This is a genomic window from Ponticaulis profundi, from assembly GCF_042659465.1.
Classification (GTDB): Bacteria; Pseudomonadota; Alphaproteobacteria; order Caulobacterales; family Hyphomonadaceae; genus Ponticaulis; species Ponticaulis profundi.
This window is the reverse complement of record NZ_JBHSSW010000028.1, coordinates 188,152-245,031: the sequence shown is the minus strand read 5'-3', so window position 1 is coordinate 245,031 and position 56,880 is coordinate 188,152. Positions and strand designations below refer to the sequence as shown.

Here is a 56,880-nt window from a genome sequence, read left to right as displayed (position 1 = left end):
CGGTGAGTGAGCTGACAGCGCTTGTGGCGCTCATCCGTCGCGTCACCGGCATTGATGAAACTCTCTCACCATTTTCAGACACCGTTCGACGCAATTTTCAAAACTGGATCATGAAACGCCATGCCGGTGCCGGTGACAAATTCAATGAAGAACAGATGTCATGGCTTCACATGATCCGCGAACACATTTCTACCTCACACCATCTGGACAGAGACGATCTGGAAAGCACGCCTTTCGATGCCAAAGGCGGCATGGGTAAAATGTATCAGCTGTTCGGGGATGAAATGGATAGCGTGATCAGCGAATTGAATGAGGTACTGACGGGGTGAGTGAAGAAATTCCATCAAGCTGGGTTTGCGCTTCTCTAGGCGACGTGATGGATGTTCAAGGTGGTAGCCAACCGCCAAAGTCTGAATTTGTTTACAGCCCACAAGACGGATACGTCAGACTACTACAAATTCGAGACTTCGGGCTAAAGCCGGTTCCGACTTATGTGCCCGATGACCGTGTCACTAAGTTCTGTGAAACAGATGACGTCCTGATTGCCCGTTACGGCGCTTCTCTGGGTAGAATCGTTACCGGAATGAAGGGCGCCTACAATGTGGCGTTAGCTAAGACCATTTTCGACAGCAGGCTTCTGGATAAGAGGTACGTATTTTACATACTTCAGACGTCTATCCTGCAAACGCCGCTGAAGATGATTTCACGATCCGCCCAAAATGGATTTGCGCGGCATGAAATAGCACACGTTCAACTGCCTATCCCTCCACTCAACGAACAGCGTCGGATTGTGGCGAAGATTGAAGAACTCTTCTCTGAGCTGGATAAAGGCATTGAGAGCCTGAAAACCGCCAAGGCGCAGCTGGAGGTCTATCGTCAGGCCGTTCTGAAACACGCCTTTGAAGGTAAACTGACCGAAGCCTGGCGGAAGAAGAACGCCGACAAGCTCGAAACTGCTGATCAGCTGCTGGACCGTATCCAGAAAGAACGAGAATCTCGCTACGCCGAACAACTCACCGAGTGGAAAGCCGCCATTAAAGACTGGGAAGCCAACGGCAAACCGGGCAAAAAACCGAGTAAGCCTCGCCAGCACAAAGACCCAACGCCCATAACGAGTGAAGACGTATCCTCTTTTGGGGCGATCCCTCAATGTTGGAAATGGGTGAAGTTGGGTTCATTGGTTTGGTCAGTGAAAGACGGGCCCCATTACAGTCCGAAATATTCTGATACCGGAATCCCATTTCTCTCCGGAGGAAACATCCGTCCCCACGGCATCGATTTCGAGAATGTAAAGTTCATCTCACCAGAGCTGCATGAGGAACTTTCCGTCAGATGTAAGCCCGAAGTTGGGGACATTCTTTATACTAAAGGCGGCACCACTGGTATCGCCAGAGTGAACACATATGAGCGGGAATTCAATGTTTGGGTTCATGTGGCGGTTCTCAAAATCACTCAGTCGCTTGAACCGTTTTACTTGCAAAATGCGCTGAATGGTCCGGATTGCTACGCGCAGTCTCAGCGGTACACTCATGGCGTAGGCAACCAAGACCTAGGTCTCACAAGAATGGTCAATATCATTCTGCCGCTCTGTTCAATGGAAGAGATGGCAGAAATAAATCGCCGCATCGAAGTCATAGAGAGTGAATACCAAAGAATTACAGACGAGTTAGCGGCCTCGCTTCAACAATCTGAATCCCTTCGCCAATCCATCCTGAAGAAGGCCTTTTCCGGCCAACTCGTCCCACAAGACCCAAATGATGAACCCGCCTCTGTTCTGCTGGAACGGATCAAGGCGGAGAAAGACGCCGCATGAGTAATTTTCAACGGATCGGATCTATCAGTAACGCTCATGCGGGACGTGACTTCGAAGACATTGCGAAAGCCGTTTTGGAGCAGAAAGGCATTCGCACAAGATATGACTATGAGGCCCTTGTAGGTGTCGGCAATCGCAAGAAACACCATAAGTTCGACCTAGGCTCCGACGAACCAAGAGTGTTGGTTGAATGTAAATCTCACACATGGACATCTGGCGACAATATGCCGAGCGCCAAAATCCAAAACTGGAGTGAGGCGATGTATTATTTTCACATCGCACCGAGCACATTCCGGAAAATATTTTTCATTCAGAAGAGTAAAAAGAAATCGAGCGGTGAGTCACTCGGCGCTTACTACCTGCGAACCCGCTTCCATCTTGTACCTCCAGATGTTGAGTTCTGGGAATTCGACGTCGAGCTGAAGACACTGGAAATATTGGATCATTAGATGAGTACGTTTGACAGCACCAAAGCCAGTTTGCCGGATTTGATCCGTGAAATCACGGAAGGCAAACTTCAACTGCCAGACTTTCAGCGTGGCTGGGTTTGGGATGACGACCATATCCGATCCCTGCTGGTCTCGATTGCCAGGTCATTCCCTGTGGGGGCTGTGATGTTGCTGGAAACTGGCGGCGATGTCCGGTTTCAGGTTCGCCCCGTTGAGAACGTCACTTTGGCCAACTCGAAGACTGAACCAGAACGCCTGATCCTGGACGGCCAGCAGCGCCTGACGTCTCTTACGCAGACACTTGCTCTCGATAAGCCAGTGAACACGACTGACGCCAAAAAGAAGGCGATCAAACGATACTATTACATCGACATCGAACTGGCGCTTCAGGATGACCGGCTGGATGAGTCCATCATCGCCGTTGATGAAGACCGCATGATCAAATCTGACTTTGGCCGGAAGATCGACCTCGACCTTTCAACGCCAGAGAATGAGTGCAAAGCCTTCTACTTCCCGTGCAATCAGATTCTGAATTCAGATGCGTGGGAAGAAAGCCTTCAGGAGCACAATCCAGACCGGTTTGGCGACTATATGAAGTTTCGTCGTCAAGTGCTGAACGCCTATCGAAACTATCAGGTGCCGGTAATCGAATTGAAGAAGGCGACCAGCAAAGAAGCGGTCTGTCTGGTGTTCGAGAAGGTGAACACTGGCGGTGTTCCGCTTTCGGTGTTCGAACTCGTCACAGCCAGTTTTGCCGCAGACAACTTCAACCTTCGCGACGACTGGTATGGAAGTGACCTGAGAAAGGTCGAGGGCCGCGTGAAGCGCGTTCACCAAGAAGCGATTTTAAGCACCGTAGAGCCCACAGACTTCCTTCAGGCCATATCACTCCTAAAAACTTATGAGAAGCGCTCTACGGATCTCTTAGAGGGCAAGAGGGGCAAACTGGCGACCGCCGTCAGCGCAAAGCGTGCAACAGTGCTCACACTGGACCTCGATGACTACAAGGAATGGGCCGACAAGGTGGAGCAAGGCTTCATCCAGGCGGCGAAATTCATGCGTCGTGAACGGTTCTTCTCATCTGATGAATTGCCGTATCGCACACAGCTGGTTCCGATTGCAGCTGTCATGGTTCTGTTGGGTAATCGCTGGATGGAACCGAAAATCTTCGAGAAGCTATCGAAGTGGTTCTGGTGCGGTGTGTTCGGTGAGCTTTATGGCGGCGCCGTAGAAACCCGGATCGCTAATGACCTTGAAGAACTGATGATCTGGATTGGACTCGGCGAAGCTGATCCAACCGAAGAGCAGAAGACTGATCTTCCACGCACCATTATTGATGCATCATTCCAACCAAGTCGTCTCGATACACTGCGGACCAGAAACTCAGCGGCTTATAAGGGGCTGAACGTTTTGGTGTTGCGCCAGGGTGCCAAAGACTTCTTCTGGAAAGGCACAGTGGACGAGCTTGAGAAAGATGGGATCGCGCTCGATATCCATCATATCTTCCCACGCGACTGGTGTGAAAAAGCGGGCTATCCGCCATCCGTCTACAATGCGGTCGTCAACAAGACGCCCATCTCATTTAAAGTCAATCGGATGATTGGAGCCAAGGCGCCGTCGCAATATCTGAATCAAATTCAGAACCATGAGCAGGTTGGTCTTTCTGACGACGGCATGGATGAAATTCTAGCTGGTCACTTCATCGATCCGGCCACGATGCGAGCTGATGACTTTGATGCTTTCTACAAAGCCCGTAGGCGCGCTCTCCTGAAGCTTGTGGAAGGTGTGATGGATAAGGCCGCCGAAACCGAAGACGACGATCTGGAGACCTCTGAGACATGAATACTGCATCTATCGTTTCCAAGGTCTGGTCGTTCTGCAATACGCTTCGTGATGATGGCGTCGGATATGGCGATTATCTCGAACAGCTGACCTATCTCATCTTCCTGAAAATGGCGGATGAATACTCCAGGCCACCTTACAACCGGGATGTCGGTATTCCGGCTGAGTATAACTGGGCATCATTGTCTTCGAAGAAGGGCGCTGATCTGGAAGCGCATTACGTGAAGCTACTGCGTGAACTGGGCAAGAAGACCGGTATGCTCGGCCAGATTTTCACCAAGGCTCAGAACAAAATTCAGGACCCTGCCAAGCTGAGCCGATTGATCAACATGATCGGTGAAACGCAATGGATCATGATGGGCGCCGATGTGAAGGGCGACATTTATGAAGGTCTGCTGGAAAAGAACGCGGCAGATACGAAATCCGGCGCCGGTCAGTATTTTACACCAAGACCACTTATCAAAGCGATGGTGGAATGTATGCGACCTGAGCCGGGAAAGACGATTGCGGACCCATCCTGCGGCACTGGTGGCTTCTTCCTGGCGGCCTATGACTTCCTGACCGATCCGCAGAACTATCAACTCGATAAGGCACAGAAGGAGTTCCTGAAGAACGAGACGTTTGCCGGAAACGAGATTGTCGCGAATACGCGTCGGCTCTGCCTGATGAATATGTTTCTGCACAATATCGGCGAGATGACAGGTGAGACGCCAATCTCATCTGCTGACGCCTTGGTAGCCACATCCAGCAACACCTATGACTATGTTCTGGCGAACCCACCATTTGGCCGCAAAGCCTCCATGACAGTCACCAATGAGGACGGCGAAGAGGACAAGGAAGAGCTGGTCTATAACCGTCAAGACTTCTGGACCACGACATCAAACAAGCAGCTGAACTTCGTCCAGCATATCCGGACGATGTTGAAAACGACTGGTCGCGCTGCTGTCGTCGTTCCGGATAACGTTTTGTTTGAAGGTGGCGCCGGTGAAACAGTTCGAAAGCAGCTTCTGCGCAACACCGATCTGCACACCATCCTGCGTCTGCCAACGGGAATCTTCTATGCGAATGGCGTGAAAGCGAATGTCATCTTCTTCGACAACCATGAGGCCTCAAAAAACCCATGGACGAAAGAGGTCTGGTTCTATGATTACCGGACCAATGTGCACCATACGCTGAAGAAGAAAACGATGGGCTTTGAGAACCTGGCTGACTTCATCGAGTGCTACAACCCAGCCAATCGTCATGAGCGTATTGAAACGTGGTCAGAAGAAAACCCGGAAGGCCGGTGGCGCAAGTACTCTTATGAAGAGCTGACCGATCGCGACAAGACCAGTCTGGATGTGTTCTGGCTGAAGGATAAGAGCCTGACCGATTTGGATAATCTCCCTGATCCAGATGTGTTGGCGTCTGAAATTATCGAGAATTTGGAAGCGGGTCTGGCGAGCTTTCGAGGGGTCGCTGCGAACCTATAAATTTATCGCTTTTCGATAAATTTGAATTTTGGGTATAGTTCACCCCGCGCTGTTCGGTGGGTAGAGAGCTCGAAGGATTTGAAACTGATTATTTTAACTAATATTTTTAATAATATTATGGTCAATAATTATGTGAATCAGATATTTTGTTTGAGATATGTAGAGAACTAACAAGTGCCATGCGATATCACGAAGTGATGAGCATTAGGCGTATGCTTGGTTCAGACACGTGGTGTCGGAAGATAGCATACTATTTCATTTTGTATGTTCATACATATGTCAAATAGCTGATCCATAGTCACAAAAATCACAACTATGAGTCTACCGCTTCAGCGCAGTTTACCGATTACCATTTTTACAACCATCCAAATCCCCAGAACACCCGTATCGTGGGTCAGCCGGTTCGGTGCTACCTCGTTTCATGTCCGAGGCAGAAGACGTGATCCGTAGATCGATTTAGATTATAACTCCGTAGAGCACCATATGCGGTTCTGGTTCCTGTCATCAGCCGGTAAAAGCCTTTGACGAGGCCGGGGTTTTAGTTTGAGAAACGTAACCTCGGACGATCAACCTTTGTTTCACATCCATCAAGCTGATGAACTGAGCACGTACCGAGAAGGACTCGGAGCGACCCCCATCTTTGATCTTTAGATACGAAAATGAGGGAATAAACGTATCGTCAGATCTATTTATCCATGAGATCAAGAATCGCTCGGCAAATCTGGAATTATTTTATAGTCAATTGAATTTTATAGTTTTTCACTGAACTTACAGCAATATTCCTGATCCCCATGAGCTGCATTTTTCCTCGCACCACCTAATCAGCCAGCGGATCGGAACGTCGGTTGCGCCTCATCCGCATCGGCAATCCGCTTGCAGATAGTGAAAATGCGTCCCGCGGGACATCGCGTAACAATTGCTCGCCGCCGCATCCGAGTGCTTAAGGTTGTTTTAATCGCTAAAGCAATCTGACTCCAATAAAGCATCCGTCGCGCGCTTGCCTGGCTTTCGCCAAGTCTCAATTGGGCTGCTGCATTGCCAGAGCACGCCATCTAGATAGCTCATCCGAATTCTGCAAAAGCCATTTTCTCAATCTGACGACTTCAGACAACGCTGCTGCCAATGGATCAGATTGTTGGGCCACAGATTGGTCTACATCCACACTCGGGATTGCCAATGACGAAATTTGCAGATCATCTACTTCCACGCCTTCATCTGACATAGCGCTCGAGAAAACGACCCCGAAACCATCAACCCCTCGACTAGCCAATATCGGAAGAATGTTCCCCCATCCTCTGAAGGTTATTCTCACGCAACTCGACACCGAATCATGATCACCATCTAAGATGTGAGCAAAGGTGCTCGGCCGCAATTCTGCAGAGAGTTCGTTGAGCCAGCTCCCGACGTCGAACTGTATTGATGCATTTCCACCAACCGGATCACGATGCCAGGTCGCGACCGATTCACTACACTCAGGCATTGCGGATACGAGCGCAGAAACATAGCCGCTGAAAAATATATTTTCCGATCCCATCTACAAACCTTTCGCTCACCAGGTGAGAAATCGCGACGTGTGATCTCTCCGCTGACCTCCGATATCGGCGCTGAGATAGGAAGAAGTCAGGTCTTGGGAATTGAAATCGAAATTTTCTTGAATGCAATTTTATCGATTTCGCGCTTCAATGTATCTACGTCGAAACGTCTTCCGTGAATATTTCGACCATACCCGTAATCGTCATGGTTCTCGTGTCCGGAAAGCTCTTTGATCACATCTTCCAAAACACCAACTTGGCGTGCCTCATGTCGGAACGTATGCCTGAAAGAATGAAAAACTTTCGTTGGATCGGTTATGCCCGTTTTTTCGCGGAAGTATTTTCCCCACCACTTCGACCAATTCCGAGCCTTGTTCCCCTTAATAACCTTAGAGTTGTGTTTAACTTCAGGAAATAATCGTTTGACTGACGAAGATCTTTGCTTCTCGACAAAGTCTAGAAAGCCGATCTCAATCAGCCTGTTGCTGACGGGCACAAGTCGCATTGCGGCCGCATCACCACCATGCGAATTCTTTATTCTCTTCGATTCAGGATCGTCCAGCGTATAGTGTTCGCCGGAGACTTCATCGACGTCTTGGAAGCTAATCACCCACACACCATCGACTTTCTTGACATCTGAGTGATGCAGCTGAGCTATTTCTTCCTGACGTGCGCCAGTTAGTAGCGCTAGGATCGGCAGCCAGAGCGCCGCGGGTCCCTTTCCACCAGGAGGTATTGGCTCACTACCGGTATAGTATGGCATACTGAATATTTTTTTTAGATCACGTTCATCGAAGAACTTCCGATTTGCCTTCTTACCCTTCGATACTTTTGGCACTCGGAATGGGTTTTTAGAGATAGTCCCGTCTCTGACGCATTTCCCGAATATCGCAGACATCGCGGAAACCGCGGATCTGACAGTACCCGCTGACAAACAGTTCATTCCCGCTTCCTGGTTCCAGTCAACCAACTCGTTGAACGTCATATCTTCCCGGACCGATTTAGGGGGTCTGGCTGGGCATTTTTCCAGCAACCGGACGAATTTGTCGGCATCTGCACTCGTGACATTGGCGACTGGCAAGTCACCAAACACAGACACGAACCGATCGATATTGGTTTTGAATGACGTTATAGTATCTTCGTCCTTACCCTCACGCTTGTGCCAGTCAGACCAAGAGTCAAAGGCCTGGGTCACAGTTACAGCCGCGGCGCTCTCGCTTTGGTAAGGGACATCAGAGTCAACGCTCTTAGTCTTTTTTCTCACTAACTGGGACGCGAATTCAATTGCTTCGGGATTTCCTGACTTCAGTTCTTTTGCAAAGTTCTCTACTGCAGCAACAGTTTCAGAAACACTCTGCCGCAACATCGTGAACGCACTCTCCGAAACAATCTCATCCTCGTTCATTGAGCAAATTTCACGAATGACTTTCTTTGGATGGCTGAACATCTTCTTAGGTTGGTATTGTACGACGTTTTGCCCATTCACGATTGAGGTCGTCTCAACCCAACCCTCTTTAATGTCAAAAAGTGGTAGCTTGAAATCTTCCAGATCTCCGGTCGAAAGCGCTAGATTTGCGCAGTGCGTCTGTTTTCTGATCTTCCATTCTAACATTCGCTTTTGAAGGATTTCGACTGATAGATTCTTCCCTTTATCATCGGATTGATTAATCTGTTCGAGAAGCTCTGAGACCACGCCTGGAGCTCGTCGGCGTGCTACAGCGACGCTCTTAGTCTTCAAACTTTTGACGAGGTTTTTTTTACCTAAAAGATTCGCCTGGTCTTCAGTCAGTGTGATCCTGACTTCGATAGTCCGATCTGTTTTCCGTCGACAGAAGTTGGGTAGATTTTCTTTCTTGGCCATACCCAATTGTACCGCCCCCTTGGACCCAGACACAAGCGCAACATGCTGAGTTCAAAGCATTTTGTTTGTTTTCAACCCTGTGCATCTACAGTGGCGGAGAGACAGGGATTCGAACCCTGGGTACTCGCAAAAGTACAACGGTTTTCGAGACCGCCCCGTTCGACCACTCCGGCACCTCTCCCGCGAAGGCCGCGGTCATATCCACTGGTAGCGCGGAATGCAAGAGCTGCATTCCCCTGAACAACAGGACACCAGCCGGATTACTCGCAGATATTAAAGAGGGAGATGCACCTCAATGACGCGAACCTCCTCTGTTCGGGTGACGACGCTGCCATCCGTTTTATCTCTTAATAAGTGCAAGTCAGATTATCAGCAGGAAGCCCGTATATGACACCCTGGATTATGAGTGCCGCCATTGGCGCTATCGCGACCGCCACAGTGCTCTTGAGTGCCATCGTTTTTCGTAAACACAGTGCCTGCGGAGAATGCGGTATTCGCCTGCCAAAGATACGCGTGCCAACCAGCCTGCGCCAGGCGCTGTGGGGTGGCTTTACATGCCAGAACTGCGGGACAGAACTCGATGCTTCTGGCCAGAAAATTCGGTCCGTGCCTTTTCGATCAAATTGAACCTGAATCTGCTTGGAAAGCACGCCCTGAAAGACTATAAAGAGCCTTCACCATAGACTTGCGGGGCATCTGCACACCACTCTGTATACGGAGTGAAAGAATTCTCGCAGGAAATGAAAGATAGATTGACTCTGGCTTAGCAATATGCAATTTGCCGCGCTTTCTGTCTGACATTCAGTTAGAGCAAACCCAGTTTCTGAGAGGATCTGCGCGATGTACGCAGTCATCAAGACCGGCGGCAAGCAGTACAAAGTTGCCGCAAATGACGAAATCGTCGTCGAGAAGATCGACGCGAACGAAGGCGACGAGCACGCATTTGAAGACGTGCTGATGTTTGGCGAAGGTGACGATGTCACTGTTGGTGTACCGACCGTAAAAGGCGCTGCTGTTGTTGGCGAAGTCGTCAAGCAAGGCAAAGGCGACAAGGTCATCATCTTCAAAAAGCGCCAGCGTTCGACTTACAAGCGTAAGAAGGGTCACCGCCAGCTTGAGACGACGATCAAGATCACGGCAATCCTTCCTGAAGGCGTAGACGTCAAAAAGCTGAAAAAAGCTGACAAGAAGACGAAGTCTGAAGAGACTGTTGTCATCAAGGACGAAGCGCCTAAGGCGAAAAAAACCGCACCAAAAGCCGCTGAGGCTCCTAAAGCGAAGGCCGAAAAGCCAGCTGCTGAGAAGAAAGCGCCTGCCAAGGCTGCTGACACCGGCGCTGCGGACGACCTGACCAAGCTGAAGGGTGTTGGCCCGGCTTACGCGAAAAAGCTCAATGAAGCCGGTATCACCAGCTTCGCACAGCTCGCTTCACTCACTCCGGAAGGCGTGACCGAGCTGGAAGAGAAACTGAATGCGTCTGGTCGCGTTGAACGTGACGGCTGGATCGAACAAGCAAAAGAACTTGCGAAATAAGCCTCTTCAAGGCATTTATCGCATAGAAGTTTGAAGGAGTGGCCTTATGGCTCACAAAAAATCAGGCGGCTCATCCCGTAACGGTCGCGATTCAGAGTCGAAACGCCTTGGCGTAAAGAAATATGGCGGCGAACATGTTGTTCCTGGCAATATTCTCATCCGTCAGCGCGGCACGAAATACTATCCTGGCACGAACGTCGGCATGGGCAAGGATCACACCCTGTTTGCCAAGGTCGACGGCAAAGTCGAGTTTCGCAAGAAGCGCGATAACCGTCAGTATGTATCTGTGATGCCAATTGCGGACGCAGCCGAGTAAGGCAGCCGCAAACGGGCTGCCAACAGGTGGCCCTCACGCTCTGACGAGCATGGTGTAAAAGACCAGGGAGGCCGCCGGCCTCCCTTGTTTCGTTTCAGGATATTCCTATCTTCCTTGCACCCAGTGAGTGCTCACCATGCTGAAAACATTGACCACCGAACGCCTTGTGCTCCGTCCTATTGTAACGGCAGATACGCAGTGGATTACGGATACCGTTCAGGCACCGGAAATCTATCGCAATGTTGCGCGCATTCCCGCTCAACAGTCTTTCGAAGAGACTGAGGCGTTTGTAAAATCCACCAAGGAAGGCGCGGAAACCGCGACAGACATGGTGCGCATGGTCGAATGTGACGACGAGCGCATTGGTGTGATTGGATTGAACCGAACACACGCGCTGGAGCCCTTCACCCTTGGATACTGGTTTCATCCGGATGTCTGGGGAAATGGCTATGCGACAGAAGCCGCCAGCGCTGTCATGGACTGGGCGGATGGTTTCGCGACCCCTCGCTACTATGTTTCTGGTCATTTTGCCGACAACCCTGCGTCAGGCGCCGTGCTTCGCAAACTGGGGTTCCTGCCCTGCTGGCGTGCGCCTGTCTTCTGTCAGGGACGTGAGGAAAAAGTCGATCACCTTTATATGTCGCGAATGGCAGAGTAGAAGTCAGACATGAAGTTTCTTGATCAGTGCAAAGTCTATATCCGTTCTGGCCATGGCGGAGACGGCTGCGTGTCCTTCCGACGCGAAGCCTATGTTGAATATGGCGGTCCGGATGGCGGCGACGGTGGTCGTGGCGGTGATATCTGGGTGGAAGCCGTCGAAGGGCTGAATACGCTGATCGACTATCGCTACAAGCAGCATTTCCGGGCCGACCGTGGCGGACATGGCATGGGACGTAACCGAACCGGTGCCGATGCCAATGAGACCGTCCTGCAAGTGCCAGTCGGAACCCAGATCCTTGAGGATGACCGCGAGACACTGATTGCGGACCTCGATGAAGTTGGAAAGCGCGTCCTGCTCGCAGAAGGCGGCTCAGGCGGCTGGGGCAATACGCGTTTCAAGACATCCATCAACCAGGCGCCACGGCGTTATAATCCTGGATTGCCGGGCGAAGAGCGCTGGATCTGGCTACGCCTCAAACTGATTGCTGATGTCGGCCTTCTGGGACTCCCAAATGCAGGCAAATCGACATTTTTGAGCGTGACATCGGCAGCCAAGCCGAAGATCGCTGACTATCCCTTCACCACCCTCACTCCAAATCTGGGTGTGGTCGATCTCGGTCCAAGCACACGCTTTGTGATCGCCGATATCCCTGGCCTGATCGAAGGGGCATCCGAAGGCGCAGGTCTTGGACATCGCTTCCTCGGCCATGTCGAGCGCTGCAAGGTCCTTCTTCACCTGGTCGATGCTACGCAGGACAACCCCGGCGCCGCCTATCGAAAAATTCGCGATGAGCTCGAAGCCTATGATGACGAGCTGGCGAATAAGCCAGAGATCATCGCGCTGACCAAAGCCGACTCTCTGCTCGATGAGCAATTGGAGGAAGCTCGCGCAGAACTTTCTGAAGAAGCTGGTCAGAACGTTGAAATCATTTCGTCAGTCGCGGGGCGGAACATCAAGCCCGTCCTTCGACAGCTGGCACGATATGTCTATGCTGACGGAGACTTGTCGCTTCTGGATGACGACGACATCGACCCGCCTTCCGACGACAATGGCTGGAGCCCTGTTTAGTGTCACCGCTGGACCAGGCGACCCGCATTGTCATCAAGCTCGGCTCGGCGCTGATCGTAGACCGGGATGCAAAGGCACCGCGCGCAGCGTGGCTACGCACTCTTGCAGACGACATCGCCCTGCTGCGCGCCGAAGGCAAACAGGTTATTCTTGTTTCATCTGGCGCCGCCGCCCTTGGGCGGATTGAGCTCGCAAAATCAAGCCATCAGAACAACAGGACGGGCGCGTTGGAACTGAAGCAGGCTGCAGCCGCGCTTGGCCAGCCTCGCCTGATGACGGCACTGAGCGAAGCGTTTGAACCTCACGGCATTTCGCTGGCGCAGACGCTTCTGACGATTGAAGACACGGAAGTCCGTCGGCGCTGGCTGAACGCACGCGCAACGCTTTTCACCCTGCTCGATCATGACGCCATTCCCGTGATCAACGAAAATGATACCGTTGCGACAAGCGAGTTGCGGTATGGCGACAATGACAGGCTGGCGGCTCGCGTCGCTCAGATGGTTGGCGCTGACGCGCTCATTCTGCTCTCAGATATCGACGGCATTTACACCGCGGATCCGCGCAATAATCCGAATGCGGAACATATTGCAGAGCTGAAAAATATTACACCTGAAATTCGCGGCTATGCCGGCTCTGCCAACGCCCAGGCCGGCGTCGGCACAGGCGGCATGATCACCAAACTCGATGCGGCAGACATCGCCCTGACTGCAGGCTGCTCAACTGCCATCACGCTTGGAAACATTGACCATCCGCTCAAACGTCTCGTGAATGGCGGGAGAGCGAGCTGGGTACTTGCCGATGTGACCCCACAGGCGGCCCGCCGCAGCTGGCTGTCAGGTCACCTGACGCCTGAAGGATCACTGACGATTGATGACGGCGCCCAGAAAGCGTTGCTCAAAGGCGCGAGCCTCCTGCCGGTCGGCATCAAGCGCGTTTCCGGCGCCTTCATGCGGGGCGCAGCACTGTCGGTCTATACGCTTGATGGCACACTCATTGCCAAAGGCGTAACAACCTATTCATCGTCCGAGATCGAGCAGATCAGAGGGTTGCAGTCCGTCGACGTCTCTCAGCGTCTCGGCTACCCTGCCCGCACCGCCGTTATTCACCGTGACGACATGATACTTGTCGAAGGTGATCATTGATGGCTAGTTTTGTGCAGATGATATTATGCCCTGATCACCATCAATGCTGTGAGGCCCGTTCCCAGCTGACTGAAATGGTCTGGTCATGAGCCTTGTTCTTCCCGGCCCATATAATGGTTTACGGATTGGCTTGCTTGGCGGCACATTCAATCCTGCACATTCCGGGCATCGCCATATCGCCTTACTGGCTATGCAGCACCTGAACCTTGACTGGGTCTGGTGGATACCGGCTGCAGGAAACCCGCTCAAACAGGAAGAGGCACCCTTTGAAGCTCGTTTTGCGAGCGTAAAGCGCATGGCTCAGCACCCACGCATGCGGGTGACCGACCTCGAGCGACAACTCGGAACCCGATACACCTATGACACCCTACGCGCCTTGTTACCGAGGGTGAAAGGCGGGGAATTCATCTGGCTCATGGGCGCCGACAATCTTCGCCATTTTCACCGATGGGGCAATTGGGACAAGCTGGCCAACCTGGTCCCGATCGCAGTGATAGCACGCCCGGGCGATGCACGTTTTGCGCGGCTGTCCAAATTTGCTCAGCGGTTCAGCTGGTGCCGTCTTGCTCCAGCCGATGCCCCTGCTTTCCATCGTTTTATGCCGCCCGTCTGGACCTATCTGCCAACACCGCTCCACACCGCTTCTTCGACGCAGATACGGGCGCAAGCGTACCAACGAAACCCATTCCGACAAGCGATCAGCAATCCTGCTGCAAAGAATTAATGAACTGCCTTTTGAGCCTACCGCAGAACTGTGATAATAGGTTAGGGTCGAAAGTAGTATGAAAGGATACCTTTTGGACGTGAGTACTGACTCAGCACCGGTTGAAACCGGTGTCAAAGCTGCAACTGATCTTCCAGAGCTTGAAACACTCATTCTGGAAACACTGGAAGACGACAAAGCGGAAAACATCGTGGCGATTGATCTGGGTGGAAAATCTTCCATCGCGGACACCATGGTTATCGCTTCCGGTCGTTCTGCGCGCCATGTGAACGCATTGGCCGACCATGTCGTGCGCAAGCTGAAAGAAGAAGGCCATGGCCGAGCACAAGTCGAAGGCATGTCCAGTGCAGACTGGGTCCTGATCGACGCAGGCGACGTTGTCGTGCATATCTTCAGACCAGAAGTCCGTGATTTCTATCAACTGGAACGCATCTGGTCCGGTAGCGCACACATCACGGATGCCAACTAGACCAGATTGAGAGGCACTTGCCTTGAAAATCAGTTTGATTGGCGTTGGAAAGATCAAGCGCGGCCCCGAACGCGCTATGGTCGACGACTATATGTCACGCGCCAAAAAGCTCGCGAAACCGCTCGGCTTTCGAGACATCCAGGAAATTGAAGTCGATGCCGGCCCCGATCAGGCCGGTGAAGGCCAGAAACTACTGGCGAAAGTGCCCGATGGCGCAAAGTTCGTCCTGTTCGATGAAACCGGAGAAAGCACAACTTCTCGCGCCCTCGCGCGCAAGGTCGGGAAACTGCGCGATGATGGCTGCCCGGAACTCTGTTTTGTTATCGGGGGCGCGGACGGCTTTACCGACGAGATAAAAGCCCAGGCCGCCGACAAGATTTGTCTAGGCAAACTTACCTGGCCACACAAACTCGTCAGAGTAATGGCATCTGAACAGATCTATCGATCCCTTAGCCTCCTCGCTGGAACGCCCTATCACAGGGACTGATTTCGGCTTGCATGTCGGAGAGACTTTCCGTCTGATAAATCATCCAAGTCTCTGTCCTGTTAAGGACACATTGAAGAAGCCGGTCTAATTTTCCATAGATGTCCCTGCTCAAGCGCTCATTTCTGTCTGTTGCTCTGGTGACCCTCGCTTACAGCGGTGTCCACACGGCTATTCCTCAGGAATCGGTCAGTCTGGACGATCTGCGCGAAGTCGAAGCGCAACTCGAACGTGATCGCAAGGCGCTGGAAGCTATCGAAGCGGCTCAGAACTCTGCGCGCGCGGATATGACGGTTGTAAATCGACAATTGATTTCAGCAGCACAGGAAAGCCTGCGGCGGGAAGAACAGGCCAGCGAGATCGAACGACGCCTGATTGAGCTCGAAATCAAGGAGAACGATGCCCGAAATCAGCTCATGGCCGATCGCCAGGGGCTGAAGGACATCATGACCGCGCTGATTCAGGCGTCGCGGAAAAAGCCACCTGCGCTCGCCACGCATCCCGATCGCGCAACAAACGCAATTCAAGCGGCCATTGTGATGCGAGACATGGCGGACCAACTGGAAATACGGTCAGAAAAGCTCGCCGAGAATGTGCGGAGCTATGCAGACCTCCTCGAAAAGACACGCAAAGAGAAAGATCGGCTCGATACAGCCGAGAAACTTCTCAGCGCGAAGAAGGACGAAATTGAGCGCCTTGCCGCGATCAAGCGCTCAGCGTTCGAAGATATTTCCGGTGAAGCGGAAAAACTGAAAAAGCGGCTCGATGCTGTGGCCGTGAAAGCAGAAAACATACGCTCATTGCTGGCTGACCTGGAAGCCAATGCCCCCACCCCGCCGTCACGCAAGCCATCCGTGCTGAACGAGCCAGCTCCGAAAGGCGCTGATGAAGCGATCAGTGTCGCTGTGTTGAGCAAGCTTGGCCTGCCAGCAGCCGGCCAGGTCATCCAGACTTATGGCGATGAATTACCGTCAGGGCGCAAGGCAGAAGGTCTGACCGTGCGCACCCGTTCATCAGCGCAGGTCGTTGCACCAGCAGACTCCGTTATTGTCTGGTCTGGCCCGTTTCGCAGCTATGGTCAGATGTTGATATTGCGGACCGGCGATGGCTACCATATTGTCTTATCAGGTCTCGCCGACATCTATGGTACGCGTGGACAATCGGTATTGGCGGGCGAGCCCGTCGGCGCCATGTCGAACCGGGATGATATTCCTCAGGAGCTCTATATGGAGCTGAGGAAAGATGGCCTGCCGGAAGATCCGGCCAAATGGATGTCCCGATCAAAAGGTTGATCGCGACGAAAGAGGAGAGAGCCATGCGCTCATTGTTGATGGGAACGGTCGTTGGTGCAGCTCTGGGGCTGTCTGCCATTGGAGTTACGTCACTCGCCTGGTCTGCAAATAGCCAAGGCAGTTCCCGCGCCGATATTTATCAGCAGCTTGATCTCTTCTCTGAAGTGCTGAGCCGTGTCGACTCTGAGTATGTGATCAGCGTCGACGAAGCAGATGCGATGGAAGCTGCGATTAACGGTATGCTGACATCGCTCGATCCGCACTCCAGCTATCTGAGCGCAGAAGATTATGAAGCCATGCAGGTTCAGACCAGCGGCGAGTATGGCGGACTTGGTATCGAGGTCACCTCTGAAAATGGTTATGTGAAGATCGTGACGCCGATCGACGATACGCCAGCCAGCCGTGCAGGCCTCGAAGCTGGCGATTACCTCTCCGAAATCAATGGAAAATCGATTGTCGGCCTACCGCTGAATGAAGCGGTGAAGGAAATGCGGGGTGAGGTTGGTTCAGATATTACGATTACCATTATCAGGGCCGAGGAAGAGCCGTTTGAGGTAACGCTGACCCGCGAGATCATCCGGCCAAAATCTGTCGACTATCGCATTGAAGACGAAGATATTGGCTATCTGCGGATTTCTGCCTTCAATGAACGCACAACCGAGCTGCTCGAGGCTTCGCTTGATTCCATTGATGAAGAGCTGAACGGAGCGCCTGCGGGGTTGATTATTGACCTGCGCAACAATCCGGGCGGATTGCTTGATCAGGCTGTATCGGTCTCCGGGACGTTCATGAATTCCGGTGAAGTCGTCTCCACACGCGGTCGAAGCGTGACCGACATTGAGCGCTATTTCGCAGAGCCCGGCGAGCGCTTTGCTGAGACTCCGATCATCGTGCTGATCAATGGCGGCTCAGCCTCTGCTGCTGAGATCGTAGCTGGCGCGCTTCAGGACATGAACCGCGCGAAAGTTCTGGGCATGACATCCTTCGGCAAAGGATCGGTTCAGACAGTCTTCCCACTGAGCGCACAACGCGGCGCCCTGCGCCTGACCACAGCGCGCTATTACACGCCATCTGGCCGCTCAATCCAGGCAACTGGCATTGAACCAGACTTTGAAGTCTCGAACCGGCGCTATACCGAAGAAGAAATCGAGTCCATGCGTCGCTTCTCTGAAGCGGATTTGCCAAATGCGCTCGACAATGACTCCGGCGCGGAACGTCGCCAGCTGCATATGCCAGCGGTCCAGCCGCCGGAGGACTATGAAGGCGAAGACTTCCAGCTGGAAAAAGCCATTGAAGAGCTGCGCGCCATCACACTTTCCAGCGTAGATGAGCGGACAGCCGGCTAACTCGGTTCTCAAAAGCATGACAACTAGAGCTGGGTTCTATAGAAACCCGGCAAAATTTGCCTGTTTTCGTAAAACGTTAAGAGTTCTGGTGAACACTTGGTGAAGATCGATCAGCAAATTTCAGGTGTATCGCATGGCTGCGAAACGCAAGCTTCCACCTTCGCCGCTCCAGACGGGTCTCAATCATGCCGCTTTAAGTCTCCTGGCTTTTGGCGGCATAGTTGGCGTGATCGCGCTATCCATCCAGCTTATGGGCAAGGAGGACCATGCGAGCCCGAAACAGATTGTTGGCCTGTTCTCCGAAGAACCACGCCAGGCAGTTGGCCTGAAGGAACGTCTGAGCGACAGTGACGCGCATCACCCATCCGACGATGAGCACGGCCCGACACTAGCCGAGATGGACGAGCCGAGCCTTGGTATCTCGGATCCCGGCACCGCCGATCCTCACGAAACAGATGACAGTCATGGAGACGATCCGCACGAGGACGACACCCCAAGCGAATATGCTCAGGCGCCATCAGCGGCCGGATTGCCACGCGCGCCTATTGAGGGCCTGTATGAAGCGGGCGCCTATGGCAAGATGCCCATCATCGCGGCGGACGGGCGGACACCATTTGACGTCTATAAGCGCCCCTTCTCCAACCCGGCTGGCCGCCCAACGATTTCGATCGTGATAGGCGGTCTCGGCCTGAACAGCCGCGTAACGCAGGCCGCCATAGATGAACTCCCTCCAGGCGTGACGCTCTCTTTCGTGCCCTACTCAAAGAATCTCCAGACATGGATCGATAAGGCCCGCGCGGCCGGTCATGAAGTGATGATCGAATTTCCGATGGAGCCTTACGATTATCCGAATAATGACACCGGTCCCTACACGCTTTTGACAACTGCCAACGCCAGTGAAAACCGTCGTCGCGCCGAATGGCTGCTGAGCCAGGCAACGGGCTATTACGGCGTTACCAATTACCAAGGGGCCAAATACGCAACCGATGCCCGCGCCGTTTCCCCCGTGTTCGAAATGCTGAAAGAACGCGGTCTCGTGTTCATGCATGATGGATCCGCGCCGCGCTCTGTCTTTGAGACGGTCGCCAAATCTGAGGCACTTCCTTTCGCGGAAGCATCCCGCGTCGTCGATGCCGACCCTTCGGGCGCCGCCATAGACGAACAACTGCTTTATCTCGAAGCGATCGCCTTACAGCGAGGCTATGCACTCGGCACAGGATTTGCCTTTCCAATCACGGTTGACCAGATCCGCGACTGGTCTTCTACATTAGATTCAAAAGGATATGTTCTCGCTCCTGCGTCCGCACTGCCGCGTGCACAACCGGAGCTGGGAAGTTCCGGTGTCCGTTCACAAGGCTGATTTTTATGTATGAAGGTCCTTTGCAAGGGTCCCGTGATCCATCGCTATACCGTCCCAATGTTGGTATCGCTCTCTTTTCCAGGCGCGGACATGTCTTTGTCGGTCGACGCATTAATGCACATGGGCCGTTTCAGTGGCAGATGCCACAGGGCGGTGTCGACAAGGGCGAAGACACCGAAGCCGCCGCCCTTCGTGAGATGGAAGAAGAAATCGGCGTGTCGCCGAAACTCGTCAGTATTCTCGAAGAAACCGATGACTGGCTCTATTACGATTTTCCAAGCGACCTGAAATCCCGCCTGTCTGGCCCATACTATGGCCAGAAGCAGAAATGGTTCGCGCTTCGGTTTGAAGGCTCGGATTCAGATGTCAGGCTCGATCTCCACACACCCGAATTTGATGCCTGGCGTTGGTGTGAGCTGTCAGAGGTGAGCGAACACATTATTCACTTCAAGCGTCCTGTTTATGATGAAGTGATCAAGCGCTTCGAAAAGTGGACAACGCCCGTCTGAAAACAAAAAAGACCGCTCAGCAGACTGAGCGGTCTTTTCTTTTAACTTATGCAGTGCGGCTTAGTGGTGTGCTTCCTCAAGCGCATCAAGCTGTGCTCTCAGACGCTGAACGTCGCCTTCCGCTTTGAACATCGCTTCACGGTCTGAAACAGCTGCGTCGCGTGCGCGCTCTGCTTTCATGATTTCATCTTTGATATGCTCTGCGTCCAGATCTTCCAGACGGATCGCTTCCTCAGCGAGAATGGTCAGACCTTCCGGTGTTACATCCGCAAAACCGCCATGGACGAAATAACGATGAACTGTGTCACCATCAATGATACGGACGCGACCTGAACGCAGCGTCGACATGAATGGCGCATGGTTTGGCAGAACACCAAACTCACCCTCTGACCCCGGTGCGATAACGTGATCTACCGTGCCGTTGAACAGCTCACGGGCCGGAGAGACGAGGGAAAAATTCAGCTTGTCAGTCATTATGATCTCACACGTTTTTTGGCCTGTTTAAAGCAATGCTCGCCGATGTCCAGAGGAAGTGGAGACGCTTTGATAACAGGCTGTTCCACGCAAACAGAAAATCCCGGGAGCGAACCCACGAGCTCCGGTTTAAGGCTCCATTACCCCTGCTAGGGATAATCGTTTAGTCAGCGGTATTCTCCATAACTTGATCTAGGCACGGCGCAACGCCTGCCCGAAATGCTCTCGTCGCCTGCATGACCGGATTGTTGTTATAGCCTTCCATCGAGAGCACGGTAGGCTCTTCATTTTGAATCGTCGTGACTTGATATGTCACCCACGCCGTATGTGGCCAGGGTATTTCTCAAGCGTCTTCATCAGAAGGTTGGGACCTCACCAAAAGTGCTGTGTCTTCCAGAAGTTTATTGAGATGGGTCGTGAGCTGCGGGCAGGTCGTCTCATCCAGAACGCCAAACCTCAGACTTTGCTGCAAAGTTTCCACAGCGGACGGCAAACCAAAAAGTTCGTCTTCCGTTCGTCGCGAGGTCGACAATTCATTTGGCGAAATACCTCTCTGGATCAAGTTAGATACAGCGACCTGCGCGTCGAAATTTTCTTCGATCGGGAGAGAATTTCGGATCAAAGGGCCTGCTATTCGTAAACGTGTCCTGCATTCCGGGCCGCTGTCGGGCTGCGTTTGAAAACAAACTTTCTCTACCGCGGTGGTCGATCTCTCCTCCACATGTTCACCCCCGCCTTCGATCTTGAAGAAGCGATGAACAATTTCTCCATCGGAATCCAAGCGATCTGTGCCCCGCGCGCGAGCCAGGGACTGGAAAAGATTTTCACGAGCAACATTAACCGAATTCTTCAGGCTTTCCTCGTAGATGTTCCAAATCAAGTCGACATCATAGCCTTCTAAATTTCCGGGTACAGCCGACGGTAGCACGGGTGGTGGTGGCGGCGAACCATAGCACGAAAGCGCTGCTCCCAGGGAGATCCCCACTATAGCAACATAGACCGCCAGTTTGTTTTTCATCTGCACCGTCCCCAAACAAAAACGACCGCACCCTGAGGATGCGGTCGTCTGGTTAATTCGTCAAATGGTACGGACGTTTTACGCGGCGTCTGCTGCCATTTTCTGAGCCTTCGCAATAACTTCGTCCATGCTACCGCACATGTAGAAAGCTTGCTCTGGAATGTGGTCATACTCACCCGCGATGAGGCCTTTAAAGCCTTTGACGGTGTCTTCGAGTTTAACCTGGACACCAGGAGAGCCGGTGAAGACCTCAGCAACGTCGAACGGTTGAGACAGGAAGCGCTCAACTTTACGCGCACGAGCAACAACCAGTTTGTCTTCTTCAGACAGCTCGTCCATGCCAAGGATCGCGATGATGTCCTGAAGTTCTTTGTACTTCTGCAGGATCACCTGAACGCCACGAGCCACTTCGTAGTGCTCTTTACCGACAACCATCGGGTCAAGAATACGAGAAGAGGAGTCGAGCGGGTCAACAGCTGGATAGATACCTTTCTCAGCGATCGCACGGTTCAGAACCGTTGTCGCATCAAGGTGAGCAAACGATGTTGCAGGCGCAGGGTCGGTCAAGTCATCGGCAGGAACGTAAACGGCCTGGATCGACGTGATCGAACCTTTGTTTGTAGAGGTAATGCGCTCTTGCAGGCCACCCATGTCGGTTGCCAGAGTTGGCTGGTAACCCACAGCAGAAGGAATACGACCCAGAAGCGCTGACACTTCGGCACCCGCCTGTGTGAAGCGGAAGATGTTGTCGACGAAGAACAGAACGTCTTTGCCTTCTTCATCACGGAAATACTCAGCCTGAGACAGACCTGTCAGAGCAACACGAGCACGCGCGCCTGGAGGCTCGTTCATCTGACCGTATACCAGAGCCACGCGGCTTTCGCCTTCGAGGTTGATAACGCCAGCTTCCTGCATCTCGTGATAAAGGTCGTTACCTTCGCGTGTACGCTCACCAACACCCGCGAATACGGAGTAACCGCCGAACAGTTTCGCGATGTTGTTGATCAGCTCCTGAATGAGAACCGTTTTACCAACACCAGCACCACCGAACAGACCGACTTTACCACCTTTTGCGTATGGGCAGAGCAGGTCGATAACCTTGATACCCGTTACGAGCACTTCAGCAGACGTAGACTGGTCCACGAATTCAGGAGCTGGCTGGTGGATTGAACGACGCATATCGGTAGAAACCGGGCCACGCTCGTCAATCGGCTCACCGATAACGTTCATGATACGGCCGAGCGTTGCAGGACCACATGGAACCATGATTGGCTCGCCGAGGTCGGCAACTTCAGCGCCGCGAACCAGTCCTTCAGTCGAGTCCATAGCGATTGTGCGAACTGTATTTTCGCCGAGGTGCTGAGCAACCTCAAGAACCAGGCGCGTGCCCTGGTTGTCTGTTTCCAGAGCGTTCAGAATGTCTGGCAGGTGCCCATCGAATTCGACGTCGACGACGGCGCCGATAACCTGGCTGATCTTACCTTTAGGTAGGGTGGAGGTGCTCATTGATGGCCCCTTTTTCTTGGCTGTCTCGGTTTGTTTGGTTGTGGTTTTCGGAGCAGTAGTGCTCGCTGATTTCGGAGCTGCCTTTTTGGGAGCAGCTTTCTTCTTGGCAGGCTTTGAAGGCGCAGCTTCTTTTGTCTCTGGCTTGCAGGCACCGCAAGCAGCGACGTCTTTACGTCCCAGGCTTGCGGCTTTGCTTTCAGCCTCTGCGAAGAGATCAAATGGACCATGCCATTGATCTGCTTCGATATTGTCAGCAGCGCCACCAACGCCTTTGCCGTCATTGCAATAACGGCATTCAGCGGTGTGAATCCGGGCGCGATTGCGAATTTTGTTTTCGTATACCCAGAAACGCATAATGCTCGCCTCGATCCTGTTTCTCGTTCTGCTCTAGAGCGCTTCCGCACCGGCGATGATCTCAACCAGTTCGGTCGTGATCTGCGCCTGACGGGCACGGTTGTACTGGAGCGTCAGCTTGTCGATCAGCTCACCAGCGTTGCGGGTCGCGTTGTCCATGGCAGTCATGGACGCCGCTTGCTCACCAGCAGCACTTTCAAGCATCGCAGACAAAAGCTGCGTGTTGAGATAGCGAGGCAGAAGCGCTTCAAGAATCTCTTCTTCCGATGGCTCGTAGATATATGTCGCGCCTTTCAGGTCGACGACAGGTGTATCTTCCGGCGGCTCGGCAGGGATGAGACGTTTCGCCGTCGGCACCTGGGTCATCACGTTCTGGAAACGTGAATAGATCAGGGTACAAACGTCGAATTCTTCTGCTTCAAACTTCGCATTCAGCGTCTTTCCGAGCGTCAGGGCGATTGCAGAGAGATCGTCGCTTCCGCGCGCTTCAGACGTATCAACGTGATCAATCATCAGGTCTTTAAAGCTGCGAACAAGTTGTTCGCGACCTTTTTTGCCGACCGTAATGATCTTGACGGTTTTACCTTCCGCTTTCAGGCGCAGGATCTCTTCACGAGCGCGTTTGACGACGTTCGCGTTGAAACCACCACAAAGCCCGCGCTCCGCCGTCATTACGATGAGGAGGTGCGTGTCTTCCTTACCGGTACCGGCAAGAAGCTTCGGGCCCTGACCACCTTCTGCAGCAGAAGACAGGTTCGCGATGACCGCCGCCATGCGCATTGCGTAAGGCTGGGAAGCTTCAGCAGCTTCCTGAGCCCGACGCAGCTTGGCGGCTGCGACCATCTGCTTGGCCTTCGTGATCTTCTGTGTGGATTTCACAGAAGTGATCCGACCTTTGAGTTCCTTCAGGCTGGCCATTTAAAGTCCACCTTGGCTCGAATTAAGCGAAATTCTTTGTGAATTCCGTCAGTGTAGCGTCCATCATCTCAGCGATCTCGTCGGTGAGTGCTTTCTCGTCACGGATCTTCGCGAGAAGATCAGACTTGTTCGCGTGGAGATATTTCAGGAGCTCTGTTTCGTAACGTGTCACGTCTGCAACCGGAACAGCATCCAGATAGCCGCGTGTACCCGCGTAGATAACCAGCGCCTGCTCTTCCATCTGGAGCGGAGAGAACTGAGGCTGTTTCAGAAGCTCGGTCAGACGCGCACCACGATCCAGCGTTTTCTGTGTCGCAGGGTCGAGGTCCGAACCGAATTTCGCGAAGGCTGCAAGCTCGCGGTACTGAGCAAGCTCACCCTTCATCGAACCAGCAACTTTCTTCATGATTTTCGTCTGAGCAGCAGAACCCACACGAGAAACCGAGAGACCAACGTTCACAGCCGGGCGGATACCCTGATAGAATAGGTCGGTTTCAAGGAATATCTGACCGTCAGTGATCGAAATCACGTTTGTCGGAATATAAGCCGAAACGTCGTTCGCCTGGGTTTCAATGATTGGCAGAGCCGTCAGAGAACCATTGCCGAGATCATCGTTCAGTTTCGCCGCACGCTCGAGAAGACGGGAGTGCAGGTAGAATACGTCACCAGGATAAGCTTCGCGGCCTGGTGGGCGACGCAGAAGCAGGGACATCTGACGGTAAGACACAGCCTGTTTGGACAGGTCATCAAAAATGATGAGTGCGTGCATGCCGTTGTCGCGGAAATACTCGCCAATCGTCGCACCCGTGTATGGCGCGAGGTATTGCAGAGGCGCAGGCTCAGAAGCGGTCGCAGAAACGATCGTCGTGTATTCAAGCGCACCGCGCTCTTCGAGCGTTTTAACAACCTGGGCAACCGTTGAACGCTTCTGACCGATCGCGACATAGACGCAGAACAGTTTCTCAGAATCGTCTTTGGCAGCGTCGTTGATTGGCTTCTGGTTCAGAATGGTGTCGATACAGATCGCCGTCTTACCAGTCTGACGGTCACCAATGACGAGCTCACGCTGGCCACGGCCGACCGGGATCATACCGTCAATGGCTTTGATACCCGTCATCATCGGCTCGTGAACCGACTTACGAGGAATAATGCCAGGCGCTTTTACGTCAACGCGGTTACGCGCTTCGACACCCGTCAGCTCACCTTTGCCGTCGATTGGCTCACCGAGCGGGTTCACCACGCGACCGAGCAGGCCTTTACCAACTGGCGCAGCAACGATCTCAGCCAGACGCTTGACCGTGTCGCCTTCTTTAATGCCGCGGTCATCACCAAAGATAACGACACCAACGTTGTCGCGCTCCAGGTTCAGGGCCATGCCCTTAACGCCACCAGCAAATTCAACCATCTCACCGGCTTGAACGTTGTCGAGGCCATGTATGCGAGCGATACCGTCGCCTACGGAAAGGACCTGACCGACGTCGGAAACTTCAGCTTCCACACCGTAATTCTGGATTTGTTTCTTGAGGATCTCGGAGATCTCAGCTGCCCGGATATCCATTGAGCTCACGCTCCCTTCATGGCAAGGTTCATTCTGTCGAGTTTAGATTTCACGCTCGCGTCGATGAGGCGCGAACCGATCTTGAGCTGAAAGCCGGCGATGAGTGCCGGATCAACATCAACATCCATAGAGACTTCACCGCCAGCGACAGAAGCGACCAGCGATTTGAGTTCTTCGACCTGCGCGTCCGTAAGTGCGTGAGCAGATTTCACGCTGGCGCGGGTCACACCGCGGCGTTCAGCGGAAAGATCGCGAAACGCCTTGACCATTCCCGGGAGTTCCGTCGCACGACTGTTCGTCGCGACAACACCCAGAAAGTTTGAAACGAGAGTAGACAGACCAATCTTCTCGGAGACCGTTGCGATGGTCGCAACCTTGTCTTCCGTTTTGACAGTCGGAGAAAACAGAATAGCGCCGATCTCGGGGACTTCTGCGAGCGCAGAACCGAAAGCGGTCAATTCGGTTTCAGTCTGGGGAATCACACCCTGTTCGGCAGCCAGATCGAGCAGTGCGGACGCGTAGCGCGTAGCAGCTGGACTCACCTGGACGGAAGAAATCGCGCTCAAGAGCTCACCCGTTGTTTTACGAACCGAGATCGGTTCGGACTTGAAAACCAGTTTAACAGACAAGAAGGTTCGCGAAAATGCGCCCCATTCCACTCCGTCGGGCGGCTGATAGCATGCTACCTAAAAGGTGACAACAGCGTTTCGAACGAGTTTTTGAGGCGATTGCATCAGTTTCGGGAGATGTCCGCAGCCAGGCGTCTCAGACCAGCCGCACTGATCGAAAAGCCAACGCTCTCTCCCGGATTGACGAGCAAACCGGTTCTCATCGGCATACCTGTGACAAGCCGTTGAACCGGAAGGCTTTTCACATAGGGCCCGACATGCGAAACGGACGCCGCGCGGCTTTCAGCCGTGAAAACGATCATACGGGGCTCACCCTCCTGATCAAACAGGACGGGCTGAAAATCACCAGGATTTTTATGAACGTCGCTCACACTTGGAACGAAGACGCTGGCTCTGACGAAATTCGGCAGGAAGGCAGCGAAATTCCCCCCGTCAGCCCGCGCGGCCTGAAGATCGATTTCCAACTTATTCTGAGGAATAAAGCTCACCATATCGGTTACCTGCCCCAATGCCTTGTCGTCGTCCAGAAGACCCGCACACAAACTGAAACTATTTTAGCAGTATCTCATAATAGCCCGGCATGAGCGACTGAAGTCGCGCTTTGCCTGCATCTGTCAGACGGTTGCGCTTGGTCCGCCTGCCTTCTGTCTCGCTTTCGACGCACACAAACCTCTCATCAATCAGCGACTTCAGACTGCGGCTAATGACCGGCGAGGAAACATCAATACGTTCGACGATTTCAGAATGCTGCAAACCACCCTGCTCGTCAGCGCGGTCAAGAATCACACAGATCAGAAACCTTGTCAGAGAGAAGTCATGCGCGCGGAAGAAATCCTCAAGATCGCGCAGCAGCAGACTTGCCTCTCGCAGCATTTCCAACCGGGACGCAATCTTCGGTTCGGCGCCGTCTGGAAAGTGCTCCTGATAATTCAGAATCAACGACTGCGTGGGGAGGTATTTCAGAAAGAACACGAGACCTGCGCCTCCTTTGCACCTGTTGCCGCCTCGTTAAGGGCCACAACGCGCAATGTCCATTACATAAAGCTATATGGGTCGATATCGATCTGAAGTCGGGCCTGCGCAGGCAGCTTAAGCGCCTTGCGCCAGGCTGACATATAAGCCGACAAATCGACATTGAGATCGGCGCGCACAAGAAAACGCCAGCGATAACGTCCGCGGAGCAAAGAAATAGGCGCAGGCGCAGGTCCCCAGACATCAACGCTCTCAGCATTTGGCGCCATCATGCCAATCTCTCTGGCGAGGCGCGCAGCTTCCTGATCGTCGGGGAATGAGAGAATCAGCGCTGCCAAACGGCCATGTGGCGGCATGCCCATGACATCCCGCATCTCATCTTCGACCGCAAGGAAACTGTCGCGGTCACTCCCGGCAAGCGCCACCATGAGCGGCGCTTCGGGCTGATAAGTTTGCAGCATGGCCCGCCCCGGCTTGTCGGCGCGGCCTGCCCGACCCGCCACCTGCGAGAGCAGCTGAAAGGTACGCTCGCCTGCACGTAAATCACCACCTTTCAGGCTGGCATCCGCATCGACCACGCCCACAAGCGTTAGGCCTGGAAAGTTGTGTCCTTTGGCAATCATCTGAGTGCCGATGAGCACATCAATCTGGCCTGTCTCCATGCGATGGATCAGAGCACGAATATCATCGCCGGACTGGACGGTGTCTGAAGACAAAAGCTCAAGACGAGCTTGGGGCAGCTTCCGACGGATCTCCTCTGCAACCCGCTCAATCCCTGGCCCCACCCCCATCAGACTGTCTCGCGCACCACATTTCGGGCATGCCGACGGACGCCGCATGGAAAAGCCTGTCAGATGGCAGACCAGGCGCCCCGTATAACGGTGCTCTGTCAGCCAATTGTGCGTGCCGGGCGCTGTCAGACGATCTCCGCATGCCTTACAGATGACGAGCGGGGCATATCCTCTGCGGTTCAGAAAGATGAGCGACTGTTCCTGCGCTTCAAGATTCTCGGCCATTGCCCGGGCCAGAACAGGCGATAGCCATTCATCCCGCTCGGGCGGATCAGACCGCAGGTCCACGAGCGACACGTCTGGCAAGCGCGAAGCCCCCGGACGCGCTGCAAGTTTCACATAGCCATATCGCCCCTGCTGCGCATTATGCAGGCTTTCCAGTGCCGGTGTTGCACTCGCCAGAATGACAGAGAAGGCCTCAAACTTCGCGCGCGCGACGCATAGGTTTCGGGCGTGATAAATTACCCCCTCTTCCTGTTTGAACGAGCCATCGTGTTCTTCATCCACAACGGCGAGCTTCAAATTCGGAAACGGCAGAAACAGCGCTGAACGGGCACCAATAACAATGCGGGCACGACCGTGCGCCACTTCACGCCACGCCCGGCGGCGTTCAGCGTCGGAAAGACCGGAATGCCATTCGGTTGGCTTCGCCCCAAAACGCGCTTCGAACCGTTTCATGATCGCTTGCGTGAGTGCGATTTCTGGCAGGAGGATGAGGACCTGCCCCTGCGGATGCGATGTCAGCACCTCGGCAATGGCTTCGAAATAGACCTCCGTCTTACCCGAGCCGGTAACACCGTCAATCAAGGTGACGCTAAATGCATCGCCGCGCACACGTTGGCGGAGCAGATCAGCCGCCTCTGACTGCTCATCGGTCAGCGCATGTACACCATCAAGAGGCGCAGGCATTTCGTAAGGCATGTCGATCAGGCGCTCACTGCGTGATAACACCCCCTGATCTGCCAGCCCCTTGACCACGGACGTCGAGACGCCAGCCTCCTGCGCCAACTCTGCAGCGGTCAACGGTGGAAACTGGTCGATGAGCTCCAGAACCCGCGCCCGTGCAGGCGTCATGCGCGCGACCTCCGCATTACCTTTTTCAAGCACGGTCTGCGTCCTGGAGGGAACCAGCGCGGATGGCACACGCAGCACCATGCGTAGCACCGCCCCAGGATTGGAGCAGGTGTAACGCGCACTCCAGTCGACGAAGTCACGTACGGATTTCGGCATTGGGGGTGCCGGATACACCATATAGACGGACTTTAAATCGCGCGCCTCTTCCGCATTTTCAAAGACATCCCAGACAACGCCGGTCCGCTCATTCGGCCCTAAAGGCACTCGCACATAGCTACCCGGCACGACATCAAAATCGTCTGGCACCTCATAATCAAAGGGCTCGGGCAAAGGGAGCGTAAACATGACGCGCGCGATCTTCATGCCTGCCTTTTTGAGGAGTGATGCTGCAAATGAAAAGAGCCTGTTAAGACAGAAGCGGGAAAATCCACAGACATGACCAGAACTGCCAACGCTCATACTGACCTAATCCGGGGCTTTCTCGACCATTTGCAGGAAAGCCGGAAGCTTTCATCTGCCACGGTCGACGCCTACCGACATGACGTAACATCGCTTCTGGCGTTTCTCGATATGCCGATCGCGGATGCGCGACCTGCCGATGTGCGCCGCTGGCTCGCCAGACGCCGACAAGAGGGCCTCGAAGCCGCCACTTCTCGCGCCAGAGCCCTCTCGTCTGTCAAAGCCTTCCTGCGATATGTTCAGCGCTATCACGGTATCGAAAATGCAGCTCTGATGGCGATGTCCGGTCCCAAGCGTCCAGAGCGCCTGCCCCGCCCGACATCCGAAGCCGACACAAAAGCATTGCTGAGCGCCGCCGAAGCGATTTCCGACGAACCCTGGATACAGGCCCGCGATCTGGCATTGCTGACGCTGCTTTACGCGGCAGGGCTGCGCATCTCTGAAGCCCTGTCACTGACCGGCGCCTGCAGGGACGCACCAGAGGTTCTGCGCATTGTTGGTAAGCGGCAGAAGGTTCGACTTGTGCCGTTACTTCCCATGGCGAGAGAGGCCATTGGCACTTATGCAAAGCTCTGTCCTTATGGGTTCTCAGACGAAACGCCACTTTTCTATGGCGCACGCGGCGGTCCACTCTCTGCGCGCATTGCCCAGCGTCTGATGGCGCAGATCGGTATGGAGCTTGGCCTTCCGGACAGCGCCACACCACACGCTCTGCGACACGCCTTTGCCAGTCATTTGCTGGCCCATGGCGGAGATCTTCGCTCCATTCAAGGCTTGTTGGGCCATGCTAGCCCCTCAACGACTCAGGTCTATTTAGGGCTAGAGGAATCCCGCCTCACAGCCGCCCATAGGGAGGCGCATCCCCGCGCGTAAGCGGTCGCGATCGGGTCACTTCGCCCAACGCAGTCCGCGCAAAGTGCCAGGCGGCTCGCCGACGCATAGGGTGTCGCCGGATGGCAAAACGCCTCTTAGCCTATCGCCAAACACCCAACCGTGCAGCTTTAAACGCGCTTACCGCATTGCATTTTCGATATAATTTTCATTTTGAAAAGCAAAGTTGACAAAATTCCAAATTCTTCTACTTTGCTTTTCAAAGTACTCTTTTAGGAGATTTTCATGAGCACGAATATTGCTGACGATCTCGCCTATTTGCGGGACATTGCCGAATCTGGTGAGCAGGCCCCCAGCCTTGGCGGGCGGTTCCTGGTCTGGTGGGGCGCGTTGATGAGCGCCACCATGTTAGCTCACTGGGCTGTCATTTCAGGCCATTTGACGGTCGACAGCCCATTCGCCCTGCTTTGGCTCTGGCTGGGTGCGTCCCTGATTGGCTTCGTCGGAAACTTCATTCTGGTCGGCACACTGAAAAGCCGTCCCGGCAGCGCGGCCGCTCACAACAGGATCACTCGCGTGATCTGGCCGGTGGCAGGCTCGGGCATATTCCTCTACTTCGCAGCCATCATCGGCGCTGTTCTTCTGCGCGGCGCACCGTCCATCCTGTTTGACACGATCCTGCCGCTTGCCTTCTTCGGCCATGCCGTCGCCTTCGCCGGACAGGCCGCGTTTTCAGGCTCTCCGGTCAAATGGGGACAGGTGATCGGCTCTGTCGCCATTTCGGCTGTGGGCGCCTTTCTCGTCGGCTTGCCAGAAATCTACCTGGTCACCGCTGTCGGTATTCTGGGCCTTGCCGTGCTGCCTGGCATTCAGCAGATGCGCGCCGAACCGAAAACCATCGTTTAAGGCGGGCTCATCATGTCAGCGACTGTGAACCCGTTTGACCACACCGACATTGATGATGCCATACATGGGCGAATTCGCCTTGGCATCATGGCCTATCTTTCCGCCGTGTCGCCCGCCATTTTCGGTGAGCTTCGAGACAGGGTAAACGCGACGGACGGAAACCTCTCCACGCATTTGCGCAAGCTGGAAGATGCCGGATATGTGGAGATCGAGAAGCGGTTTGAGGGCCGGAAACCTCAGACGCGCGTCCACCTGACCGCTGCGGGCCGCAAAGCCTGGCTGGATTACCTCGCCCGAATGAGAGCCCTCCTCGACGCAGCGGAATAACTCAGACATTCTGTTGCCCAGAAAAGGGACGACAGAGTGTTGGATTCAGAGTTGCGAAAGATTTTGGATCATCACCAGATCAGAAAAACGCTGGCTGAATACGGATGCGGACACAAAGCCTGGAAAACAAATCTTAAGCAGTTCCGCGCGCTTTTGAACGCTTCCGAATAATGAAAAAGGCCTTCCAAATAAGGAAGGCCTTTCCCATGATACAGATGTCAGCCGACGTTAAGCGCCAACTACTTCCGGCAGTGCCTTACAGAAGCGCTCGACGTCTTCGATGAAGCCCATAGAGACGCGGGTCCATTCGTTATAGTCCATATACTGACCACGGACCGAAATCTTCTTGTCCGCCATGGCCTTCTGAACGTCATTCGCTTCAAGGCCGGACTTGAAGTAAACGAAATTCGTCTGCGACGGCAGGTATTCCAGACCCAGCGTGTCGAGCGTTGCCATAACCATCTGGCGGCCCTCAACGATCTTCTTTTTCGAATAGTCGATGAACTTCGTGTCGTTATAGCAACCGATCGCGGCCGCATATGATGTACACGGGCTCCAGGACATAGCCGTCGCCTGGATCTTCATTGCGGTCTCAGGTGCTGCGATCGCATAACCCATGCGAATACCCGCCATACCGTAAATCTTCGAGAATGTGCGAGTGACGATGACGTCATGGCCTTCTTTCACCAGATCGATACAGGAGGTCTCCTCCGGTGCATCAGCCAGCTCCATATAGGCTTCATCGACGATCACCGTCGTTTTTGCCGCCATCCGCTTGACGGCTGGCTTGATAACACTGGCCGGCGTGACGAGACCGGTTGGGTTGTTCGGGTTACAAAGCTGAACCAGGCCTGTGTCTTCGGTCACCTTCGCTTCGATGCTTGGCAGATCAACATCCATTTCCGGGGTCAGAGGCACACGGTCGATTTCAGCCATGCCAAGGCGCTTCGCGTATAGGGCGGTCGTGTCCCAAAACAGACGCGGCGCAACGATCGGGCCGTTCGGGCCATAGATCATTGCGATGGCGGAAAGCGCTTCACCTGAGCCGGTTGTGAGTGCGATGTGCTCTGGCGTGATGCCATGGCGCTCCGCAATCATCTCCTTCAACATCATGATCGAATCCTGAGACGTATAATACGCCCCCTTCTTTCCGGCATAAGCGAGCATTTCCAGCGCAGATTTGGATGGACCATACGGGTTTTCATTGCGCGACAGCAGAGCGACGCCTTCCGGAGCCCCGAGCAGATACGGATTTTCAACCGCCGCATTTTCAGGGGTAAACGCGCCCGCCTCTTCAGCAGCGGCAGAACCAGTTGCAAGTCCCGCCATGCTGCTCATCGCTGCGCCAGCAGAGCCCGCCAGCAGAAAACGTCTTGAAATATCAAAAGCCATTTTAATCCCCTATTCTCCTATGATGTCCGCCTCAGACGACGGGTTTTTGATTGAACTCAATATTGATCCCACGCTCAGGCGAACGCTTTGTAGAAAACGAGCGCTGATGTCAGGATCAGATAAATACCGAAAATCTTCTTCAGCTTGTTGCCGTCGAGTGCATGCGCGAGCTTGGCCCCCATAGGCGCCGTAATCACTGACATGGATGTGACGGCGAGCGCTGCAATCACGTTGATATAGCCAATAGAGCCCGGCAGCAGGTCTTCCTGCCCCATGCCAATGATGGCGAAACCGATTGCACCCGGCAGCGCGATGATCACGCCAAATCCTGCAGCTGTCGCCACGGCTTGGTGGATCTTGCGCCCACACGTCGTCATCACGAGCACCGCAATGGTGCCACCACCAATGCCAAGCAGGGCCGAGAAACCGCCAAGAAAGCTGGCAATACTGGCCAGACGCACACCTTTCGGCATTTCCGGTTTGAACGCCTTCTTCATGCCGGCATTCACCGGATAGATGAAATGGATACCCATCAGGAACACCCCGACGGAAAAGATGAGCTTCAGAGATGCACCATCCATGAAGCGAGCCAGAAGAAGTCCGAAAACCACACCAACCAGCAACCAGGGGAGCCAGTCCCTGATGATCTGAAAATCGACGGCCTTCTTCTTATGGTGCGCCTGCAACGATCTCAGCGACGTCACAATTATCGTGGCAAGCGAAGTACCGATAGCGGTATGGGTTACGACATCTTCGTCGAACCCGAAAAAATGAAACACAAGCAACAGGGCGGGCACGACGACAAAACCGCCGCCAATTCCAAACAATCCCGCGACAAAACCTGCAGCCAAACCAGCACACATCAGGACAACAACCATCTGTGCGAGCTGTACCCAAGAATAATCAGCCAAAACGCAATGAATCCCCAACATTCACAAACTAAACAGGCGAGCCAAATCCGCACCTGCAGTCCGAACCTAGACCCGCAAAAAGCATCAGGGGCGGGATTTCGCCCGCCCCTGAATTCACATTTATGAGAGTGCACAAACCATTGGCACTATGACCCTAGGGCGATCAAAGTTCTGCTTTCAGTTTCACGTAGTAGTAGCCACCCTGCCAATCGACGATTGAATCTGAGCGGTATACCCGGCCACAGCAAGAGTCACCGATCGCTGGATCCGCTTTGTCCGGATACTGATCAAAGACGTTACGTGCGCCAACTGAAAGACGAACTGCATCTGACATCTGGTACGCAGCTTCCAGATCGACCTGCACAACAGGGTCGAAATCCTGGATCAGACCTGATGCACCGCCGCTGTCGGAGTTCTCGTATGGACCGTAATAGTTCGCACGACCGATGAGGTTCCAAGGACCCATCTCATGGTTCACGCTGAAAACGCCACGCCATTTCGGATCACCATTTTCGAAGTCGTATGTATCTTCAGCATTGAAGAGACCTTCAATGTTGAAGCCATCAAACTCGGTCTTGTTGTAGTTGACGGACGCCGTGAAGCTTGTCGTCGCTCCGCTTTCCCAAGGCATGGTGTAAGTACCAACGATGTCGACACCTTCCGTAACCGTATCAAACGCGTTCTGGAAGTAGAACACACCGCCAATGGACTCAGCACCGACAACACCCGCATCAACAAGTGCCAGATAGTTCAGGTAAGCATCACCAGCTGTCGGATCAGCCGAAACATCCTGTGTCGAGATCGCGTTCACACGGTCCTGAAGTTCGATCCGGTAGTAGTCGACTGTGAGGCTTGTCTGCCCCCAGCTGCCTGTGAAACCGAATGTGTAGTTTGTGGACTTCTCTGGCTCGAGTGGCTCAGCACCCAGCGCACCAGCGATCGGGCCACCAGCCGGGAACAGACCGGTTGCGACCGGGAAGCCATTCGGCAGACGGGTCGAAACGTTGGTTGTACCTTGCTGACCAGGCGTTGGCGCGCGGAAACCCGTACCGATGGACGCACGAAGGCCCATATTATCTGTCAGGTCGAACTTACCAGCAATCTTACCAACAACTTCGGAGTCGAAGTCAGAATAATCTTCGAAACGTACCGCACCTGTCAGGAAGAGACGGTCTGTCACCTCACCGGAAAGCTCGGCATAAGCGGCGTAGGAATCCCGCGTGTACTCGCCAGAGAACTCCGGAGAATAACCAGGGAAACCGTTCGAACCGACACCAACAACCGTGTAAACAGGGTCATCCGGATCAGAACAGTCAAGCGTAGAACCTGTTGCGATCACACCAAGACCGGCTGCGGTCGGCGTATCACCATCACAGAAGCCATAAGGGTCCTGCGTCGCATACGGGCCAGCGGCATAAGACATTGGATCACCGCCAACCAGCTCATAGGACTCGTCGAGATAGCTCAGACCGAAGGCCAGAACGAGCGGGCTCGCCATACCAACTTCAAAGTCTTTCGAGAAATCAGCCTGAAGCTGGAATTCTTCGTTGATCAGATCGCCCGGGCTGAAAGATGTCGGGCTCATTTCACCAAGTGACGGGTTCACGGTATTCTTCAGAGAATACTGAATCTCGTTGTGCCCCAGACGCGCGCTCAAGTCATATGTGAAGCCTGAATCCAGTTCGCCACGCACACCACCAGCAGCAGAGTAGTCGATCACATCACCGAAGAAACGAGGTGTGAAACCACCCGGGAAGAAGTAGAGCGGGCTCCAGACTGAACCATCTTCTGTACGAATGTTTTCAATCGTGCCGTTACCTGGATAACGATAGAAGAAGCCACCATCTGCCTGCGATTTGGAGTAGTTACCAAACGCGTAGAGCTCAGCATACTCATTCAGCGTATAGCCAGCATTTACAAAGGTACGCAGCGCTTCCGACTGAGGCTGACCCCATGGCTGCACAACATCACCAAAACCGATATTGGCGTCGTCAAGACCAGCTACGAAGCTATCATAATCGTAGCCTGCAATATCCGTGTTGAATCCACCAAAGTCCGGGCTGTTTGGATCGACACACGCCCAGCTTTCGCAATACTGCGTGCCGCGTGATGTCGCATCAGAAGATGAGTACTCAGCGGACAGGTTTACAAAGCCATTCTCACCAAGCGCCACACCGAAGTTGGCAGCCGTAACGAACTGGAAGCCATCGCCTTCATAATACTGGCCCGTTTCCGCCGTGAAGGTCGCACCCTCCGCATCCTCTTTCAGAATGAAGTTGATGACGCCCGCGATGGCATCGGAACCATAGAGCGCTGCAGCGCCATCACGTAGCACCTCGACGCTTTCCAGAGCGACCGCTGGAATGGTGGCAATGTCCGGTCCCTGCGTACCTGACCCACCGATCTGAACCAGAGCAGCACGGTGACGGCGCTTCGAATTGACCAGAACGAGTGTCTTGTCGGTCGGCATGCCGCGAAGCGTTGCCGGACGAATAAAGGTACCACCGTCTGAGATTGGCTGGCGTGACAGTGAATAAGACGGTACGAGCGTTTTCAGAATGTCGTTCGCATCTGTAAACGGCACATTGTCGAGCTCTTCATCGCCAATCACATCGACTGGAACCGGCGAGTCGGTAACAGACCGTGGCTGACCACGTGTACCGGTAACGATGACAGTCTGTTGTACAGCTGTCTCTTCTTCCGCCTCTTGCGCGAGAGCAACTTGCGTAAACGCCGTGGACGCCGACAAGGCAATCACGGAGGACGCGAAGAATTTCTTCAGATTTTGACCCATTGTTTTCCCCAAAGTAGCAATGCAGCTCGCCCGCTGTCCGGCCTCCAACCGATCAGGAACTCGCATGCATGAACGCACCAGAATGGTGGCTCACCAGATTTTGCTTGAATCAGCCCGTCGTTGGGCCTGGTCCTGCGAAGTGCAGGTCGCCGATTTCCGCCGTTGAAAATCGGGCACGGTCACTCCCGTGTTGAAGCTAGCCGACCAGCATGCTGCGCGCGCGTAAATACCTTAATTCGTTTGAAAGTTTTCGGACTTCTCGCCTGCTCAAGAATAGAGCGTACGCGTCATAGAACGGTCACATTCTGTGCAACCGCAGCACATTTCATGTTTCAATCAAATGAGATGGCCGGAAAGCGTCAGTACACTTTCAGCGACTTCGTGCATGGGCTTGCTGGTGCGCATCGCCGTCTGTCGAAGCAATTGATAGGCTTCGTCTTCCTGCAGGCCACGCTGAGCCATCAGGAGCCCCTTGGCACGTTCGATCACTTTACGCGCCTGAAGGTGACGCCGGGCTGTTTCGAGCTCAGCATAAGCTTCCCGGCTCATTTTAAAGCGCTCTACCGCAACTGCGATCAGACCTTCTATGCGGTGCTGCAGCAAACCGTCGATAATGCACGCATTCACCCCAGCCCGGACGACCTTCTGCAGGCGATCCTGGGCGCCTGATTTGGCAAACACAATCAGTGGCACCGGGTGATTTTGCTGAATTTCGCGACAGCAGGAAATCACGTCATCTGACAGATCGAGACAATCAACGATCAGCAGGTCAGGCGCATGGCGAATGACCATGAGAAGCGGCAGGGATAAGTCATCGCGAAACTCTGTGACCTGATAATCAGGAAGAGATAGCTGAAAAAGAGGGTAGTTCTCTGTTCCGAGAGAAATGAGATAAGCTTGCTTCTGTTTCGCGGCATCAAGCGGCATTGCGTGTCAAAACCATCCCAAGAATTGAACGTCACTCGAACCCGGGACACTTTCTCCGCAGCTGTTAATCTGGTGCACCGGCAAGGCGCACCCCTGAATGTCTGTGCTACGAAACCCCAAATTCCAAGTTTGGAGCTTAGATCAAACCGCCTCAAATCCAGCGGATAAATATCGATACAATTGTGAAATGTGTTTTTTCGTCCAAAAAACTGTCTGACATGATCAGCGCATGAGCACGGCTGAGTAGAATTCAAAAGCAATTGCAGAACGCGTCCAAAGAAAAAGGCGGGCACGCGGCCCGCCTTTCTGAAACATTCAATGGTTTGGCTACAGACCTAAGCCTGCATGGTCCAGCCCTCTACGCCCATCGCAGCCTGTCGAACAGCCTCAGACAGTGTCGGGTGCGCGTGACAGGTACGAGCAATGTCTTCGGACGATGCGCGGAACGCCATGGCGACGCAAACTTCACCAATCAGCTCTCCAACGCCAACGCCAAGCATGTGAACACCTAGCACCTCGTCCGTCGTGGCGTCTGCCAGCACTTTCACAAAACCATCGGTCTGATGGTTTGTGCGCGCGCGCGAGTTAGCCATGAATGGGAACTTGCCCACTTTGTATTTGATATCGGCATCCTTGAGCTGTTGCTCATTTTTACCGACCCATGCGATTTCCGGCTTGGTATAAACAACGCTTGGCACGAGATTGTAGTCGACGTGGCCAGCCTTGCCCGCAATCAGCTCCGCGACCGCCGCGCCATCCTCTTCCGCCTTGTGAGCCAGCATCGGACCTTTCACACAGTCGCCGATCGCCCAGATGCCTTCAACCGTCGTGCGGAAATGATCTACGGTATCGATGACACCGCGCTTGTCTGTGCCAATACCCACCGTCTCAAGGCCGAGACCATCCGTATATGGCTTGCGGCCGATCGCAACGATTACGACGTCAGCATCGAGCGTCTCGGCATCTCCGCCTTTTGCTGGCTCAACAGACACTTTCAGCTTGGATTTGAGTTTTTCAATGCCTGTAACCTTCGTGCCCATTTTGAACTGAAGTCCCTGCTTTTCGAAAATCTTTTTCGATTGCTTGGAAATCTCGGCGTCTGCGCCCGGCATGATGTGATCTAGAAACTCAACAACCGTGACCTCTGAACCGAGACGAGACCAGACCGATCCCATCTCAAGGCCAATAACGCCTGCACCAATCAGGACGAGTTTTTTCGGGACGGATTTCAGCGACAGTGCGCCTGTGTTCGACACAACGCGCTCTTCATCAATTTCGATACCTGGCAGTGACGCTGGCTCAGACCCTGTTGCAATTACGATGTTCTTGCCACCGAGCTTTTTGGTCGAACCATCGCTCATCGCCACTTCAACTTCGCCCTTGCCGACAATCTTACCTTTGCCGTTGAAGTGCGTGACCTTGTTTTTCTTCATCAGAAAGGCAACGCCCTGAGTCAGGCCTTTAACCGCCTCATCCTTCTGAGCCATCATCTGATCAAGATCGAGTTTCAGGCCAGAGACACCGATACCCATGCCCTGAAACTCGTTCTGAGCCGTCGCGTAATATTCAGACGCGTGGAGCAGCGCTTTCGAAGGAATACATCCGACGTTCAGGCATGTGCCGCCCAGTGTATCGCGCATTTCGATGATTGCGGTTTTCAGACCGAGTTGACCGCACCGAATGGCGCAGTTGTATCCGCCGGGACCACCGCCAATGATGATGACGTCAAATGTATCAGACATGTTTTTCAGACTCGCTGGGCTAGAAACGTTCTTCCTGTCCTACTCTTCTGCAAAACAAGGTCAATGTTGAACCGCGAATAGCTGCATTGTTCTTTTGGCGATAACTCAGGTCGTTCGAAACAGACCGAAGCCGATGCTGATCCCGATAAGCCCAGATGCGATGACGGCTTCATCCTGCCAGAGGGACACATCAGCCCCCATTGCAACCATCGCCAGCGCGAGCAGCACATAGCATAAACTGCCAACCAGGAAGATAGCCGGGCCAATCCATTTGAGACCAAAGGCCAGCGCAGCTCCGATACACAGAAAGACGGCCCCGATGAAGCGGATAAGAAATGGAACGTCTGCGAGAAGCGCGGCAAGATCGCCTACGCCGCGCGACGCGAGCACGCCTTGATAGAAGCTCACTTCGTGGAATAGCCACAAACCAGCGAGCAAACCAATCAGGGCAAAAATGCGTCTAATCATGTGAACAGTCACTTACAATGGTCATGTTTGCTACCTAGTTTAGCCATCTGAGCCATGTTTCTCCTGCTTTGCAACCAGAGAGGTAACACAAATGGCTCGACGCTCACTTTCCGTACTGGCTTTAAGTCTTCCACTCCTGATCGGCGCATGCGCGCATAGTGTTCAATCGTCGTCTGGCGCTGACTATCTGGCGCGATATGACATGAGAAACGGAACTGTCGCAAAGGCCAGTGAAGCCGCCAAGACAGATTTGAGCGGCAAAGAAAGTGATCTTGAAAGAGATATTCGCGAAATCGCTTCCGTTAATCCATCCCTATACTTCCCAGCCCGAATCGGAATCGCGCGCGTTGAGCGCGGTAGCCTGACTTCAATCCCTGCCGATGAAGGTGCGGCATGGACAGAATCCGCAGAGCGTCTTGGCACCGGCTATGGAGAGTTTGTGCCAATTAGTCCTCTCATCGCAGAGATGGTCTCAGAACCGGTAACGACAGGAACGTCCAGCCGGGCCGCACAGCTGGTCGCAAACATTCGACGCGGCGCCGCACGACAGCACCTGGACTATGTCCTCGTTTATGAAGTGAATTCCATACAGCGAGACAAAGCCAACGCACTGGCACTCGCAGATCTGACGATTATAGGCATGTTTGTTGTCCCTTCGCGGACGATTGACGCTCAGGCTCAGGCAAGCGGCCTTCTGCTGGATGTTCGAAACGGCTACCCCTACGCTACGCTATCGGCCGTTGGCGACAAAACCGGTGTTAGCCGTGCGATCTCAGAATCGAGTTCGAAACGAGAACACGGACAAAAAGCAAAAGCTGAGGCCGTGGAAAACCTGACGCTCGAATTCGAAGCTGCCTTGAAAGAATTGGCGAAACGCGCCGCTGAGGCGGGTTAACCAGCCTTATCGGCAAAGCTGAACCGGCCTTCAATCACAGTGACTGCCTGACCTTTGATCATAATACGATCACCGACTTTCTCGACATCAATACGCGCACCCCGCCCTGGATAGGCCTGGTAGCAGGAAAATGTCTGGCGGCCCGTCCGGGTCGCCATAACTTCTGTCAGCATGCAATGCCAACTCCCCGTCGCCGGGTCCTCATCGATACCTGATCCAGGCGCAAAAAAGCGTGAGGTGACATCCACACCCGCGCCGCCTTCCGCGAAGCACCCAAAGTTTCCGCGCTCGAATGTGTCACTGACACCCAGCCTGGCGAGGGCCTTCAGATCCGGCGCCAGATGTCTGATCTGTTTCGGGTCTTCGAACACTGCAGCATAGAAGGGGCCACCATAGGCTGCCACAGGCCTCGCACCGAGCGCTTTGACAACCGCCTCTTCGATCTCGATCTTCTGAACAGATGGCGCTGGAAAGTCCATTTGGTATCCGATGTCCGCTTTGCGAACCTTCAGCTCACCAGACTGTACCGTTTCAAAAACAATCTCTTCCCCCTGATAGCCGAAATGCTCGAAGATGACATGCGCGGATGCAAGCGTTGCATGCCCGCATAGAGGCACTTCCACTGTCGGCGTGAACCAACGCAGCTTCCAGCAACCGGCACCATCCGGAACGATGTACGCCGTTTCCGCAACATTGTTTTCTGCAGCAATCGTCTGCAACATGTCGTCAGACAGGAACGCATCCATTGGCATGACGCATGCCTGGTTGCCCTCAAAGGCCCGACTTGCGAAAGCATCAACCTGATAAAACGGATAATTGCGCATGACTTTTCTCCTGTCCGGCAAAAGCCTAGGTGGTCAGTGCGGCAACTACCACAGACGGAAACTGTTTTATAATTCAGTTTTCCTGAAAATAAGAAGGGTGAGGACATGCAGCTAGGTTCATTACTCGTCGGTCTTGGCGTCGTATCAGGCATGATGATCGCAGCGCAGGGCGCGATGAACGGGCGCCTCGGTTATTATCTCGGCGGCCCGCTACAGGCAGCTTTGATCTCCTTCACCGTCGGCTGGTGTGTGTTGCTGGCAGTCAACGTTCTCCTAGGCCACCGGCCCGTCGGTTTGTCCACATTAGGGCAAGCTCCCTGGTGGGCGTGGCTCGGCGGCGCGCTCGGGGCCGTCATGGTTGCAGGTGCGGCAACGGCGGTGCCTCGCATCGGGGTTGCCGCCTGGATTGGCGCAGTTATGGCCGGCCAGCTGATTGCTGCAGTGCTCTATGACCATATCGGCGCTTTTGGTCAGGACGTCCGACACGTCACGCCCCTGCGGCTGGTCGGCATCGGTTTCCTGATTGTGGGCGTCTATCTCGTCAAACGTTTCTGATCAGAGCTATCCTCTTCAGGCGCATATTCGATTTCAGCCTCAGGCATTTCAACACAGAGAGATTTCCAGAGCCGGCGACCTTCTGCCTCGAACCGCCGCGCCGCTAGATCAGTCGCAAACCCTGACTTAAGCGGATCTGCCGTATTCAGCGTTTCATCAAAATCTGCTGCCCACAGTGTCAGCGCATCTGCCAGACGCTCAGAGATCGGCAAGTCAGAAGGATCGATATTCTCGTACGCACCGCCTGTCACTTCCCAGACTGGGGAACAACCATAGTCTGACGCAAGCTTGAGACGTCGGGACATATCAGTCGGTCTCGTCCAGCATCCAGCTGTGATGCACCGGGCCATGCCCCTGCCCGAGCGGCTCTGCCTTTTCGATTGCCTTCAGGAGGTAATTTCGTCCTGCATCCACCGAATCTACCAAGCTCTTCCCGAGCGCCAGATGCGTTGCGATTGCAGACGCGAGCGTACAGCCAGTGCCATGTGTTGAACTTGTGTCGATGCGGCCAGCCTCGAAAAAGAACTCATCATATTCCGTCTGCAGGACATCGGTGATGACCTTGCCATCAATATGACCACCCTTGACCAGAACCGCTTTTGCACCGGCCTCCAGAAGACGTTCGGCGGCTCGGCGCTGACCATCAATGGTTTCAACCGCCCTGCCTGACAGAATTTCCGCTTCTGGTGCGTTTGGCGTCAGAAGGGTGGCATCCGGCACCAACAGGTTTTTGAGAACATCGATTGCATCGGAGGCCAGCAATCGGTCACCTGACGTCGCAACCATGACCGGATCGATTACGCGCGGTACCTTTGTCGCAAACTGGTCGAGCGTATCGGCGACCGCCTCAATGGTTTTCCGGTCCCCCAGCATGCCCGTTTTAATGACATCCGTTCCGATATCACTCAGCGTTACCTTGATCTGTCCGCGAATGGCATCAAGCGGAACAGGAACGACGCCATGAACACCAACCGTGTTCTGAATGGTGATCGCGGTGATCGCCGTCATGGCATAACCACCATTCATGGTGATCGCCTTGATGTCGGCCTGAATGCCGGCCCCGCCACCGGAATCCGATCCGGCTATAGACAGTACCCGACCTCTTTTTTCTTTTTCGCATTCACGCAAAGCAACTCGTCCCTGTTCTTAAGTGAAACAGACCGTGCATGGACCACTCTCAGAGCGAAACATCAACATCAATTCTCAATGACGGCCGTCAGTCTCTTCCGGACGGCGTTGTCGTACCAAATTCCACAAGAAAGAAACGGTTTGGACGCGACAGTTCATACCGAAAAACTGTCGGACGAACTTCAACAGCCCAGACATTCTCTTTCGACACGGGAATGCCTTCTGCGTCGAACAAAGCCTTGGTCGCCTCATCGGCTGGAAAATTCATTCGTGACCCAGACGAATTTTCCGTCGAAAATCCGCCGTATCCAGTAACAGCATCACCATCATGACGATGACGCAGCTCGATACCGTCAGACAGACGCGTCAGCTCCCAATGCCCGACGGCATCCGTTCCATTCATGAAGTCAACGGTGACCTGCTCCCCGCTACAGGCTGATACATCCATCCAGAGGTCAGCGGTCTGAAATTCGGCATCGACCTCGTCTTCACTGACAAGTGCGCCCTCATATGTGTTTCCGCAAAGCGCCTGAAGTCGCCCCCAGAACTCTGCTTCAGCCGTCGGTGCAGGTTGCTGGCATCCTGAAACCATCAGGACAGAAGAAACGATGAAGAGGAAGATTTTGTTTTGCATTCTGAATCCTAGACTGGGGCTGCACAGGCTGCAATTGCTGAAACACAGGAGCTGCCCGGAGTCGCAAAAGAAAAAGCCCGGCAACAGCCGGGCTTTGAAACGATGAGTGCGAAGTTACGCGGGTTCCGGTGAACCGCCACCGACATCGCCTTCAGGGCCTTTCTTTTTGCCCGTAATCGGCACGGCCGAAGATGGACCCGGCTTGTCATCCTCATCATCAGGACGTTCCGGCTTCACACCTTTCAGAAGATTGGTGATCTCTTCACCTGTCAGCGTCTCATATTCGAGCAGACCTTCGGCAATCGCCACCCACTCATCACGGTATTCCGTCATGACGCGACGAGCCTCATCCATACCTGTCTGAACCAGTCGGCGAACTTCTTCTTCAATGTGCTTCGACGTATCCTGAGAGACTTGCGTCGGACGATATGGATCATCGCCCTCACCATAGTCGATCGGGCCGATCTTATCGGACAAGCCAAAGCGTGTGACCATGGCGCGGGCAATGCGTGTGGCCATCTGAATGTCCGAAGCAGCACCAGAGGTGACGTTTTCCTCACCAAAGGCAATTTCCTCGGCGACGCGACCGCCCATCAGAACTGCCAAACGCGACGTCATTTCCTGACGCGTTTGTGAGAGCTTGTCGTCTTCAGGCAGCTGCATCACCATACCCAGCGCGCGGCCGCGCGGGATGATCGTTGCCTTGTGCACAGGATCGGTTGCCGGCATTTTGATGCCCACAATCGCGTGACCTGCCTCGTGATAAGCCGTCAGACGCTTTTCTTTTTCTGACATGACCATAGAGCGGCGCTCTGGCCCCATCATGACCTTGTCCTTGGCGTCCTCGAACTCTCGCATGGAAACGACACGCTTGCCGCGGCGCGCTGCCAAGAGCGCGGCTTCATTCACAAGGTTTGCAAGGTCTGCACCAGAAAAGCCCGGCGTACCGCGTGCAATTGTCTTTGCCACTACGTCTTTTGCCGTCGGGACGTTACGCATATGCACTTTGAGGATTTTCTCACGGCCAATGATGTCCGGATTGCCAACCGTAATCTGTCGGTCAAAACGGCCAGGACGCAGAAGCGCAGGGTCAAGAACGTCAGGGCGGTTGGTCGCTGCGATGATGATGATACCTTCATTCGCTTCGAAACCGTCCATTTCGACAAGCAATTGGTTGAGCGTCTGTTCGCGCTCGTCATTACCGCCGCCAATGCCAGCGCCGCGAGAGCGGCCGACAGCGTCGATCTCGTCAATAAAGATGATGCAAGGCGCATTCTTCTTGGCTTGCTCAAACATGTCGCGGACACGACTTGCACCGACACCGACGAACATCTCGACGAAGTCCGAACCGGAGATGGTGAAGAAAGGCACATTTGCTTCGCCAGCGACTGCACGTGCTGTCAGGGTTTTACCCGTACCTGGCGGACCCACAAGCAGCGCACCCTTCGGAATTTTACCGCCAAGGCGCTGGAAGCGAGATGGGTCCTGAAGAAACTCAACGATTTCCTGCAGTTCCTCTTTCGCCTCATCAATACCAGCCACATCGTCAAACGTGACGCGGCCATGGCGTTCGGTCAGCAGGCGCGCCTTGGACTTGCCAAAGCTCATTGCACCGCGACCACCGCCGCCTTGCATCTGACGCATCAGGAAAAACCAGATGCCGACAATCAGGATTAAGGGGAGAAGACTGGTCAGCAGGCTCGCAAAATTAAAGCCGGAAGCAGGATCCTCGAAGGTGACATCCACACCAGCATTATCGAGCTCTTCGACAACATAGTCATAGGAACCGGTGATCGATGTGAACTTCTCACCTGTTGTGTACCAACCGGTGATGTCCGCCCCTTTGAACTGAACTCGGTCAACACGGCCATCTTTTGCCGCCTCTATCATCTGAGAGTAGCTGATCTTGTTCGATGCATTGCTCTGACTGCTCGGCTGCAAATACGAGAACAGAGCGATCAGCAAGGCAGCAATTACAGCCCAAAGGGCGATATTGCGCATATTCATGGGGCAAGCTTTCTTTCGTACTAGTCCGTCGGACTATAACATAGGTGAGCTTTAAGGAGAAAACGACTCCCCTGAGGCATATTACCCGCGGAAAAACTGCGATTCAGGATGCAACCAGCTCAACATTCGGTTTTCTGACAGATCCTGAACCGAAATTAAGGATGAATGTTCCAGATGCGGAACAGATTGCACCTCTCCTTCATCATCCAGTTGAACGGGGAGAAAGCGCCGCAAATAGAGCGGCGGGATCCGATCCGCATCAATATGCTCGGGTTTTTTACGTTCCCCCCAGGCCGCAATTCTGACCGACTCGCCGCTCTGTGACGTGATGCTTACCCGCCCCCCCCAGACGCCAGATGTTATTTCGTCCGGCATCAGGTCCTGACTGTTGATTTCAGGCACAATAAAGAAATCAGCCCCGGACCAATCGATCAGACAACCCCCAAGTGTCGCCATTTTCTTTTCATCATCTTGGCGAAACTTATCGAACAAGCGATGCAGGCGTTCACGGCGCGGCGTGACCTGCCGGCCAGCAACACAAGGCAGAAGGAACATCAGCAAGCGCTCGAGGAAAGCGTCCGGCAAATCAAAACAAGCTTCTGTATCCATTCGAATGGCACCGCCCGGCAGCCAAGTTGCGTGAGACTGCAGCCACTCGCGCAAATGAAGGCCAATGGAGGTCCGTCGCTCCGAGAGCTCAAACTGCATCCGCTCTACTTCCTGAACAACATGCGGTTCGTTGGTGAGATAGCGCCGAATACGAACCCGCTCATATGCGGGGTTCTCATTTGAGGGGTCGTCTATCCAGGAAATGCCGCGCTCGATCAGAAAATCGCGAAGTCGCTCGCGAGACATATCCAGCAAAGGCCGCGCGAGGCCGAGCCCCTCGCCTTCCGGCCAGACTGGCACCATGCCGATGTCACGCATACCGGAAAGCCCCCACCAGCCAGAGCCTCCCCGTGCTCTCAAAAGGCAGGTTTCCATCTGATCATTGAAAGTATGGCCAGTGAGGATGATGGACGCACCAATATCGTGCGCATGTTGCGCAAGCAGGCGATAACGATGCAAGCGTGCTGACGCCTGCGTTTTTTTATCACCGACCTTCCAGTCGAGCGTCAGGATATGATGCGGCACATTCAGGCGATCGGAGATCACATGGACGAACTCCGCTTCCGCACGCGCTTCCGTTCGAAGTGAGTGATCGATTGTGGCTGCCTGAATTTTCAGAGAGGTGTCCGACTGGATGTCTGCCATGGCGTGCAGCAGTGCCAGAGAGTCGCTGCCACCCGAGACCGCGATCAGAAGCGGTCTCTCAAGGGTGCCTGGCTTGAGGCAGGATAGAAATTGTCGAAGCTGTTTATGGATCGCGTCTACCGACACGATGAACGCTGCATCTCGAGCTGCGCACGCTCTCGCGTTGCTGTGGACGCGTTCGGATCGACATCGCCAAGGCGCTGAAGGAAGGCACAAGCCCGTCCGGTTTCACCAAGCTCGCGAAGCGAACGTGCAAGCTTGACGAGCGCCTCTCCACGACGCGGATCATCTGTGTAGTCCTGAACCATCGTTGTCAGGAAGCGCGCAGAACCGGCATAGTCTTCCTGCTGATAGAGCGCTTCACCAAGCCAATAATAGGCTTCACCGGCCTGCGGGTCGTCGCCAAACTCATTCAGGAACTCGCGAAAGGCGACCTCTGCACCTTCATAGTCAAAGGAAATCAGGCGAGATTTTCCAAGCTCGAACAGTGCTCCGGCATTACCGGGCAGAGCGGCTGCCGGGATCGTTCCCAGTGTTCCTTCTGGCAAGCGGCCAGATGAACCGGCTGAGGATGTGTCGGAAGTGTTAGCGGAATTCGCGCCGGGCGTGAGGTTACGCGGTCCGGAATTTTCCTCCCGGTTGGAAGCACCTGAGCCATTTGTCCAGACAGCACCGTTTCCGGCGCGATCTGACCCAAGGGGTGATGGTTCGCGGGACGACTGTGACGTAACGTTCCGGGTCGATTGATTTTCGAGGCGCTTTTCGAGTTCTGCCATGCGATCACGCAGGTCACGATTGTCCTCTGCCAGTTCTTCGCGATCAGCTTCGGCCTGGCCCAATCGGTATTCAAGCGTTTCAATCCGTCCGGTCAGCTGGCTGAGCTGCGCTTCCAGTTCACCCATACGGGCAATCTGGCGGGAAATCTGCGCCTGTGTATTGTCCTGCTGGGTGTAGGCTGAGCTCGGGTTTCCCATGCGAATGGGTGCCGATTGGGCAATAACCGGAAGACTTGTCATGCTCAGGCCGAGAGCACATACGGCGAAACGAAACTTTGAATTCTGCATCATGACAAACTCGAGTGACAAAAAAGCAGGGCTGAAATGAGGCAGCCCTGCTAAATTAATCATGTAATGTCTGTGACTGACTAGCCAATCTGGCCGGAAAGAATCTCAGTATGAGCGTTCCGGTTGACTTCCCAGGCTTCTGGCGTCGAGCGACCATCAATCGGACGCTCCTTACCGTATGAGATCGTCTCGATACGCGATGACGAGATGCCACGGCTCACCAGATATTCCTTGACCGCGTTCGCACGACGCTCACCGAGCGCGAGGTTGTATTCACGCGTGCCACGCTCGTCGGCATTACCAGCGACACGAATTGTGACACTTGGGTATTGCTGAAGCCATGCTGCCTGACGGTTCAGTGTTTCCATGTCGTAGCTGTCGACATTGTATCCGTCGGTGTCGAAATAAACGCGCTCACCCACATTGATACGGAAGTCCGCGACAGTACCTGGAGCCGGACCTTCCGGTGTGACAGGTGGCTGTGTTGTCTGAGTTGGCGTCGGCGTTGGTGTCGGCGTGGACACAGGTGGCTGAACCTGTGGCTCTTCCTCTACCTTCGGCTTGCTTGCGCATGCGCCAAGTGCAAGCGCGAGGCCTGCGGTAATAATCCATTTTGATTTAAGTGTGTCCATCGAACTGACCCCTTCGAACCTCAGTACGTTTATCGAGCGATTACGTTCCAATTTTGTCAACTCTGCGACCAGTTGACGAAATCAATTCAAGTTAAACTCATTTTCGATGCCAGAAGTTTCATCGCAATGGTGGAGACCATGCAGGATCTGAGGCATCGCCCGGTGTCGGGACCTGTCGCAGGTTACGTCCTGTCAGGTCGACAGTGAACAATTTCGGCGGAGCACCCGGACGCGCTTCACGGAAGAAAATGATCACGCGACCGTTTGGAGACCAGGCCGGACCTTCATCCAGATAGGATTCAGACAACAGTCGCTCGCCGCGACCATCTGGCTGAATGACGCCAATATAGAAGCGCCCGCCAGACTGTTTTGTGAACGCAATATAATCGCCGCGTGGTGACCAGACCGGTGTGGAATAATAGCCACCGCCGCTAAAGCCGGAGATGCGGCAAGCAACATCGCGCTTACGTGTGGAAGGACAGACTTGCGGCGAACCATCGGCGTTCATCACATAGATTTGTGGCGAGCCACCACGGTCGGATGTGAAGGTGATCTGCTTGCCATCGGGCGACATGGAAGGCGACGTATCAATGGCCGGATGATCCGTGAGGCGTGTCATCTGGCGCGTTGTCAGGTCCATCAGATAGATATCTGAGTTACCGTTGATCGCCTGAGACATAATAACGGAATTGCCGTCCATGGAGAAACGCGGTGCGTAGGTCATGCCCTGAAAACGACCAAGGCTTTCAGAACGATCATTCTCAATATCGAACAGATAGACCTGCGGACGCCCATTTTCATACGTCATGTATGTGATCTTCTGCGCATTCGGCGAGAAACGCGGCGTCAAAACCGTATGGCGGCCACTCGTCAGGAATTCAGCATTCGCTCCATCCTGGTCCATGATCGCAAGGCGCTTGGTGCGGTCGATTTTCGGACCGGATTCCGCAATGAAGACGATCCGTGTGTCGAAATAGCCTTCGTCACCCGTCAGGCTGGTATAGATGTCGTCCGCAAGCACGTGCGCAACACGACGCAGGTTTTCAGGCGTCGTCTGATACTGACGGCCTTTGAAAACAAGATTACCCTCTGCATCCGGGAAGAGATGCTCTTCTTCCTTGCCAGTGTCCCAGAGGCGAAATGCGACACGCATTTCACCATTTCGCATGACCTCGACTTCACCGACGGCCAGAGATTCGGTTTTAATCAGACGCCAGTCCTGGAAACGTGGCTGGATCTGCACCGTCAACCCGGTTTCGACATAAGCGGATGGATCGACCAGATCGAATAGCCCGGTAGAACGCAGATCGTTGCGGATGATCGCGGCAATCTGGTCTGCAAGCTCTCGTGCTTCCGGTGTGTCGGCCTTGAATTCCGGGATTGCGACGCGGAATTGACGCGCCGAAGCTTCCGTAATTGTCCCTTCGATCTGCGCCTGTGCGACACCCAAAGGCGCCAGCGCAACCAGCGCAGCCAGCCCCAGGCTCTTCATTATATGCTTCATCTTACTCGCTCCTCCGGGCATTAACGTCAGAATTGCTCATCGAATGTCAGGACGATGTCCTGGTTTCGCCAGAGCTCATATTCTTCTTCCGGCATTTCAAAAGGCTCACACAAATTAATGGCACGAATGGCGCGATCTGCGGCCACAATCATGAATTTATCACCGGAAGGGATAAATCTTGGACGCACCACTTCCGCCGGACGGCTCAGGCGACCTTTGGAATCCAGCTGAAAGCGGATCGATACGTCAAGTCGCTCCCAGTCCGGCAAGTCTTTGACAGAGCGCCAGCAATCGCGCTCGCGGATCTGTGCACGCAAATAATCAACGACAGACGCAGTATTTCCGGTTCGGTCACCGGCTGCCTGTCTTGGCTTCTGCTCATTATCTTCCAGCTCACGCGGCGAAGACGACCGTTGTGTCTGACCACCCGGCTTGGAATTAAAATCTTTCAGCAAGTCCTCGGTATCAGCAAACAGATCATCGAGATCTGACTTCGGTTTCTCCGGATTGGCTCGCTTCTCAACAACCGGTTTCTCGGTTGGTGTGGGTTTTGGCGTAGGCGTTGGCGTCGGTGTGGGTGTCGGAGTTGGCTCCGGTGTTGGTTCTGGCTCCGGCTCTGGCTCAGCTTCCTCGAGCGTCGGAATAGGTTCGCTTTCCGGCGGCTCCGGTTCCGGCTGCGCCTCGGCTTCCTCCGGAATGATCTCGCCTTCTTCTTCAGCGACCTCTTCAACAGGTTCCGGCTCAGGCTCCGGTGTTGGCTCCGGCTCGACAATCTCGCTGATATTGGTTTCAGCGCCCAGGTCTATGCCATCGAGCCGAATATTGACCACGCTCTCGACAGGTCGGCTTGGCGCCGTCGAAAAGACGAACAGCCCCGAAGCGCCAACAAGGACGTGACCGACCAGAGAGATAGGAAAACCGTATTTCATTCGCGATCAGCTCGCATTCGGATCCGTGACAATAGCGGCATTGTTGAAGCCTGCCGCCTGAATGGTTGCGAGGATTTTTGCCGCGTTACCTATCGTGACCGTCGTATCACTGCGGACATAAATTCGCTCATTATAGCCAGCATCGACAATGGCCCGCAGCTTTGGCAGCAGCTCTTCCATAGTTACCTGTTCTTCCTGAAGGTACAGTGTGCCATCTTCGAGAATGGTGAGAGAAAGCACGTCCTCCTGCGATTGCGGCAGTGCTTTCGCCTTCGCATCCGGAAGCGTTACATCCACACCGGTCGCGAGAAGCGGCGCCGTGATCATGAAGACAATCAGAAGCACCAGCATGACGTCCACAAACGGTGTCACGTTGATTTCGGACTGGAGACCACGCTTACGGCGACGACCGCTGCGACCTCCTCCGGCAGTGTTCATTGACATGCCCATGAATCAGCTCGCCTCAGAACGCTCAGACAGACGACGCGACAGACGCACGACGAATTCCTGTGTGAAGGTATCCAGGCGGTCGCCGAACTGAGACGTATCGCTTGAGAACATGTTGTAGAAGGTTACGGCCGGGATCGCCGCGACCAGACCCAGCGTGGTTGCAAAGAGCGCTTCTGCGATACCGGGGGCGACAACCGCCAGGTTGGTTGAGCCTTGGCTCGCAATGTCCCGGAACGCATTCATGATACCCCAGACGGTACCCAGAAGACCGATAAACGGTGACACCGACCCGATGGTTGCCAGTGTGCCCAGTCCCTTCTCCAATCGGGACAGCTCGCGGTCACTTGCGGCGTGCATCAGACGCTCAGCACGATCGATCAGGGCTTCTGCCTGAGAGGTGGTCACATTGGTCACACGGCGCGCATCTCGCCATTCGCGAGAGACAGAGCCAAACACGCGGGCCATTGCCTCTTTCGGGCGATCTGAAACGCGATCATCGAGTTCCTCAATCGGCTGACCTGACCAAAACGCCAGTTCGAATTGCTTGGCCCTTTTCACGGTGCCGCCAATGGTCAGCCATTTATCGATGGCTATACCCCAGGTCCAGATCGAAAGCAGGACAAGCAGTCCCATGACAAACTTCACAACGATATCGGCCCGGAGGAACAATTCGTAGAGGGAGAAGTCATTGCCGGCGACGGCCGCCAGGGTTTCAGTTTCCATGGATTGATCCAACTCTTCTCAATACAGGTTGCGCGCAAACAATTGATCCCAGCCTATCTCGACAACAACTTTGGCAAAAACGAGACGGGCAAGGTTAACTTGCTGAAATTTATGATTCGGATTGACGAAATATGACCGGTTTCAGCAGTTCCACGATTTCCGGGATCGGTTTTCGTGCACCACCGGTCGCATGTATCGTAACGGCAATGATGTTCGCCGTCGCAATGACATCCGCTCCACGCAGGCAAGCCTGCTCAAACAGAATTCGCGGCCCTTTCAGTCCCAGATAACGGGTGCGAATCCACAGCTCATCTTCAACCTGCGCCGCATTCTTGAAGTCGAGATCAACCTTGATGATTGTGAAGGCGGCCGGGTCCGGACGATTAAGCAAATCCTGATGAGATACGCCCGCATCACGCAAATGATCCGATCGACCGCGTTCGAAATATTTGAGATAATTGGCATGATACACCATCCCGGTGAAATCGGTGTCTTCATAGTAAACGCGCACCGAGCGCCAATGCTGGTTCTGCTCGTCGAAATTTCGGTCATTCAGAGGTGGAGGAAGCATGTTTACGCCAATACCCTTATGTTCATCCAATCACAGGTGAATCGCGCGAAATCGCTTCACGTTCCACCCCAGTGGCGCCGAATAGTCGTTTTCATCCGTCAAACCGCGTGCAAAAAAGCGTGATGCACTTCAATTGGCTTCCCGAACCCGTTCTGCGCGGCTTTCAACGCCGCTGTCCCGCCTGCGGGAAAGGACAGCTCTTTTCCGGCTATCTGAAACTGAATGAAACCTGCCCAGAGTGCGGCGAAACCTTTTCTCACGAACGTGCCGCAGACGGACCGGCCTGGCTGACCGTGCTGATACTGGGGCCGATCTTCGCGCCTTTGATTTTCGTCACATCGCTTAAGGCACCCCTTCCCATATGGGTGACATTTCCTCTGCTCGGCGGTACCATGTTCGCCACGGCTTTGACGCTGCTCGCCTTTATGAAAGGCGGCTGGATCGGAGCGCTGTGGCATATGGATCAGAAGAAGACGTCCTAGGAGTCCCGTCCTGCTGGCTTCACGGGTAAACTGTCACCAAATTCGAACCAGTCGGCGGTATGGCTTTCCCAGATATGCATGTCGGGCTTTTCTCGCAGCGGCGTATCCAGTGACGCAACGCGCAGTCTGCGAGTCCGGGATTTCACGAAATCTGCCATCAGATGAGTGCCGCATTTCGGGCAAAACCAGCGCCGTTTTCCCGGGCTTGATTCAAAAAAGCTGACAATTGGTTCGCCCTGCGTCCACTTAAATCCATCCCAACTGACACCGAGTGTCGTCGTAAACGCTGCCGCATGTGCCTTCTGACACGTCTTGCAGTGGCAATGGTGAAACGTACCGAGCGGCCCTTTTGCGCGGTAGTGAACAGCTCCACAAAGACACGAACCGTTTAACGCGACTTCACTCATCAACATACTCCGCCAGATCAAAGCTGATTATACAGACATCGCGAGTATCTGGCTGATTTCCGAAAGCGTTCTTCCGCTTTCAGCACGCCATTTTGAGACCGCTGCCTGTGTCCCGGCCATATCCCGCTTAGAGTTCGGCGTTTTATCGACCACGCCGTTTGCAATCAGCGCCGCGACCACATCCTGCGAAAAAACGAGGCTTTCCAGCCCCATACGACGCAGGAAGATCATGCCGGAGGTCCCGCCGAGGCGGCTGGTGCGCTTGCGCATGGCGATCAGGTTTTCAAAATACTGATCCGGGTCCCAGCTGGCAAAGAAAGCGCCGACGCTGCCATGCTCGGTAATCAGGTCTCTGAAATAGAGCGCATTCCTGCCAATAGATGCGAGCCGCATGGCATTGCGGATGATGCTTGCATCCTGCATCAGGCGACCCATTTCCTCATCGGCCATCATCGCCCAGTAGTGCACATCGAAGCCGTTGAAGGATTTTTCGAAATTCGGCCATTTCTTGTCGACAACATCCCAGTTGAAGCCCGCCTGAAAAATCATGCGTGTTGCCTCAGCCAGCCAGCGATCATTGGGAGTGGCGGCAATCTCTTCAGATGAACGCACCTGACAGCGGCGAGCGAGCGTCTCCTCGATCTTTTCCGCGCCATGCTTTTCCAGCGCGCGTGCTTCGATTGTGTGAAACTGGTACATGATGTCTCCCGGGACAAAGGCCGCAGGTCGGTTTAGGTCATCAACGCACGAGACACTGTCAGGAGTAAAGCGAAAGCCTCATCACTCAAACAGATCGCCACTCTGCTTTGAAACCGGGCGCGGAACGCCAAGCCGGTCATATGCGGCAGGCGCCGCCGTACGTCCGCGCGGCGTCCGCGCTATAAAACCATTCTGCATGAGATAAGGCTCAATCACGTCTTCAATCGCGTCCCTTGCCTCAGAAAGCGCAGCTGCCAGCGTTTCCACACCAACAGGACCGCCCGCATAGGTTTTGACCAGGGCGTGCAGATAGCGCCGATCAAGAGCATCCAGACCATCCGGGTCGATCTCCAGCCGTTTGAGCGCCCGGTCCGCCGCCCCCTGATTGATGGCACTTCCCTCAGCATCGGCAAAGTCGCGCACACGGCGCAACAGTCTCAGAGCGATGCGAGGCGTGCCACGCGCCCGCCGCGCGATTTCCAGCGCGCCATCCTCCGTGATCGACACATCCAGCTTCACAGCTGCCGCACGCACAATTCTGGCGAGGTCTTCGGGTTCATAGAACTCCAGACGCATGGGAATGCCGAAGCGATCACGCAATGGCGTCGCGAGCAGGCCAGCCCGCGTTGTCGCACCAACCAGCGTGAAAGGGGCCAGATCAAGCCGAACAGAACGCGCTGCAGGCCCTTCGCCAATCATGATATCGAGCGCATAGTCTTCCATGGCCGGATAAAGGATTTCCTCTACGGCAGGAGGAAGACGGTGAATCTCGTCAATAAAGAGCACATCATTCGGCTCCAGATTGGTCAGAATGGCGGCCAGATCACCCGCTTTGGCGATCACTGGCCCGGATGTCGAGCGAAAGCCGGTTCCAAGCTCCTTGGCGAGAATTTGCGCAAGTGTCGTCTTGCCGAGACCAGGCGGCCCGAACAGCAAAACATGATCGAGCGCCTCACCCCGATTGCGCGCGCCGTCTACATACACTTTCAGATTGGCCTTGGCGCGGCTCTGACCAACATAGTCGTCAAAGCTTTGCGGACGCAGCGCACGATCCAGCGCATCGCCAGGCATCATATCTGGGTCAGACAGGCGGTTCTCATCGCTCATTGCGAGAGTTCCTTCAGCGCAGCTTTGATCAGGGCGGACACATTCTCAGCATCAACGGCTTTTGCAGCAGATGCAACGGCGCGCGCCGCATCAACTTGCTGGTAGCCGAGATTGACGAGTGCAGACACGGCTTCGGCTCGTGTACCAGACGGCGCCTCGGGAACTGTTTTTCCGTCCGATGATTGGGCCGGGCCAATGACTTGTCCAAAACGCCCCATAGGCGGCGCCTTGCCAGAAAGCTCCGAGACAATGCGCTCTGCCATCTTCTTGCCGACGCCTTTGGCGCGGGTCAGGCTGGCAGCATCGCCCAGCGCAATCGCATCCATCAACCCCTGACTGCCGAGCGCATCCAGAACGGCAAGCGCGACTTTACCGCCGACACTCGGGACATCCAGAAGCCGGACGAACCAGGCGCGTGTTTCGTCATTCTCAAACGCAAACAACTGAATCGAATTTTCGGTGACGCGTGTCTCAATATGCAGCTCGGCCTCATCGCCCGGTGCGAGCTTTCCAAGCAGCCGCGTTCCGGCGAGGGCAACATAACCGACGCCGTTTACATTGATCAGCACATTATCGACGCCTGTCGATAAAATGCACCCCTTCAGCCAGCCAATGATCATGCTACGCCTCGCAATGCGCCCGGATGATAATGCGCCGCACAGATGGCACAGGCGAGTGCATCGGCCGCGTCTGCTTTCATCTCACCTGCGCGCGGAAGCAATCGCTTTACCATAAAGCTGATCTGTTCCTTGTCCGCCTTTCCCGTTCCAACGATTGCCTGCTTTATCCGGCGCGGCGCGAATTCAGCGACCTGAACCGTTGAAACAGCAAGCGCCGTCATTGCGGCGCCCCGCGCCTGCCCCAGCTTGAGCGCACTTTGTGCGCCAGCATTCACCAGCGTTTCCTCTACGCCTGCAAAATCGGGCTGATGTTCAATCACCAAAGCACTGACACTGCGGTAGATCACCGCCAGTCGCTCTGCCAGAGGCAATTGCGGGTCAGGCGAAATAACACCGTGTGCAATGTGAGTCAGACGCGGCCCGGTCGACACAATCATGCCCCAGCCAGTATGTCGAAGTCCGGGATCAATC

At 54.3% G+C, this 56,880-nt stretch carries 59 protein-coding genes and 1 tRNA gene (2 of these 60 cut by a window edge); 24 read left to right on the top strand and 36 right to left on the bottom strand.

The genetic code is table 11. From position 1 onward, the window contains the following. The 5 genes in view from ACFQDM_RS14975 to ACFQDM_RS14955 are tightly spaced (each overlapping or abutting the next) and all read left to right on the top strand, a layout consistent with a single transcriptional unit that may run on beyond the window. A protein-coding gene (locus tag ACFQDM_RS14975) for a type I restriction endonuclease subunit R (protein WP_377380406.1) crosses the window boundary here: on the top strand, nt 1–329 show its 3' end. Its footprint begins 2,386 nt before the window's first position; the window shows 329 of its 2,715 coding nt (coding positions 2,387–2,715); its start codon lies off the left edge, out of view; its stop codon occupies nt 327–329. Further along, a complete protein-coding gene (locus ACFQDM_RS14970; protein ID WP_377380404.1) occupies nt 326–1,813 on the top strand; it encodes a restriction endonuclease subunit S in 1,488 nt (495 codons plus the stop codon). Before ACFQDM_RS14975 ends, ACFQDM_RS14970 begins: the two co-directional genes overlap by 4 nt. Further along, nucleotides 1,810–2,262, top strand: coding sequence for a hypothetical protein (locus ACFQDM_RS14965; protein ID WP_377380402.1), 453 nt, complete (start codon nt 1,810–1,812; stop codon nt 2,260–2,262). The genes ACFQDM_RS14970 and ACFQDM_RS14965 overlap by 4 nt, the downstream gene beginning before the upstream one ends. Continuing rightward, the gene (locus tag ACFQDM_RS14960) at nt 2,263–4,104 is read left to right on the top strand and encodes a GmrSD restriction endonuclease domain-containing protein (RefSeq protein WP_377380400.1); all 1,842 of its coding nucleotides are present in this window, start codon (nt 2,263–2,265) and stop codon (nt 4,102–4,104) included. Beyond that, nucleotides 4,101–5,576, top strand: coding sequence for a class I SAM-dependent DNA methyltransferase (locus ACFQDM_RS14955; protein WP_377380398.1), 1,476 nt, complete (start codon nt 4,101–4,103; stop codon nt 5,574–5,576). Before ACFQDM_RS14960 ends, ACFQDM_RS14955 begins: the two co-directional genes overlap by 4 nt. A 1,018-nt stretch (nt 5,577–6,594) precedes the next feature. Here the strand turns inward: ACFQDM_RS14955 and ACFQDM_RS14950 are convergent. The 3 genes from ACFQDM_RS14950 to ACFQDM_RS14940 form a co-directional block, all read right to left on the bottom strand. Continuing rightward, nucleotides 6,595–7,110, bottom strand: coding sequence for a hypothetical protein (locus ACFQDM_RS14950; protein WP_377380396.1), 516 nt, complete (start codon nt 7,108–7,110; stop codon nt 6,595–6,597). An 86-nt stretch (nt 7,111–7,196) separates the two neighbouring features. Next, entirely contained in the window at nt 7,197–8,969 is a 1,773-nt protein-coding gene (locus tag ACFQDM_RS14945) for a hypothetical protein (protein WP_377380394.1), read from the bottom strand. 91 nt (nt 8,970–9,060) lie between these two features. Then, a tRNA-Ser gene (locus ACFQDM_RS14940) sits at nt 9,061–9,150 on the bottom strand. A gap of 206 nt (nt 9,151–9,356) precedes the next feature. Here ACFQDM_RS14940 and ACFQDM_RS14935 point away from each other — a divergent pair. From ACFQDM_RS14935 to ACFQDM_RS14875, 13 genes are all read left to right on the top strand, one after another. Beyond that, the gene (locus ACFQDM_RS14935) at nt 9,357–9,596 is read left to right on the top strand and encodes a hypothetical protein (protein ID WP_377380392.1); all 240 of its coding nucleotides are present in this window, start codon (nt 9,357–9,359) and stop codon (nt 9,594–9,596) included. A 213-nt stretch (nt 9,597–9,809) separates the two neighbouring features. Then, on the top strand, nt 9,810–10,502 hold the full coding sequence (locus ACFQDM_RS14930) for a 50S ribosomal protein L21 (protein WP_377380390.1): 693 nt from the start codon (nt 9,810–9,812) through the stop codon (nt 10,500–10,502). 46 nt (nt 10,503–10,548) lie between these two features. Next, a complete protein-coding gene (gene rpmA, locus ACFQDM_RS14925) occupies nt 10,549–10,818 on the top strand; it encodes a 50S ribosomal protein L27 (RefSeq protein ID WP_377380388.1) in 270 nt (89 codons plus the stop codon). 136 nt (nt 10,819–10,954) lie between these two features. Then, entirely contained in the window at nt 10,955–11,476 is a 522-nt protein-coding gene (locus ACFQDM_RS14920) for a GNAT family N-acetyltransferase (RefSeq protein WP_377380386.1), read from the top strand. Between the two features lie 9 nt (nt 11,477–11,485). Beyond that, nucleotides 11,486–12,547 carry a GTPase ObgE gene (gene obgE, locus ACFQDM_RS14915; RefSeq protein ID WP_377380384.1) on the top strand — a complete coding sequence of 354 codons (1,062 nt, stop codon included), beginning with the start codon at nt 11,486–11,488 and terminating at the stop codon, nt 12,545–12,547. Continuing rightward, a complete protein-coding gene (gene proB / locus ACFQDM_RS14910; RefSeq protein ID WP_377380382.1) occupies nt 12,547–13,689 on the top strand; it encodes a glutamate 5-kinase in 1,143 nt (380 codons plus the stop codon). Before obgE ends, proB begins: the two co-directional genes overlap by 1 nt. A gap of 85 nt (nt 13,690–13,774) precedes the next feature. Then, nucleotides 13,775–14,413, top strand: coding sequence for a nicotinate (nicotinamide) nucleotide adenylyltransferase (gene nadD, locus ACFQDM_RS14905; RefSeq protein WP_377380380.1), 639 nt, complete (start codon nt 13,775–13,777; stop codon nt 14,411–14,413). Between the two features lie 79 nt (nt 14,414–14,492). Then, a complete protein-coding gene (rsfS, locus tag ACFQDM_RS14900) occupies nt 14,493–14,882 on the top strand; it encodes a ribosome silencing factor (protein WP_377380378.1) in 390 nt (129 codons plus the stop codon). Nucleotides 14,883–14,904: 22 nt separating this feature from the next. Continuing rightward, entirely contained in the window at nt 14,905–15,369 is a 465-nt protein-coding gene (locus tag ACFQDM_RS14895; RefSeq protein ID WP_377380376.1) for a 23S rRNA (pseudouridine(1915)-N(3))-methyltransferase RlmH, read from the top strand. A 98-nt stretch (nt 15,370–15,467) separates the two neighbouring features. Continuing rightward, nucleotides 15,468–16,658 (top strand): murein hydrolase activator EnvC family protein, encoded by a 1,191-nt coding sequence (locus tag ACFQDM_RS14890; protein WP_377380374.1) that lies wholly within the window; start codon nt 15,468–15,470, stop codon nt 16,656–16,658. A 23-nt stretch (nt 16,659–16,681) separates the two neighbouring features. Next, on the top strand, nt 16,682–18,004 hold the full coding sequence (locus ACFQDM_RS14885; RefSeq protein ID WP_377380372.1) for a S41 family peptidase: 1,323 nt from the start codon (nt 16,682–16,684) through the stop codon (nt 18,002–18,004). A 133-nt stretch (nt 18,005–18,137) separates the two neighbouring features. After that, a complete protein-coding gene (locus tag ACFQDM_RS14880) occupies nt 18,138–19,364 on the top strand; it encodes a divergent polysaccharide deacetylase family protein (RefSeq protein ID WP_377380370.1) in 1,227 nt (408 codons plus the stop codon). Between the two features lie 5 nt (nt 19,365–19,369). After that, nucleotides 19,370–19,873 carry an RNA pyrophosphohydrolase gene (locus ACFQDM_RS14875; RefSeq protein ID WP_377380368.1) on the top strand — a complete coding sequence of 168 codons (504 nt, stop codon included), beginning with the start codon at nt 19,370–19,372 and terminating at the stop codon, nt 19,871–19,873. A 60-nt stretch (nt 19,874–19,933) separates the two neighbouring features. Here ACFQDM_RS14875 and ACFQDM_RS14870 read toward each other — a convergent pair whose 3' ends face one another. The 9 genes from ACFQDM_RS14870 to ACFQDM_RS14830 all read right to left on the bottom strand — a co-directional run bounded on the left by ACFQDM_RS14870 (nt 19,934) and on the right by ACFQDM_RS14830 (nt 29,530). Next, nucleotides 19,934–20,347 (bottom strand): ATP synthase F1 subunit epsilon, encoded by a 414-nt coding sequence (locus ACFQDM_RS14870; RefSeq protein ID WP_377380367.1) that lies wholly within the window; start codon nt 20,345–20,347, stop codon nt 19,934–19,936. Between the two features lie 343 nt (nt 20,348–20,690). Further along, the gene (locus ACFQDM_RS14865) at nt 20,691–21,365 is read right to left on the bottom strand and encodes a hypothetical protein (RefSeq protein WP_377380365.1); all 675 of its coding nucleotides are present in this window, start codon (nt 21,363–21,365) and stop codon (nt 20,691–20,693) included. Nucleotides 21,366–21,443: 78 nt separating this feature from the next. After that, entirely contained in the window at nt 21,444–22,871 is a 1,428-nt protein-coding gene (gene atpD / locus ACFQDM_RS14860) for a F0F1 ATP synthase subunit beta (RefSeq protein WP_377380451.1), read from the bottom strand. A gap of 387 nt (nt 22,872–23,258) precedes the next feature. Beyond that, the gene (locus ACFQDM_RS14855; protein ID WP_377380363.1) at nt 23,259–24,143 is read right to left on the bottom strand and encodes a F0F1 ATP synthase subunit gamma; all 885 of its coding nucleotides are present in this window, start codon (nt 24,141–24,143) and stop codon (nt 23,259–23,261) included. 22 nt (nt 24,144–24,165) lie between these two features. Continuing rightward, nucleotides 24,166–25,701 (bottom strand): F0F1 ATP synthase subunit alpha, encoded by a 1,536-nt coding sequence (gene atpA, locus ACFQDM_RS14850; protein ID WP_377380361.1) that lies wholly within the window; start codon nt 25,699–25,701, stop codon nt 24,166–24,168. Between the two features lie 5 nt (nt 25,702–25,706). Then, nucleotides 25,707–26,330 carry an ATP synthase F1 subunit delta gene (gene atpH, locus ACFQDM_RS14845; protein ID WP_377380358.1) on the bottom strand — a complete coding sequence of 208 codons (624 nt, stop codon included), beginning with the start codon at nt 26,328–26,330 and terminating at the stop codon, nt 25,707–25,709. Between the two features lie 104 nt (nt 26,331–26,434). Then, nucleotides 26,435–26,821, bottom strand: coding sequence for an SseB family protein (locus tag ACFQDM_RS14840; protein ID WP_377380356.1), 387 nt, complete (start codon nt 26,819–26,821; stop codon nt 26,435–26,437). A gap of 58 nt (nt 26,822–26,879) precedes the next feature. Further along, nucleotides 26,880–27,302 carry a MarR family transcriptional regulator gene (locus ACFQDM_RS14835; protein ID WP_377380353.1) on the bottom strand — a complete coding sequence of 141 codons (423 nt, stop codon included), beginning with the start codon at nt 27,300–27,302 and terminating at the stop codon, nt 26,880–26,882. A 62-nt stretch (nt 27,303–27,364) separates the two neighbouring features. Next, a complete protein-coding gene (locus ACFQDM_RS14830) occupies nt 27,365–29,530 on the bottom strand; it encodes a primosomal protein N' (RefSeq protein WP_377380351.1) in 2,166 nt (721 codons plus the stop codon). Between the two features lie 72 nt (nt 29,531–29,602). On the opposite strand from ACFQDM_RS14830, the gene ACFQDM_RS14825 reads away from it, so the two are divergent. From ACFQDM_RS14825 to ACFQDM_RS14815, 3 genes are all read left to right on the top strand, one after another. Beyond that, nucleotides 29,603–30,499 carry a tyrosine recombinase XerC gene (locus tag ACFQDM_RS14825; RefSeq protein ID WP_377380350.1) on the top strand — a complete coding sequence of 299 codons (897 nt, stop codon included), beginning with the start codon at nt 29,603–29,605 and terminating at the stop codon, nt 30,497–30,499. Nucleotides 30,500–30,742: 243 nt separating this feature from the next. Continuing rightward, a complete protein-coding gene (locus tag ACFQDM_RS14820) occupies nt 30,743–31,363 on the top strand; it encodes a hypothetical protein (protein ID WP_377380348.1) in 621 nt (206 codons plus the stop codon). A gap of 12 nt (nt 31,364–31,375) precedes the next feature. Next, the gene (locus tag ACFQDM_RS14815; protein WP_377380346.1) at nt 31,376–31,690 is read left to right on the top strand and encodes a winged helix-turn-helix domain-containing protein; all 315 of its coding nucleotides are present in this window, start codon (nt 31,376–31,378) and stop codon (nt 31,688–31,690) included. A gap of 228 nt (nt 31,691–31,918) precedes the next feature. On the opposite strand, the gene ACFQDM_RS14810 is transcribed toward ACFQDM_RS14815, so the two are convergent. The 6 genes from ACFQDM_RS14810 to ACFQDM_RS14785 form a co-directional block, all read right to left on the bottom strand. Further along, on the bottom strand, nt 31,919–33,082 hold the full coding sequence (locus ACFQDM_RS14810) for a pyridoxal phosphate-dependent aminotransferase (protein ID WP_377380344.1): 1,164 nt from the start codon (nt 33,080–33,082) through the stop codon (nt 31,919–31,921). 74 nt (nt 33,083–33,156) lie between these two features. Continuing rightward, complete coding sequence (locus tag ACFQDM_RS14805; protein ID WP_377380449.1) at nt 33,157–33,960, bottom strand: sulfite exporter TauE/SafE family protein; 804 nt, start codon at nt 33,958–33,960, stop codon at nt 33,157–33,159. Between the two features lie 196 nt (nt 33,961–34,156). Next, on the bottom strand, nt 34,157–36,787 hold the full coding sequence (locus ACFQDM_RS14800; protein ID WP_377380342.1) for a TonB-dependent receptor plug domain-containing protein: 2,631 nt from the start codon (nt 36,785–36,787) through the stop codon (nt 34,157–34,159). Between the two features lie 336 nt (nt 36,788–37,123). Then, the gene (locus ACFQDM_RS14795) at nt 37,124–37,714 is read right to left on the bottom strand and encodes an ANTAR domain-containing response regulator (RefSeq protein WP_377380340.1); all 591 of its coding nucleotides are present in this window, start codon (nt 37,712–37,714) and stop codon (nt 37,124–37,126) included. A 335-nt stretch (nt 37,715–38,049) separates the two neighbouring features. Further along, nucleotides 38,050–39,456: a dihydrolipoyl dehydrogenase gene (gene lpdA, locus ACFQDM_RS14790; protein WP_377380339.1), complete on the bottom strand. Its 1,407-nt coding sequence runs from the start codon at nt 39,454–39,456 to the stop codon at nt 38,050–38,052. 105 nt (nt 39,457–39,561) lie between these two features. Further along, nucleotides 39,562–39,924 (bottom strand): hypothetical protein, encoded by a 363-nt coding sequence (locus tag ACFQDM_RS14785; protein ID WP_377380337.1) that lies wholly within the window; start codon nt 39,922–39,924, stop codon nt 39,562–39,564. Nucleotides 39,925–40,015: 91 nt separating this feature from the next. Here ACFQDM_RS14785 and ACFQDM_RS14780 point away from each other — a divergent pair, with 91 nt between their 5' ends. After that, nucleotides 40,016–40,819, top strand: coding sequence for a hypothetical protein (locus ACFQDM_RS14780; RefSeq protein ID WP_377380335.1), 804 nt, complete (start codon nt 40,016–40,018; stop codon nt 40,817–40,819). Here the strand turns inward: ACFQDM_RS14780 and ACFQDM_RS14775 are convergent. Further along, entirely contained in the window at nt 40,816–41,643 is an 828-nt protein-coding gene (locus ACFQDM_RS14775) for a PhzF family phenazine biosynthesis protein (protein WP_377380333.1), read from the bottom strand. The two genes, ACFQDM_RS14780 and ACFQDM_RS14775, sit on opposite strands and share 4 nt — an antisense overlap. Nucleotides 41,644–41,748: 105 nt before the next feature. Between ACFQDM_RS14775 and ACFQDM_RS14770 the strand changes: the two genes are divergently transcribed. Beyond that, nucleotides 41,749–42,198 (top strand): DMT family transporter, encoded by a 450-nt coding sequence (locus tag ACFQDM_RS14770; RefSeq protein WP_377380331.1) that lies wholly within the window; start codon nt 41,749–41,751, stop codon nt 42,196–42,198. Here ACFQDM_RS14770 and ACFQDM_RS14765 read toward each other — a convergent pair. From ACFQDM_RS14765 to ACFQDM_RS14710, 12 genes are all read right to left on the bottom strand, one after another. Beyond that, the gene (locus tag ACFQDM_RS14765; RefSeq protein ID WP_377380329.1) at nt 42,177–42,503 is read right to left on the bottom strand and encodes a hypothetical protein; all 327 of its coding nucleotides are present in this window, start codon (nt 42,501–42,503) and stop codon (nt 42,177–42,179) included. The two genes, ACFQDM_RS14770 and ACFQDM_RS14765, sit on opposite strands and share 22 nt — an antisense overlap. Before the next feature lies 1 nt (nt 42,504). Beyond that, nucleotides 42,505–43,326, bottom strand: coding sequence for a bifunctional hydroxymethylpyrimidine kinase/phosphomethylpyrimidine kinase (gene thiD, locus ACFQDM_RS14760; protein WP_377380327.1), 822 nt, complete (start codon nt 43,324–43,326; stop codon nt 42,505–42,507). Nucleotides 43,327–43,414: 88 nt separating this feature from the next. After that, entirely contained in the window at nt 43,415–43,960 is a 546-nt protein-coding gene (locus ACFQDM_RS14755; protein WP_377380325.1) for a hypothetical protein, read from the bottom strand. A 114-nt stretch (nt 43,961–44,074) separates the two neighbouring features. Continuing rightward, complete coding sequence (gene ftsH / locus ACFQDM_RS14750) at nt 44,075–45,967, bottom strand: ATP-dependent zinc metalloprotease FtsH (RefSeq protein ID WP_377380323.1); 1,893 nt, start codon at nt 45,965–45,967, stop codon at nt 44,075–44,077. 81 nt (nt 45,968–46,048) lie between these two features. Beyond that, a complete protein-coding gene (gene tilS / locus ACFQDM_RS14745) occupies nt 46,049–47,347 on the bottom strand; it encodes a tRNA lysidine(34) synthetase TilS (protein ID WP_377380321.1) in 1,299 nt (432 codons plus the stop codon). After that, nucleotides 47,338–48,288, bottom strand: coding sequence for a tetratricopeptide repeat protein (locus ACFQDM_RS14740; protein ID WP_377380319.1), 951 nt, complete (start codon nt 48,286–48,288; stop codon nt 47,338–47,340). Before ACFQDM_RS14740 ends, tilS begins: the two co-directional genes overlap by 10 nt. A 77-nt stretch (nt 48,289–48,365) precedes the next feature. After that, entirely contained in the window at nt 48,366–48,917 is a 552-nt protein-coding gene (gene pal, locus ACFQDM_RS14735; protein ID WP_377380317.1) for a peptidoglycan-associated lipoprotein Pal, read from the bottom strand. Between the two features lie 118 nt (nt 48,918–49,035). Continuing rightward, nucleotides 49,036–50,421 (bottom strand): Tol-Pal system beta propeller repeat protein TolB, encoded by a 1,386-nt coding sequence (tolB, locus tag ACFQDM_RS14730; protein WP_377380315.1) that lies wholly within the window; start codon nt 50,419–50,421, stop codon nt 49,036–49,038. A 26-nt stretch (nt 50,422–50,447) separates the two neighbouring features. Then, the gene (locus ACFQDM_RS14725; protein WP_377380313.1) at nt 50,448–51,350 is read right to left on the bottom strand and encodes a hypothetical protein; all 903 of its coding nucleotides are present in this window, start codon (nt 51,348–51,350) and stop codon (nt 50,448–50,450) included. A 6-nt stretch (nt 51,351–51,356) separates the two neighbouring features. Beyond that, complete coding sequence (locus ACFQDM_RS14720) at nt 51,357–51,800, bottom strand: ExbD/TolR family protein (protein ID WP_377380311.1); 444 nt, start codon at nt 51,798–51,800, stop codon at nt 51,357–51,359. 3 nt (nt 51,801–51,803) lie between these two features. Beyond that, nucleotides 51,804–52,523, bottom strand: coding sequence for a protein TolQ (gene tolQ, locus ACFQDM_RS14715; RefSeq protein WP_377380309.1), 720 nt, complete (start codon nt 52,521–52,523; stop codon nt 51,804–51,806). 109 nt (nt 52,524–52,632) lie between these two features. Continuing rightward, a complete protein-coding gene (locus ACFQDM_RS14710) occupies nt 52,633–53,124 on the bottom strand; it encodes a YbgC/FadM family acyl-CoA thioesterase (RefSeq protein ID WP_377380307.1) in 492 nt (163 codons plus the stop codon). Between the two features lie 92 nt (nt 53,125–53,216). Here ACFQDM_RS14710 and ACFQDM_RS14705 point away from each other — a divergent pair, with 92 nt between their 5' ends. Then, on the top strand, nt 53,217–53,576 hold the full coding sequence (locus tag ACFQDM_RS14705; protein WP_377380305.1) for a DUF983 domain-containing protein: 360 nt from the start codon (nt 53,217–53,219) through the stop codon (nt 53,574–53,576). On the opposite strand, the gene ACFQDM_RS14700 is transcribed toward ACFQDM_RS14705, so the two are convergent. From ACFQDM_RS14700 to ruvC, 5 genes are all read right to left on the bottom strand, one after another. Beyond that, complete coding sequence (locus ACFQDM_RS14700; protein ID WP_377380303.1) at nt 53,573–53,983, bottom strand: GFA family protein; 411 nt, start codon at nt 53,981–53,983, stop codon at nt 53,573–53,575. The two genes, ACFQDM_RS14705 and ACFQDM_RS14700, sit on opposite strands and share 4 nt — an antisense overlap. A 27-nt stretch (nt 53,984–54,010) precedes the next feature. Then, on the bottom strand, nt 54,011–54,682 hold the full coding sequence (locus ACFQDM_RS14695) for a DNA-3-methyladenine glycosylase I (protein WP_377380301.1): 672 nt from the start codon (nt 54,680–54,682) through the stop codon (nt 54,011–54,013). 81 nt (nt 54,683–54,763) lie between these two features. Continuing rightward, nucleotides 54,764–55,789: a Holliday junction branch migration DNA helicase RuvB gene (gene ruvB / locus ACFQDM_RS14690; protein WP_377380299.1), complete on the bottom strand. Its 1,026-nt coding sequence runs from the start codon at nt 55,787–55,789 to the stop codon at nt 54,764–54,766. Further along, nucleotides 55,786–56,409, bottom strand: a complete 624-nt coding sequence (ruvA, locus tag ACFQDM_RS14685; RefSeq protein ID WP_377380296.1) for a Holliday junction branch migration protein RuvA — start codon at nt 56,407–56,409, stop codon at nt 55,786–55,788. The genes ruvB and ruvA overlap by 4 nt, the downstream gene beginning before the upstream one ends. Next, nucleotides 56,406–56,880, bottom strand: the 3' portion of a protein-coding gene (gene ruvC / locus ACFQDM_RS14680) for a crossover junction endodeoxyribonuclease RuvC (protein WP_377380294.1). 26 nt of this gene lie beyond the right edge of the window; 475 of the gene's 501 nt are visible here — the last part of the coding sequence; the start codon falls outside the window, past its right edge; its stop codon occupies nt 56,406–56,408. The genes ruvA and ruvC overlap by 4 nt, the downstream gene beginning before the upstream one ends.

Bases quoted from the DNA above. Each gene is read 5' to 3' on its own strand.
- ACFQDM_RS14965 (WP_377380402.1), top strand. From the start codon at position 1,810: ATGAGTAATTTTCAACGGATCGGATCTATCAGTAACGCTCATGCGGGA.
- ACFQDM_RS14960 (WP_377380400.1), top strand. From the start codon at position 2,263: ATGAGTACGTTTGACAGCACCAAAGCCAGTTTGCCGGATTTGATCCGT.
- ACFQDM_RS14955 (WP_377380398.1), top strand. From the start codon at position 4,101: ATGAATACTGCATCTATCGTTTCCAAGGTCTGGTCGTTCTGCAATACG.
- ACFQDM_RS14950 (WP_377380396.1), bottom strand. From the start codon at position 7,110: ATGGGATCGGAAAATATATTTTTCAGCGGCTATGTTTCTGCGCTCGTA.
- ACFQDM_RS14945 (WP_377380394.1), bottom strand. From the start codon at position 8,969: ATGGCCAAGAAAGAAAATCTACCCAACTTCTGTCGACGGAAAACAGAT.
- ACFQDM_RS14935 (WP_377380392.1), top strand. From the start codon at position 9,357: ATGACACCCTGGATTATGAGTGCCGCCATTGGCGCTATCGCGACCGCC.
- ACFQDM_RS14930 (WP_377380390.1), top strand. From the start codon at position 9,810: ATGTACGCAGTCATCAAGACCGGCGGCAAGCAGTACAAAGTTGCCGCA.
- rpmA (WP_377380388.1), top strand. From the start codon at position 10,549: ATGGCTCACAAAAAATCAGGCGGCTCATCCCGTAACGGTCGCGATTCA.
- ACFQDM_RS14920 (WP_377380386.1), top strand. From the start codon at position 10,955: ATGCTGAAAACATTGACCACCGAACGCCTTGTGCTCCGTCCTATTGTA.
- obgE (WP_377380384.1), top strand. From the start codon at position 11,486: ATGAAGTTTCTTGATCAGTGCAAAGTCTATATCCGTTCTGGCCATGGC.
- nadD (WP_377380380.1), top strand. From the start codon at position 13,775: ATGAGCCTTGTTCTTCCCGGCCCATATAATGGTTTACGGATTGGCTTG.
- ACFQDM_RS14890 (WP_377380374.1), top strand. From the start codon at position 15,468: ATGTCCCTGCTCAAGCGCTCATTTCTGTCTGTTGCTCTGGTGACCCTC.
- ACFQDM_RS14885 (WP_377380372.1), top strand. From the start codon at position 16,682: ATGCGCTCATTGTTGATGGGAACGGTCGTTGGTGCAGCTCTGGGGCTG.
- ACFQDM_RS14880 (WP_377380370.1), top strand. From the start codon at position 18,138: ATGGCTGCGAAACGCAAGCTTCCACCTTCGCCGCTCCAGACGGGTCTC.
- ACFQDM_RS14875 (WP_377380368.1), top strand. From the start codon at position 19,370: ATGTATGAAGGTCCTTTGCAAGGGTCCCGTGATCCATCGCTATACCGT.
- ACFQDM_RS14870 (WP_377380367.1), bottom strand. From the start codon at position 20,347: ATGACTGACAAGCTGAATTTTTCCCTCGTCTCTCCGGCCCGTGAGCTG.
- ACFQDM_RS14865 (WP_377380365.1), bottom strand. From the start codon at position 21,365: ATGAAAAACAAACTGGCGGTCTATGTTGCTATAGTGGGGATCTCCCTG.
- atpD (WP_377380451.1), bottom strand. From the start codon at position 22,871: ATGAGCACCTCCACCCTACCTAAAGGTAAGATCAGCCAGGTTATCGGC.
- ACFQDM_RS14855 (WP_377380363.1), bottom strand. From the start codon at position 24,143: ATGGCCAGCCTGAAGGAACTCAAAGGTCGGATCACTTCTGTGAAATCC.
- atpA (WP_377380361.1), bottom strand. From the start codon at position 25,701: ATGGATATCCGGGCAGCTGAGATCTCCGAGATCCTCAAGAAACAAATC.
- ACFQDM_RS14840 (WP_377380356.1), bottom strand. From the start codon at position 26,821: ATGGTGAGCTTTATTCCTCAGAATAAGTTGGAAATCGATCTTCAGGCC.
- ACFQDM_RS14830 (WP_377380351.1), bottom strand. From the start codon at position 29,530: ATGAAGATCGCGCGCGTCATGTTTACGCTCCCTTTGCCCGAGCCCTTT.
- ACFQDM_RS14825 (WP_377380350.1), top strand. From the start codon at position 29,603: ATGACCAGAACTGCCAACGCTCATACTGACCTAATCCGGGGCTTTCTC.
- ACFQDM_RS14820 (WP_377380348.1), top strand. From the start codon at position 30,743: ATGAGCACGAATATTGCTGACGATCTCGCCTATTTGCGGGACATTGCC.
- ACFQDM_RS14815 (WP_377380346.1), top strand. From the start codon at position 31,376: ATGTCAGCGACTGTGAACCCGTTTGACCACACCGACATTGATGATGCC.
- ACFQDM_RS14810 (WP_377380344.1), bottom strand. From the start codon at position 33,082: ATGGCTTTTGATATTTCAAGACGTTTTCTGCTGGCGGGCTCTGCTGGC.
- ACFQDM_RS14805 (WP_377380449.1), bottom strand. From the start codon at position 33,960: ATGGTTGTTGTCCTGATGTGTGCTGGTTTGGCTGCAGGTTTTGTCGCG.
- ACFQDM_RS14800 (WP_377380342.1), bottom strand. From the start codon at position 36,787: ATGGGTCAAAATCTGAAGAAATTCTTCGCGTCCTCCGTGATTGCCTTG.
- ACFQDM_RS14795 (WP_377380340.1), bottom strand. From the start codon at position 37,714: ATGCCGCTTGATGCCGCGAAACAGAAGCAAGCTTATCTCATTTCTCTC.
- lpdA (WP_377380339.1), bottom strand. From the start codon at position 39,456: ATGTCTGATACATTTGACGTCATCATCATTGGCGGTGGTCCCGGCGGA.
- ACFQDM_RS14785 (WP_377380337.1), bottom strand. From the start codon at position 39,924: ATGATTAGACGCATTTTTGCCCTGATTGGTTTGCTCGCTGGTTTGTGG.
- ACFQDM_RS14780 (WP_377380335.1), top strand. From the start codon at position 40,016: ATGGCTCGACGCTCACTTTCCGTACTGGCTTTAAGTCTTCCACTCCTG.
- ACFQDM_RS14775 (WP_377380333.1), bottom strand. From the start codon at position 41,643: ATGCGCAATTATCCGTTTTATCAGGTTGATGCTTTCGCAAGTCGGGCC.
- ACFQDM_RS14770 (WP_377380331.1), top strand. From the start codon at position 41,749: ATGCAGCTAGGTTCATTACTCGTCGGTCTTGGCGTCGTATCAGGCATG.
- ACFQDM_RS14765 (WP_377380329.1), bottom strand. From the start codon at position 42,503: ATGTCCCGACGTCTCAAGCTTGCGTCAGACTATGGTTGTTCCCCAGTC.
- ACFQDM_RS14755 (WP_377380325.1), bottom strand. From the start codon at position 43,960: ATGCAAAACAAAATCTTCCTCTTCATCGTTTCTTCTGTCCTGATGGTT.
- ftsH (WP_377380323.1), bottom strand. From the start codon at position 45,967: ATGAATATGCGCAATATCGCCCTTTGGGCTGTAATTGCTGCCTTGCTG.
- ACFQDM_RS14740 (WP_377380319.1), bottom strand. From the start codon at position 48,288: ATGATGCAGAATTCAAAGTTTCGTTTCGCCGTATGTGCTCTCGGCCTG.
- pal (WP_377380317.1), bottom strand. From the start codon at position 48,917: ATGGACACACTTAAATCAAAATGGATTATTACCGCAGGCCTCGCGCTT.
- tolB (WP_377380315.1), bottom strand. From the start codon at position 50,421: ATGAAGCATATAATGAAGAGCCTGGGGCTGGCTGCGCTGGTTGCGCTG.
- ACFQDM_RS14725 (WP_377380313.1), bottom strand. From the start codon at position 51,350: ATGAAATACGGTTTTCCTATCTCTCTGGTCGGTCACGTCCTTGTTGGC.
- ACFQDM_RS14720 (WP_377380311.1), bottom strand. From the start codon at position 51,800: ATGGGCATGTCAATGAACACTGCCGGAGGAGGTCGCAGCGGTCGTCGC.
- tolQ (WP_377380309.1), bottom strand. From the start codon at position 52,523: ATGGAAACTGAAACCCTGGCGGCCGTCGCCGGCAATGACTTCTCCCTC.
- ACFQDM_RS14705 (WP_377380305.1), top strand. From the start codon at position 53,217: ATGCACTTCAATTGGCTTCCCGAACCCGTTCTGCGCGGCTTTCAACGC.
- ACFQDM_RS14700 (WP_377380303.1), bottom strand. From the start codon at position 53,983: ATGAGTGAAGTCGCGTTAAACGGTTCGTGTCTTTGTGGAGCTGTTCAC.
- ACFQDM_RS14695 (WP_377380301.1), bottom strand. From the start codon at position 54,682: ATGTACCAGTTTCACACAATCGAAGCACGCGCGCTGGAAAAGCATGGC.
- ruvB (WP_377380299.1), bottom strand. From the start codon at position 55,789: ATGAGCGATGAGAACCGCCTGTCTGACCCAGATATGATGCCTGGCGAT.
- ruvA (WP_377380296.1), bottom strand. From the start codon at position 56,409: ATGATCATTGGCTGGCTGAAGGGGTGCATTTTATCGACAGGCGTCGAT.